Below are 48,131 nucleotides of genomic sequence, written 5' to 3'. Positions count from 1 at the left end.
TGTTTGTTGGTAACTACATTTTACCAAAGAGAGGTGTCTTTTTCTGTACTTTTAAGTTCAATATTCTAACTGATCTTTACGGTAAAAGGATAGAACGTCGTTCTTAGGGGTGCGAAACTTGAGTTATGAATATAAATAATTTTCACCTGTTAATAGCTGTTCCCACAGTGTCGTTATTGGCCGCTTGTAACAATGAGAATTCGGAGAACACAGCTGACCTTGAAGAATCTGCTTTAGGTGACGTGAATACCATTGAGAGTGTCTCCATGACTGCTAAAAGCGAATCGGTTTCCCCTACTGGCTTAACTGTGGTGTTTGAAAACAATTCCGAACAACAAATCATTTATAGTGAAGATCTCCTGCTGGAAGAATCTATTGAAGACCAGTGGTATGAGGTGCCGATAACTATATCTGGAGATTATGGTTATGAAGACATTGGCTATGAAGTGAATCCTGGCGAAGAATCAGCCATGGCAATCGACTGGGAATGGTTATACGGTGAGTTGGATGAAGGGTCCTATAGAATTGCAAAACGTGTGCTGGATTTCAGAGGAACCGGTGATTTTGATGAGCATGTACTGACTGCAGAATTTGAAATTGACTAACAGCATAATTAAAAAACAGAAAGCCGAAGGACTGAACCTCCAGCTTTCTGTTTTATTTAGATTCAATTAGTCACCCTAACTAAATGAAAAATACTACTATTTCCGTGACTGACGCTTGCCCCAGTATTGGAAGTAATCCGTTCTTAAATACCCGTTATAAAGTTTACGCTTCTTGGTAGCTCTTTGACCGTAATGTTCTTCAAAGTCCAAGTCACTCGTAATAATATATTTACTCCATGTTTCAAGTGGTCTGAAGGCTTCACCCATATCACGGTAAACCTGATAAGCTTCTTCCGGATCTCCTAAACGTTCTCCGTATGGCGGGTTAGACACCATAATCCCGAATTCTTTGTCAGTCGTAAAGTCTTTAACCTGCAGTTGCTTGAATGTCACGCTATGGGACAGTCCAGCTTCCAGTGCATTGGCTTTAGCAATTTCAATCATCCGGCCATCAACATCGGTTCCCAGAATATCCAGATCAACATCGTAATCTGCCTGTTCTTCTGCATCAAGTCGAACTTTTTCCCATAACTCTTTGGGCATCCAATCCCATTCTTCACATAAAAATGTACGGTTGAAGCCCGGTGCAATGTTATGACCAATCAATGCTGCTTCAATTGGAATCGTTCCCGATCCACATGTGGGATCGACGAATGGACGGTCCGGTCTCCAAGTGGTAAGCATAATCAGTGCAGCGGCCATATTTTCTTTAATAGGTGCGCCACCTTTTTCAATCCGGTAGCCACGTTTGAATAGGCTGGGGCCAGTTGTATCAATAGTAAGCATGACTTTATCATTTCGGATAGCCACTTCAATTGGATATTTGGCACCCGTTTCAGGAAGCATTCCGCTTCGGTGGTAGACATCTTTTATTTTGTCCGCAATAGCTTTGTTGACGATTCGCTGAACATCCGGCACACTGTAGAGTTTTGACTTGATTGATTTTCCGCTGACTGGGAAAGCTGAATCCATCATTAAGTAGTCATCCCATGGCAAGGCTTTAGTTTGTTCATATAAATCATCAAACGTTTTAGCCGTAAATTCACCGACAATAATTTTGACACGGTCGGCTGTTCGCAGCCATAGGTTTGTCTTGGCTATATCTTCCTTATCACCTTCAAATCGTGCCCGTCCATTTTCAACTTCAACGGTATACCCCATATCTTTCAGTTCTTTACCAACAAGGGCTTCGATTCCACTTGCTGCTGTTGCCAGTAATTTATAAGTCATTTATTCGACACCTCTCTTATAGTAATAGTATGCACTATTTGGCTGTTGACGTAAAGAAATCCTCTCTAAATTAAGAGAGGATTTCAGTCACTATGTACATCACTGTAAGCCATGTTCTGTCTAGACTGAACGGTGAAGTCCAGTCAGAGATAACCATCTGTCTGCACGAGCATAAAAAGCCCTGCCTCTTCTCTCTGTTCATTTCCAGGAGAAAAGTGCCCCTACCAAAGTTTGGGTTGCTCACTCGAGGGGTTTACCGCGTTCCACCAAACGCGTTTCCACGTTTGCTTCGTCACTGTGGCACTTTCAAGGGTACTCGAGCATAGGTCTCCCCTTAGCTCTTTTTCCTGCCGTCATCCCAATTTCTTGAGAGCCGCAGCTTATTGTTTCGCTGCGCACGAACACTACAGGCATCTCAGCCTGTGTGAGCATGGACTTTCCTCACAGCTGAAGTCAGCTGCGCGATTATCCGTGATGTACACTATTTAGTTATTCGTTATCCAGTTTTGAACCGAAAACATGTCGCTCTAAGTTGGACAAGCGTTTTAAAATATCAAAGTTTGTCACGTTAGAACCGCTCTGGTTCTGGTTTTGATTCTGTGTATCCAACTGTTTAGCCTGTTCATCAAGCTTATCAAGCAAACGGTTATTTTCAGATTTCAATTTATCAATTTCAGCTTGAAACGACTCATAATCTCTGATGACAACATCTAAGAATTCATCTACTTCAGTTGGATCATATCCACGCATTTTGGTTTTAAAATCTTTTTCCAAAATTTCTTTCTGAGTTAACTCCCTACTATCCATTCCTACACCTCATCTAATGTCAGTCAATTATGATTACATTAATCATTCTACTGTCCATGGAGTACTATTTTTAATACACATTTATTATACCAAATTCCCGGATAAAAGTGAAGATAACCGTATTTTATCTTTTCATTTCAATCTTATTTCTACGTTGTTTGAATTTAGCAAATGGATATTACTGGAATTCTTCCTCTTCAAGGTCGGTAATAAACCATTGCAGTTCATCAAAAGAAATCAAATCAATTTCATAGGTACTGCTTTCCTGATATTGTCTTGCTTTATCATAGTAAAACTTAACCTTTCCTTCGTGCTCCGTATCATAAAACAGCAAACACCCTTCTGTATTTCTCATAATGAAGTCCTGGTGATTTTTAAGTTGACTTGGATTAGAGTAGTCACTGTTGGATGTATAGTTCAGGTAATCAGCTTTTTCGACAATTGAATTAAAAAGCAGCTGATTTTTTTCATTCCACTTGCTTTGAAAACCAGTATAAGGGAGCAGCATGGCCAGTTTTAACTCTGGATAATCTTTTTTTAGATCCAGAACTACTTCTCCTGTCCATAGTTCGGTACCAAGATTGCCTGATATAATGACCCACTCCAAGCCTTCATTAATGTAATCCGTCAGTCTCTTTTTAATGTAAAGTTTGATAAACTTGAGTTTCGGATCGTCCGGTGTAAAAACAGACACTTCATATGAACGGTAGCCGGTCACATATAAATTTTTCATGAATTTTTCCTCCTTTCATAGGTTTTAGAACGATTGTTTGGTAAACTGTATCTATCTATATCAATTTAAAGGGTGTGAACAATGTGAAAATCCATTACCCTAATGGACAAGCTTATCTCGTTCATGATGACAAAAAGAAAAGCAAAAAGCAACTGAATAAGAAAAAAGTATCATACAGTAATAGAGGAATGAGCCTCGAAGATGACTTAACCCGGACAAATGAGTATTATCTCTTAAAAAACAGAGCAGTTATCCATAAAAAACCGATCCCTATTCAGGTAGTTAATGTTGACTACCCAAGAAGAAGTGCCGCTAAAATAACTGAAGCATATTATAAGAAGGCCTCTACAACAGATTATAATGGCGTATATCGAGGTCGATACATCGACTTTGAGGCAAAGGAAACACGAAACAAAACCTCTTTTCCTTTGAAAAATTTCCATGAGCACCAAATTAAACATATGAATGCCTGCTTTGAGCACGGTGGAATCTGTTTTGTTGTGATTCGCTTCAGTTCAATTAATCGTGTCTTTTTACTCAACTTTCCTCAGCTAAAAAACTGGTGGCAGCAACAGTTTGATGAGAACGGGAAAAAATCTATTCCTATAAAGGCCTTAATCAAGGAAGGCTATGAAATTAAGTATTCTCTAGCACCACGACTGCCTTATCTTGATTTAATTGACACACTCTATTCATTTAAATAGTTAAGACTCTCTTAAGAACAGGCCCTAGTATTGACTGATTTTATTTAATAGTGTAAAGTTCTTTTTTGATAAACCTAATTTTTAATACTGAATCTTCAATTATAAAATACATTTAGAGGAGAAGGAGTACAATATGTCTGAAAAAGAACAAGTATCAAGACAACATTATCGAAAAAACAAAAAACAATCCAGGCAGTCAGGCGGATTCAAACATTGGTTTAAACGTATTATTCAAGCCTTATTTCTGCTTGTTACACTTGCGGTTGTAGCTGGAGGCTCTCTTTTTGTCTATTATGTCTCTAGTGCCCCGGATCTTACCGAAGAAGATTTAGTCGGCGCATTTTCGTCCGACCTTCTTGATAAAAATGGTGAAGTCTTTTATACAATTGGAGCCGAAACACGAAACTTTGCAGCTCCAGAAGAGATTCCCGACATCATGGTTGATGCTGTGATTGCAATCGAAGACCAGCGCTTTAAGAGTCACTTTGGTATCGATCCGATTGGTATTGGACGGGCAGCTGTTGGTTTCGTGACAAACCGTGGTCAGATTGTGGGAGGTGGAAGCACCGTTACACAACAACTTGTTAAGCTGTCCGTGTTCTCTACAGCCCCTGAAGACCAGACGCTAGAGCGTAAAGCACAGGAAGCCTGGCTGGCTGTTCAGCTAGAGCGTCAACTTTCCAAGGAACAAATTATGACGATGTATTTAAACCGTATTAACCTTGGTGGCAATATCTATGGTGTAGCTGCAGCATCAGAGCATTACTTTGGCAAACCGGCCAGTGATCTAGAGATTCATGAAGCAGCTCTGTTTGCCGGTATGGCCCAGGCACCCAACCGATTTAACCCCCGCATTAACCCGGATCTTGCAGAACGTCGCCGTAACATTGTTATCCGTGCCATGCAGAGTGAAGGTATGATTACAGAAGAAGAAGCTGATCAGGCAATCAATACGCCTGTTACAGAAGGATTAGTAGAACTGAGTGTCGTTGAGCAAAACGATCTAGTTGTTGACAGTTTTGTGACCCAGGTCAGACACGAAATCAGAGAAAAAACAGGACTTGACATTTCAACTGCCGGCTTGACTATTGAAACCAACTTGGATATGGAAGCCCAGCAGCGCGTTTTTGATGTACTAAACTCTGATGAGTATGTAGATTTCGTTAAAGACAATGTACAGTCGGCTGTTTCACTTGTCGAAGTTGAAACTGGTAAGATTAGAGCTCTCGGCGGTGCACGCAATCCCGGAGGCCTTCGTGAAACTAATCACGCTATGGAAAAACAGACCACTGGCTCTACAATCAAGCCACTTACAACCTATGGACCAGCTATCGAATTTTTGCAGTATTCCACGTATCATCAAATTGTAGATGAAGAATATACCGTGCCAGGAACCGACTGGACACCACGAAACTTTGACAGGCAGTTTCGCGGTCAGATGAGTCTTAGAGATGCTCTCGTAGAATCAAGAAACATACCTGCTGCCAAGATTATGAACGAAGATCTTGAAACAAGTCAGATTGACGAGTTTCTTGGAAATCTGGGAATCGATTCAGATGAATTGAATGATTCACCAGGTATTTTCCCTCAGAACGCTATAAATGGAGAAATGACACCTCTTCAGCTTGCCGGTGCTTATGCTGCCTTTTCCAATGGGGGTAACTTCACTCAGCCTCACGCAGTTACTAGGGTCACTACACGTGATGGCCAAGAAATTAATTTGGTACCTGAAACCAACCGAGCAATGTCTGATTATACAGCGTATATGATTACAGATATCTTAAGAGGTGTTCCTTCTAATTTAAGCAGCACTGTTGGTATCCCTAACCTGCCTCAAGCAGGGAAAACAGGAACGACCAACTTTGCTCCAGAGGATTACGAACGCTTTAATCATCCATCACATGGTGTGCCCGATTCATGGTATGTCGGCTATACGTCTAACTACTCCCTTTCAGTTTGGACTGGGTTTGATAGAAATGCGGAAGGGAATTACTTGTCTCTTGAAGACGGTTCGCGATTGATTCCACGCCACATTTACCGTGAAGTGATGTCTTATGTATCACAAGGTTTAAACAACACCGAATGGACCAGGCCAAGTTCCGTTACAGAAGTGGCTGTTGAGGATGGATCTGACCCCGCTCAACTGCCTGGACCAAACACACCGGACAGTCACATTGTGAACGAACTATTTGTAACTGGAACTGAGCCGACTGAAGTATCCACTTCATTTGGTGAAGAACTGGATGCACCGACAGGCTTGTCAGCTGAATACGATGAAGACGGCGATGAGCTTACGGTTACTTGGGACGATTATGAGCTTGAAAACGAAGATGAAGACGTCACTTACAATCTAACGATTGACGGTGAAAGTACTACTGTCTCAGATACAGAGTTCAGTTTAACCGAACCACCTGCAGGAACACTGACTATTTCTCTTTCTGTCAGTGCCTATGGCAATACTGGACCAGAAGCAACCACCTCTATCACCATCCCTGAACGTGAAGACGAAGAAGATGAGGATGAGGATGAGGATGACGAGGAAGAAACTGAAGAGGAACCGGATGAACCTGAAGAAGAGGAACCGGAAGAGGAACCTGAAACGGATGAAGATGAGGAAGAAACTGAAGAAGAGCCTCCTTCTGACGATACAGATGATTCAGATGATGAAGAGGACACTGAAGAAGATGTAGAAGATGTAGAAGAACCAGAAGAAAATGACGAGGAAGAGGAAATAAACGACGACGAAGATTAACACTATTGTCTCTTACCTCCCCTACGCAAAAAAATATAATTTATAAAAAAAACAGAGAATGTCAATTCTCTGTTTTTTCGTATTCATTTAAAATCTTTAGTCTAGAAATGAGTTCTAGTAAATTTGAGTCTTTAGTATAATCATTTATGCCACTTTTGGGAATTTAAATAAGGAAAAAATTACAAAATGCATTATTATTTAACTAGCAGAAGATATTTTTTGCAGTCAGAGCCTTAGTCGATCTAGGTGGTTAACTTACAAATTGGAATTTTATGGAATCTGGTAGCTATTTCTTCTAGCGAGTCAACTGGTGTACACTAATTCTAATGAGTCGACTAGCTAGCGCTGTAGCGGGTCATCTGGTGTACACAGAGTCCTATGAGTCGGCTAGCTAGAGTTCTAGCGGGTCATCTGGTGTACTCAGATTCTTATGGGTTGACTAGCTAGCGCTGTAGCGGGTCAACCGGCATACACAAAGTCCTATGAGTCGACTAGCTAGCGCTATAGCGGGTCAACCGGCATACACAGAGTCCTATGAGTCGGCTAGCTAGAGCTATAGCGGGTCATCTGGTGTACTCAGATTCTTATGAGTTGACTAGCTAGCGCTGTAACGGGTCAACCGGCATACACAGAGTCTTATGGGTCGACTAGCTAGTGCCACAGCGGGTCTTCTCGCATGAATAAAACTAAATGAGTCTGCACTAAAATAGATAAAAAGTTTTGAAAACAATATATTTGTAATAGCAGTTCAAAAAAAGTGCTTAGTCAAAAGACTGAGCACTTTTTTCTAATCTTCATTCTTATCGTTATCTTCATTAAATCGAGAGCCGAATAGCCACTTGCCCTTTAATAATCGTATGCCTATAAAGATATTCCAGACTCCTACCAATATTCCTGCTCCCCCGACAATTGGATCATGAAATACAATGAACAGTGACAATAGTAGAATGATTATCCCAATAACCAGAAGAAATATACCATGATTTTTTCCCATTGTCCTCAACCTCTTTTGTAAATTAGTAGATAATACAGATAAAACTCAATGCATGAGCATTGAGTTTTATTATCGTCTATCTTAACCAGAAAGGTATCTGGTTATAGTACTGGGCTACTAGGATTCGAACCTAGGAATGACGGGATCAAAACCCGCTGCCTTACCGCTTGGCTATAGCCCAATTAAGGGCGACTGATGGGGATCGAACCCACGAATGCCGAGACCACAACCCGGTGCGTTAACCACTTCGCCACAATCGCCATTTTTATAAATTTACACTAGCTTTTTTAACTAATGGTTACAGGGGTAGCAGGAGTCGAACCCACATCGATGGTTTTGGAGACCATAGTTTTACCATTAAACTATACCCCTATTGTATGGAGGGAGTAGGATTCGAACCTACGAACCCGAAGGAGCGGATTTACAGTCCGCCGCGTTTAGCCACTTCGCTATCCCTCCGCTATTTCATGGCGCTGGACAGAGTCGAACTGCCGACACACGGAGCTTCAATCCGTTGCTCTACCAACTGAGCTACAGCGCCTAAATCTACCACTTATACAGTTATCTGATACAATCACTCAGTAAGTAGCATGATGCATTAAATCGGAAACACGGCGGTCTGAAGACCGCGTGTACTGAGCTTGTAAGCTTCTAAAGAAGCAACTACAAACCTTAAATCGGAGACACGGCAGCCTAAAGGCTGCGTGTATCATGGTTGTACGTTGCTGAAGCAACTACAACCATGACAAAGGAGGATGTGGGATTCGAACCCACGCGCGCATTTACACGCCTGACGGTTTTCAAGACCGTTCCCTTAAGCCGGACTTGGGTAATCCTCCGACAAATAACTATTCAGTTATTATGACCCCTACGGGATTCGAACCCGTGTTACCGCCGTGAAAGGGCGGTGTCTTAACCGCTTGACCAAGGGGCCTGGATATAAAAATAAAAAACGGAGAATGAGGGATTCGAACCCTCGATACGGAAAAACCGTATACACGCTTTCCAGGCGTGCTCCTTCAGCCACTCGGACAATTCTCCATATTAAAACTCCGCAAGCAGGGCTCGAACCTGCGACAACACGATTAACAGTCGTGCGCTCTACCAACTGAGCTATTGCGGAATATTATTACTATTAGCAACTTTTATATCATAGCATTTATCTTCAAAAATGTCAACGCTTCATATAAAAAACCAAATCAAAAAGTAGTGTTTACCGCTATCTGAAATTTATTCCGGCACAAGGACTGATATAAATTCTGGCAGAACTTTAACTACTAACGGAAATTCAGGTCCTTTTTCACCGTCCATAGCCACATGGGCCTTTTTATTCTGTAAGGAGAACCGGGCAGTTTCAAACGATTTAATTGTTACTTCAGGAGGTAGCTTCTGCTTTTCTTCTGACATCAGTTTAGAAACAATACTTATTTTTTCGCCGAGTGTGTTTTTATCCATTAAAAATAAATAGAGTTTTCCATCATTCATGGTGGCTTCTTCAAAGAAATGATCGATACCTGAGATATTATGGGACACACCTATTAATAAAAGACTGGTTTCTTTTCTAAAGGATTTACCATCGAGTTCAATTATAAGATCATGTGTTTCTTCATTTTTCAAAGATTTCATACCTTCAATAAAATATGCCAGTGATCCGTAACGTTCTTTCATATTATCAGAAACTTCCCATACCGTTTCAGGGACAGACCCAGCAGAAATCGAACTCAAAAAAAGCTGCCCATTGACACTTCCGACATCACACGTCTCTACTCTACTGTTAATCAACTGCTCAACAGCATTTTCAATCGGTAAATCAATCCCAAAACCTCGAGCGATATTATTAACAGTACCCGTTGGAATAGCTCCAATAACAGGATGAAACTCATGATGCTTTAAAGTATTCAGCACTTCTGAAACTGTACCGTCTCCACCAATAATAATCAAGTAATCTTTCTTTTCCTGACAGGCCTGGGTAGTATATTTTGTTATGTCGCTTTTACCTTGAGTTACTTCAACGGTACAATCCCATCCAGCAGATTCAAATTTCTCTTTGGCAAATAAAGCCATTTCTTCCCCCTGCTTTTTACCAGAAGAAGGATTGGCTAGAATAAGTGCTTTCTTCATGCCTGTCTCCTCGCTTTTCCTAACCGTACTAGCTATTCTCTGCTTGACAATCCGGACACAGTCCGTAAATTTCAAGGCGATGGGAATCCACAGTAAACCCAGTTAAATTACTCGCTACTACTTCAACATCATCCAAACCGGGATAATAGATGTCCTCTATTTTTCCACAATTTGAGCAGATAGCATGGTAGTGCTCAGTCGAGGCAAAATCAAAGCGACTGGAATGATCTCCATACATCATTTCTTTAACTAAGCCCAGATCCGTGAATAGTCTTAAGTTGTTATAAACAGTCGCAACACTCATGCTTGGAAAACGCTCTTCCAATGCACGGTAAATTTCATCAGCTGTCGGATGACTGTCCTGATCTATCAAATATTCAAGTATGGCGTGCCTTTGGGGGGTAATCCGTATATTATTAAACTTTAACCGTTCAATGGATTGTTCTACTAAATAACTCATCTTTATCAATCCTTTATCTTTTCCTTCTATCTAACCAAATGATACAGTTTCCAGTCATTTTTTGCAAGAATATGTCAGTTCCATACTTAATTTTATTAATATTGACTGCTTATTTGTAGTATACTGAATTTACTATAAAAACTGAAAGCAGTGACTTATTTAAAATGAAAATTGGGGCAAGAACCTTTAAAACTAGTTTGGCTGTATTCCTTTCTTTAATCATCCCTATTGCGCTAGGTTTTGAGGACAGTGCATCTTTAGCGGGAATATCCGTGGTAGCGTCTATGCAGCCGTCAGTAAAAAAATCCTTTCAAACGATGGGTGAACGCCTGATTGCCAACTCAATAGGTGGTTTTGTGGCAGTTTTGATGGCTAGCGCATTCGGAACGTCTATTATAGTTATCAGTTTTGCTACAGCTATTCTTATTGCCATCCTGCATCAAATGAATCTTAACAACGTGATTGGCTTATCTACGATGACGTTGATTATCATTATGCTCTCAACAAATGGAGATATTTTATCTAACGCCGTAATCAGAGTTTTGGCAACCTTCATTGGTGTCCTAGTGGCATTCTTGATTAACCGTTTTGTGCTCCCCCCTAACTATGAGGAAAAATTATTTCAGTTGACGAATGTGGTGACTGATGACCTGACAAGATATATGCGTGTCAGCCTGAGGAAAAACGTTCAATACTCTCTGATGCGTTCAGACTTACTGTCACTGGAAAAATCAATTACCGATATGAAGAAATATTTAACTTTACTTCAGGACAACCAATGGACGCGCTGGTTTAATCAAAAAGAAATCTCAATCACACGTTTGCTTGTCATCTACAGACAATTTATTCGAACAACTGAATCAGCTTATTATTTGGTCAAGACACTTCACCTCTCGGAAAATGTTTATAATCATTTCCCGGATGACTTGCGTATTTTACTTCGCGAACGACTGGAAACGTTAATGTCTGCGCATGAGCAAATAATATTGAAATGGAACGGTCGAATTCTCCCTAAAGAAGTTAATTTCATTGCCTACAAGGCAGACCTTCGTATAACCTTCATGGAGTCATTCTTCAACGAAGCCAGTCTGGAATCCTACCTGGAAAACGACTATGGCCAGAGTAATACAGTCATTCATCTTATGTCAGCAGTACTAGACTATGAAGAAAATCTACAGCATCTAAACAAATTAGTCAGCAGTTTCAAGACTAATCATGTCACAGATGATGTATCAAAAATTAACACACTACACTAAAAAAAGCCGGCCTGTGGCCAGCTTTTTTTATTCATTCACTTGACTCAAATACCCATCGACTATTTCCGTAACGAGCTCATTCCCTGCTTCATTCAACTCATTATCTGTTTCGGTAAAGTAATTGCTTAGTCCGTTTGATTCTGCCTGCTCGTTAAAATCAGTATGCAGAGGAAGAAGGGTTAAGTTTCTTTCTTCTGCTATGTCTCTCATTATATTCAGGTAGCTCCTGTAATCGAGAGATCGGGAGTTCAGCTGGTTGATTTCATGAGGCATAACATGTGGTTCCACAAGTACTAAATCCATGTCCTCATTAGCAGATAACTGGTTCAGAACACTTGACATATATTCATCCGTATCTGCCAGTCCAATATCTCTGACCTTATCCGGAAGCGCAGGTAAACCATACACTAAAATATCCGGTTGAAATTCATTAACATCCTGACTCGTTTGTCTGATCATCAACTCGTAGGAATCTAAATCCGGATGCGTAAAGTCTACCACTTCCATCGGTCCTTCAGTATTCTCTTCAATGGCTTGCACTAAGCTTTGAACCCAGCCCGCTTCCATATTAATGTCGCCGTAAAAGCCTATGGATGCATCATTTTTCGTCAATGACAAAAAATCTAATTGTTCATAAAGCGAGAAGTTCTCGCGAGACTGATAGTCTTCAAGTAAAGACTTAGTTTGAGGTGCCTCATCTAGTGTTGAATTCTCTTCTTCAATCACTTCTTCCTCAGGACCAAGCTCCATAGCCGTCATTTCATCTTGTTGACTCGCTGCATATTGTCTGCCGAAAAAAATAGTTACAACACTGGCCGTCAGAAGTAAGGGGATGGTTAAAACACTTTTTTTCATTTGCTTATTCCTTTCCTATGTATTATTTATAATAATATAAACCGTATATACCATTATGTAGTTTACCATCAAACAAAGCATAAGGAAACAGTAGAAGACTTTTTAGCCTTCTACTGCCTTTTTCATCACAATCAATCATTTTTTACCGGTGAGCTGTTTATATCTGTTGTACCATAGGTCGACATAGCCCTCAGAAAATGGTCCTTTTTCTTCATTAATCCAATCAACAAGAATTTTAATGTGTTCTTTTAAAATTAGATCAATTTCATCAGGATAGTCCCATTTTTTCCCGTGCTCTTCGTATTCGTCAACGTCCAGCAGTCTTTTTTCGCCATCCGGAAATACTTTTACATCAAGATCATAGTCAATATACTTGGCGCCTTCTTCATCAATTAAAAATGGAGAAGCCATATTACAGTAATAAGACGTCCCTTTTTGTCTAATCATCGTGACAATATTGAACCAGTAGTGTTTATGAAAATAAACGAGTGCCGGTTCTCTTGTTTTCCATCTTCGGCCATCCGATTCGATAACCAATGTATGATCATTGCATCCGATTAGTGCATTCTCAGTAGTTTTCAAAACCATCGTATCTCGCCAGGTTCTGTGCAGACTGCCATCATGCTTATAGCTTTTGATTGTGATGAATTCCCCTTCTTTTGGAAACTTCATCTGTGTACCTACTCTCTAGTCAAGTTAGAAAAGTTGCCTGTTTTTCTAAATCTCAAGAGTAATTATATCATAAAATACAATGAAAAAAGAATGATAAAGAAAAATAGTGATTAAATCAGTTAAAATAGCGTGAGTGTATTCAGTAGTTCCCACGTTTTCTGCGTCGGCACGGGGAAAGCTGTTTTCTCAAACTTTTCAGGATGTATCAGCTGAGTCTGTGGCATCAGCTTGGTGCTATCAATCACTTCAGCTTCTATCACAGTCAAATGCCATTTCAAGTGAGAAAACACGTGCGTCAGTTTCCCTTTGATATCATCTTGGAGTTTGACTCTCACGCCGTAATCCGATTCAAGTAGTTTATACAGCTGTTTAGTTTGTTCAGGTCCTATTTCGTCTAATTTACCTTCAAACGACTTCCACTTGTCATCTTCCAGACGTTCCCGATTAATCATAATAAAGGTCAGCATCCCTGAGAGAACACCTTTTGCTCCTCTTTTTTCAAAAACATATTCTCCCTTATCATTCTTCGCTGCAATAACGATATAGTGTTCTTCTCTGGAGGACTTTTTTGATTTCTTAACAGGATACTGCTCCCACGTTTCATTTAAATAAGACGCATTGAACTCTCTAACAGGACTGATTTCGGGTTTATAATTTTTTGGTGTACAAATCGTCGCGCCCAAATCCATCAAGGCCTGATTAAAATCGCCCGGACGGTTCTGATCGATTAAGTGACGAATCATTTCTTCAAAAATTTTCCGGCTGGACGCTTTACCTATATCGATATTCAGCTCAAATAAGCGGCTTAAAACGCGCATGACATTCCCATCAACGGCCGGCTGTGCCTGGTTGAAGGCTATGCTGCTTACTGCCCCTGCAGTATAGGGCCCAATTCCTTTGAGGTTGATGATATCCTTGTAATCTTCAGGAAAGACCCCATTGTGCTCATTAACAATCTGTATGGCAGCACTTTTCATGTTACGTACTCGAGAATAATAGCCCAGGCCTTCCCACAATTTGAGCAGGGTATCTTCGTCTGCATCCGCCAAATCAGAAACAGTCGGCAATGTAGTGATAAAGCGATTATAGTAAGGAATAACCGTGTCCACTTGAGTCTGCTGCAGCATTATTTCGGAGACCCAAATATAGTAAGGATTAGAGGTGCGTCGCCATGGTAAATCTCTTTTTGAGGAGTCATACCAGTCCAATAGCGTCTGCTGGAAAGACGCTATTTTTTCTTCTTCCCACATCTCTATCTTGTTTTCTTTCAATAAGTCTTTCTTCTTCACATTTCATCCTCTTTCTCTTGAATAAACTGGTCAATCAATTCTCTAGGGTAGCCTTTCGAGTAAAGGTAGGCTTTTGTTCGACTAATCAGATCATAGCCTTTGTGCTTTCGCGCATATCGGGTCCAGGCTTTTTCTCCCTGCTTCTTCAACGCTTCGTATTCCTCATCATCACTCTGGTCATTATCCAGTTCTTCAATGGCCAACTGAATCACTTCAGATTCAAAGCCTTTGTTCATTAACTGTTCTCTGACTTTCTGCATCATCTCTCTGCTCGATTTATTGCGCTGCCTTTTTAGAACTTTCTCTGCTAGCTCTTTAGCATTTTCTGTCTGCAGGTCATAGGCATACTCATCCAGTCCGGTAAGAATTTCTTCTTTAGTCAGTCCTTTGGCAGAGAGTGCCCGTTCGATTTTTTTCGGTCCTTCAAGTTTCAGTGTCGAATATGTTCTGACATAACTCTTGGCATATTCAGTATCATTGATTAGTCGGTTTTCTTTTAATTTCTGAATAATGGGTTCAAGACTTTGATAGTCTTTATCAGCAAGGTAATCTCTAATTTCTTTTTCCGTGCGCATTTTAAAGTTCAAAAAATGCAGTGCGGCCTGATACCCTTTACTCAGTTCACCTTTTTCTCTGAGTTCGTCAATTTCAGCTTCGGTTAATGTTTTTCCTTTGATTAATCTATTCTGCACGAGCAGATTATCATCGACTGGAAAAGCATATTCATCATTAATATATATGTTAAACCTGTTCTTAGCTTTTTGCGCCTGTACCTTAGTAATAACATACTCAGTTGGTTTTGACTGTTTATTATCAGTGGTCTTTCCTGACAAAGTTGTTTTCTCAGAAAACTTATCGTCGTTTGTTTTGCTTTGACCATTAGTGATATCTGACAGTTCAATCAGATTAGATTTTCTGTTTTGTTTATCCTTAGAATCTTTATCTCCTGGCATTGCGCATTCTCCTTTGTTTAGCTTCTGTCAGTATACCATTTATTGAATCTATGATTAATAACTGTTGAAAATAAAGATTAGAAAAAAGCTGAAACACCTGTTAAAGTGTTCCAGCTCTTTCATTGGTTAATGCTATTCAGGATCCCTATCTTTTGACTCTTCATCCGGATTTAAATCAGCCTCAACTTCGTTACCAACTGAGTCGCCGAGTGACTTTTCCGCCACTTTTTCATCATCAAGTTTATCACGCATTGGTCTGTCCTTAATGTGTCCTAATGGCGCCGATAAATCGGGTGATGCTACCTGATTCTCAGCCGTATTTGAAAGGTTCCCGTTAGTGTGATTAGGTCGTTTTAGTTCATTATCTTTAGTCATACAATCATCCTTTCTTGGTTATCCGTTGACAATGACGCCACCGTTAACGTGCATAGTCTGTCCAGATACGTAGCTGGAATCATCACTGGCTAAATACACATAAGCTGGTGCGAGCTCAAAGGCTTCTCCTGGTCTACCCAATGCACCGTCTTTACCCCAACCGGCAAGTTCTTCCTCAGGGAAGGTAGCCGGAATGAGCAGTGTCCAGATTGGACCAGGCGCTACGGAATTGACTCGGATTTTCTTATCCACAATTTCTTTATTCTGAGCAAGGGAACGTGTAAATGAGACACGTGCTCCGTTCGTTCCAGAATAATCCATTAAATTCGGATTTCCTTTATACGCCGTTATTGAAGAGGTGTTGATGATTGAAGCTCCTTCTGAAAAATGAGGCATAGCCGCTTTTATAAAGTAAAACATACTGAAGACATTTGTACGATATGTGCGGTCAATCTGTTCAGCCGTAATGTCTTTAATGCTGGACTGAAACATTTGCTCTCCAGCATGATTTACTAAAACATCAATCTGTCCCCAGTCTTCATTTACTTCAGATACGACTTGTTTTGCAAATGCTTCGTCACCGACATCCCCTTTAAATTTCTTAACTTCTGCCCCAATCTCTTTTAGTCTGGATTCCGTTCGGCTAGCGTCCTCATCGGATGAATGGTAAACAAAAGCAACTTTTGCACCTTCCTTGGCAAATAGGATGGCAGTTGCCGCCCCAATACCAGAATCTCCTCCCGTAACTATAGCCGTTCTGTCTTTTAGTTTACCGGCAGGTTTGTAGGTACTGGACTCCACTATAGGTTCCCGCTTCATATTTTTTGATTCGTCATCCATGAAATAATCTTTTTTAGATTCTTGTGTTTTTATTTTGTCCTGTTCAGTCACGTTTCACTCTCTCCTTATCCAGCTATTATTCCTCTGACTTCAGGCCTGCCTCTTCTGCATCATCGGTATGTTTGGCGTCAGATTCAGGTGCATCAGATTTCTCGGAAGGTTCTTTCTCAACTTTCTCATCAGTATTCAAAGGACTTTTAGCCTCAGGTTTGACAACCCCCTCGGCAACTCTATTCCCATAATTATGGTTGGATTCTTCGACTTCAACAGTATCTTCTTCTCCAGTCAGGTCGGGTTCTTCTTTAGACTCTTTACCCTGTGAATCATCCTTGCTGCTTTCCGTTTCATTTTTTTCTACTGCACTTTCTTTTCGCGTATGTTCAGCCTGGCTCGGATCAATTGATTCATTCATCTGATTATCATCTGTTTCAGATGTCTCGACATCTTTTGGATCTTTGTCTGTTTTTTCAGCTTGTATTGCTTGTTCTTCCTCTGTATTCACTTCATCTACTGGTTTATGCTGATTCTTATTATCATTCATTGACTGATTCTCCTCATCTATCATTTCTCCATTTAAGTTTGACAGGTCAGTGTGCTTAGGTGCATCTGTATCTGCCAAGAGTACCATTTCTCCATCGCGTAAAGCATCCATATAATGTTCTGCCTTATCGTGAGGAACCCCATACTCTTCCAATACTGAATGTGCAGCATCACTGTCATATGATCCTATCGAAAACGTGTCTTTTATTTTTTCCCAGACACTCTCTTCTTCAACTTCCACTTTTTCAACACGGACCTCTTTTAAAGAGTTAATTTGTCTGTCGAATTCATTGTGCTTGTCGATAATTAACGCCAGTTCTTCAGAGCGGTACCCTTCCTCATTAATCAATCTGTTTACTTCTTTAATGGTTTCTTCTTCGTTCGTAAATGTACCGAGTATATGACGATCCATTTTCTCACCCTTTCGCCAATAATTGACATATTTTGTTCACTATTTTATAGTACTAATGGTATCACTGGAATTGATTGATGTAAAAGAATATGACCTTTGACGAGTAAAATGGTTTGTATTGTAAAAATAGCTAATTCTGTTATAACATAAATACTCAATGTTCAGTTATTTACAATGTTAATAGTTTATAATACTTAATCAAAGGAGTAATTTAACAGATTTTCACCCTGTAAGGAAAGAAACTTATAAAAATATAAGATTATTAGGCATATAATGTTTTTTTAGTCTGTTCTTGTGGTATATTTAACATATAACTTGTTATCGAATATAGCAATTGAGGAAGGATTATGACTTATGAAGAAAGATGAGCAGAAAGAAGCGTTAATCGAGGTCCGTATTAACAAGCTCAAAGAGTTAACAAACGAAGCAATGAATTATCGTTATCTAATCCAAGACCAATTGTCTGATGCAATAACTGACGGTGACATGAAGCAGCTTGAAGCCACCTTGAATTTAATTGATATCGACAAAGTCTTGCATTATTTAGAAGAAACAAGCGAGTGTGACTTACTGGACCGCTTTAAAGCACATTTGGTGACTGTCAACACTTACTCCCGTATTGCAGCTAAAAACGGAGGCGTCCTGCCCCTCTATCTTCACCTTATTTATGAACGATTTACGATGATTATTCAAGATGCCACTTCAGTTGATTATTTGATAGATCATGTCTATTTTCAGATATTCAGGGAGTACTGTAATTCAGTTGTACAGTTCTCAACATCTTCTTATTCTACTGTAATGAAAGAAATTGTCAGCTATATAACGGAAAACCTGACTGGCGAACTGACTCTAACTAATATTGCATCTATTTACGGCATGCACCCTGTCCATCTCGCTAGAAAATTTAAACAGGAAACTGGCAATACGTTTATTGGCTATGTCAATCAGCAACGCGTTTACCTGGCAAAATACTATTTCCACCTAGGCCAGCACCAGCTGAGTGAAGTCGCCAATTTAGCCGGTTTCAATAGTCATTCTTACTTTACAAAAGTATTTAAGAAAATCACTGGTCAGACACCTACTAAATACCTTAAAGCACTGCCAGCCAGTGAGAAGAAAGTCAAATAACTTCTTAGGTTATGACAGATTCTAATAAATATAATAAAGCATCACTGTTCTGTATCTAAATACAAGACAGTGATGCTTTTTATTTCATTCCTTCAATTGGGTGATTGTCAGTCTTAAAGTAACGTTTCTTTACCAGTTTACCAGTTCTGCCGCACCATTATTTGTTGTCAGTTTGATAGTTTCCTCTCCAGCATTCGAAAAGGTCACCTTGATATGTGCCTTGATGGTTTCCTTTATTGCATAGTCCATCTCATTATTCATTGGCGCAATGAGTGGCGACTCATTAGATAAACTGACTGTTGCCTCCAGTTTTTGTCTAGGATTTTTCAAAATGACCGTGTACTGCTTTTTCTGAGTGTCCACTTGAACCTCTACACGTGTCCCCAAATACGTTGCAAAACGATACTCGTCAGTACCGTCGTGAAAAACAGCAATCGTTCCAATGAAATCCATTGCACTCTTTTCTATCCGGGCAACAGACAAAAACAAAGAAACATCTTTATTCTCATAAAAATCATTCGCTTGAGCCCATACGTATTTGCTCGGGAACGTACTGCCTATGTCTTTTTCGATATAGCCCGTACCACTTTCGATTACAACTTTTTCTCCGTTAATCACTACTGTTCCTTTAACCTTGTGCTTCATACTGATAATATCGTGTGAACAAGGCATTCTAAGGTATTCAAAGGGACCCATGATGCTCGGACTAAAAGCTGTTTGCTTAATGGGCGTAAACAGTCCAAACTCAAGATTGAAGACAATTTTATTTCCCTGATCTGATAGACTACCCATGACTCCTCTTTCATTAAGCACGAACTTGGGCAGCACGATTGACTGAGGATCACCTACCACTTCAAAATCATCGCGTGCGAACGTTATTTTCCCACTATAGGTCTGGTCATTATATATAATATTGTACTGTACAAAGGATTCATCTTTAGAAAAATGGGCTACTCCTGGTATAAGTGCTATGGACAGGTTATTTTCTGTATCAAGTGTTTTGACATACCAGCCTTCAAAATACTGCTCGCTAACACTCTCACCCTGGAAATTAAATCGGTTCATCTAATTTTCTCTCCTTTTCAAGTATGTGTGCGAAATAATCTATTGAAGGGTAGCCGATGTCCAGCACACTGACTTTTCCTGTATAATGTTTGGCTTTTGGATGATTGAAACCTATTTTCCAAAAACCAATGGAAGCAGTAAAATGTGCTTTGACTCCGACATTAAAGCACTCACCTTTGTCCGCTGACAGGCCAGATGGAACATCCAAGGAAACTTTAATTGCTTTTGACTCATTTATTGTATTGATGACAGATAGAAACGGTTCTTCTACCTCCCGGTTCAATCCGATTCCAAATAGAGCGTCCACGATGACAGACTCTTTCTCGATAGTACCGAGAAAATTCTTCTCAAAAATTGTCAGTTTTAAGTTTTTGGCAATTCTCAACTGTGCCTTGGTTTCTTCTGTCGCTTTTGCAAAATCGCCTATCAGATAAATACTGACATTTCTACCAGATTGACTGAGGATACGACCCATCGCTATACCGTCTCCCCCGTTGTTTCCAGGTCCGCAAAATATATATAGTGTTTCTTCTGTAGTATTTTCCAATACAAACTCAGATGCAGCTAATGCTGCTCTCTCCATTAGAACCATTGAAGGTATACCGATATCCTCTATAGTAAAGGCATCAATTGCTTTTATTTCCCGAGCGTACAGACCGTCAGCCATAAAGACTCTCCTTTCAACTACCTGCTGACTATCAGTCAGACAGTCTTTTCTTATTCTTTTCACTAGTTTCAGTATAGCAAAAAGGAGCCTGTTTCCCTACAGACTCCTCTTCCTTTATGCATTTTCTATATCTGCCAGTAAGCTTTCATTGAATGTCTGAGACTTCAGCATTGCAATTTCATGCTTGTATGGCGGCTTTTTATTCTTTTTATCTTCCCCTACAAAAGGTGTTTCAAGTATTTTAGGCAAAGCGGATAGTTTTGGATGATGGACAACGTGATTTAATGCATCAAACCCTATTTCTCCAAATCCAATATTAGCATGACGGTCTTTTGCCGCTCCCATAACATTCTTGGAATCATTCACATGGATAACTTTTAAATAATCCAGTCCAATGATACGGTCAAATTCAGCCAGTACACCGTCAAAATCTTCCTTAACATTGTAGCCGCCGTCATGAATGTGGCATGTATCAAGCGTGACAGAAATCTTGTCTTTCAAGTCCACTCTTTCAATAATTTGAGCCAGCTCTTCAAAACTTCGGCCTATTTCGGTTCCTTTTCCAGCCATTGTTTCCAGAGCAATCTGAAGGGTCTGTTCTTCATGAAGAATCTCATTCAACCCTTTAGCAATCTGCTCAATAGCAGGCTCTACACCTGCGCCAACATGTGCACCAGGGTGCATCGTCATCTGAGTTGCTCCGACTGCTTCAGCACGTTTAATTTCATCTTTCATAAACTCAACTGCAAAGGCATAATTTTCTTTTTTTATCGTGTTTCCTAAATTAATAATGTAAGGTGCGTGCACGACAATGTCAGAAACGCCAATGCCATTATCTTTCATAAACTGCTGTCCAGCTACAATATTCATGTCTTCTACTGCTTTGCGTCTTGTGTTTTGCGGCGCCCCAGTATAAATCATAAATGTAGAGGCATCGTAAAGGGATGCTTCCTTAGCTGCACCCAGCAGCATGTCTTTGCCTTTCATAGATACATGTGAACCAAGTAAAACCATGTTATTCCTCCGTTTTTTCAATTGTCTGAAGAGATATTTTCAGTTCATCCAGCTGATCAGTTGACACGTTTGACGGTGCATTTGTCAACGGATCCATTGCTTTCCCGTTTTTAGGAAAGGCAATAACTTCACGGATATTCTCTTCATTGGCCAATATCATAACCAGTCTATCGAGACCAAAGGCAATGCCTCCATGAGGCGGGAAACCGTACTCCATGGCATCCAGTAAGAAACCGAACTGATCCTGGGCTTCTTCTTTCGTAAATCCTAAGGCAGAAAACATGTCTTCTTGAATGTCTCTGTTATGAATACGCATGGATCCGCCGCCAATCTCATAGCCATTCAGTACAATATCATAAGCATCCGCCATGACTTTCTCCGGTGCTGTCTTCAAGAGTTCTCTATCTTCTTTAACTGGACTGGTGAAGGGGTGATGAGCTGCATTGTAGCGCCCTTCTTCTTCGTCGTATTCTAGAAGTGGCCATTCAACAATCCAGGCAAAGGCAATCTTAGCTGTATCGATAAGGTCAAGTTCTTTTCCTAGATGATTTCTCAAGGCACCTAAAGCGTCATAAACAATTTTATCCTGATCCGCTACAAAAAGAAGCAAGTCTCCGGCTTCCGCATTCATTTGCGTCAAGATGGCTGACTGTTCTTCATCTTCTGAAAAGAATTTCGAAATGGGTCCGGTCAAACCGGCGCTGGTTACTTTCATCCATGCCAGACCTTTTGCTCCATATATTTTCGCTACAGATTCCAATTTATCAATCGCTTTACGTGAATACTGGTCAGCTGCACCTTTGACTGTCAAACCTTTCACCAAACCACCGTTTTCGACAGCTGCTGAAAATACTTTGAAGTTTGAGCTCAGTGCAATATCTTTCAAGTCAACCAGTTCCATATCAAAGCGCAAGTCAGGCTTGTCACTTCCGAAACGCTCGAGTGCTTCCTTGTAAGTCAAGCGAGGGAATGGGGCAGAAATGTCGATACCTTTAACATCTTTGACCAGCTTGATGAGCAGTTCTTCCATCACTGACTGAATTTCTTCTTTATTAGAAAAACTTGACTCGATATCAACCTGGGTAAATTCAGGCTGTCTGTCTCCGCGTAAATCTTCATCTCTGAAACAGCGAACAATCTGATAGTACTTATCAAAGCCAGAACTCATCAGTAACTGCTTGAACAACTGAGGTGACTGAGGCAAGGCAAAGAATTTCCCTTGACTCATTCGTGCTGGAACGAGGTAGTCTCGCGCCCCTTCAGGAGTTGATTTTGTCAAATAGGGTGTTTCAATATCCAAGTACCCTTTACTATCCAGGAAGTCTCTGAAGGATTTCTTGACAGCATGACGCATTTTCATATTCTCCTGCATACGCGGACGTCTCAAGTCAAGGTATCGGTATTTCAGACGCAAATCATCAGATACGTCTACTTTATCTGAGATATCAAAAACAGGGGTTTTCGACTTATTTATGATACTAGCTGATTCAGCTACAAGTTCTATCTCACCCGTAGCCATATCTTTGTTTATTTGAGCTTCATCACGTGCCACCACTTTTCCTGTAACTGAGATAACGTATTCTGAACGCATTTTCTCAGCTTCAGCTAAAGCTTCTTCACTTATCTGACCGTTAAAGACAACTTGAACAATGCCTTCTCGGTCTCTGAGATCGATAAAAATCATCCCTCCCAAATCTCTTCGTTTTTGTACCCAGCCGTTAACGGTCACGGTCTGTTCTTCAAAGTCTTTAGTCAGTTCTCCACAGTACGCTGTTCTCTTCATTCTAATCTTCCTCTCTTTTCAAGTTACTTTCAAGCTTACTCATAGTCCGTTCAAACTCACTGTACAAGTCAGTCAAAGCTACTTCACTCTGAATACCGGACTGTAGATTTTTGACTTGGACTATTCCTTGCTCAATTTCAGTATCCCCGAGTATATAAACATTTGCAGCCTTCATTTTATCGGCTGTTTTGAATTGTTTAGCAGGTTTTCGGTTCATAAATTCTCTTTCAACAGACTGTCCCTGCTGTCTCAAGTGGAAAGCCAGTCTATTGGCTTCACTGTTTGCCTTTTCTCCTATGGTTACAATAAAAGCATCAAGAGGGTTAGTTTCCGGGAAGCTGTAATCCATGTGATCAAGCAGCAGAATCAGTCGCTCTAGCCCAAAGCCGAAACCGAATGCGGAAGTTGCAGGTCCACCTACCTCTTCGACCAGGCCGTCATAGCGTCCCCCAGCACAAATGGTCGCATTAGCACCAAATTTAGGATTAGTGGTAATGATTTCGAAAATTGTGTCATTGTAATAATCTAGACCTCTCACCATATTCGTGTCAATCACGTACGGTATGGACAAGTCTTCAAGCATAGTTTTAACCGTCTCAAAATGTTTCTGTGACTCGTCATCTAAATAGTCGAGTATAGAAGGGGCATCTTTTACGATTTCCTTGTCTTTTTTGTCTTTACTGTCAAGCACTCTAAGCGGATTTTTGTGCAAGCGCTCTTTAGAATCCTGGCTTAACTGATCAAAGTGAGGTTCAAGGTAGTCTATTAACGCTTTTCTGTATTTTTGGCGAGATGAACTGCTTCCAAGCGAATTTATGACAAGAGTCAAATCGTCAATGCCGTATTGTCTGAATAAGTCCATGGCCAACAGCATAGTCTCCACATCAGTAGACGGATTTTTGCTGCCGAAGACTTCCACACCCAATTGATGGAACTGGCGTTGCCTCCCGCTCTGAGGACGTTCATAACGGAACATCGGACCGATATAAAACAGTTTGGTCGGTTTCTGATACTCAGGACCATATAACTTATTCTCTACAAAGGACCGAACAACACCGGCCGTCCCTTCAGGTCGGAGTGCAATATGACGCTTTCCTTTATCAAAGAAATCATACATTTCCTTTGTCACGATATCACTTGTTTCCCCTACCCCACGGGCAAACAATTCAAGTTGCTCAAACATCGGTGTTCTGATTTCATCAAAACGGTATTTTTTAAGCAAGTTCAATGCTTTCTCTTCAACATGCTGCCATTTCACCGTATCCTCCGGTAGTAAATCAGCTGTTCCTTTTAGTTTCTGGTAATTCATATTTATCCTCCACTCATGTAAACGTTTATCAGTGCATAAAAAAAATCCCTTCCTATTCTCAGACGAATAGAAAAAGGACGTGTCAGGTTTTCACGTGGTGCCACCTTAGTTCAGAAAGCCGCTAGACTTTCTCTCAACAGATATAACGCTCTCACGTGATAAGTCTCCTTATCATTCCTATAAGGTGTCATTCAATCCAGTTGCTTCAGATCTCTTTCAGCCGAGGAGATCCGTCTCTGAAAAGCCTTTTGATTTGCAGTCCTCATTGCGGATGTGTATTTACTTCTGCTTACAAGCTTACAAGAAAGGTTTTTGAAAGTCAATACACCTCTTTTCATGTAATCCCTTACATATTAACGTTGAAATGTCAGTGCAAAAACAAGTATAATGTAAAATAAGCACAACCCAATCATTTTAAAAAAAGATTGCTAAAATTGTCATAAAAGAAGTATAATTAAAACAAACTAAGTTCTGGAGGTGGGTACATATTGAATTCTCTGGCAAATAAACATTTGACTAGAAAAACATTTCTCATACTGGTAATTGGTCTGCTTATGCTTATGCTGGGGTCACTGGCTGTTTTGGCCAACGAAAACAAAGTCACTGTGCTCGCCAGCACTCTCAATGTACGCTATGGTCCTGGTTTGTCGCATGAAATCCTCACTCAGGTACATGAGGATGATCAGCTGACTATACTAGGTGAAGAAAATCAGTGGTACAAGGTTCGGTCTGAAAATAATGAGATAGGCTGGGTGGCCAGCTGGCTGGTTGAAAACGAAGAAGTATCGGTTGCCAACAGAGTAGTTGGAAGAATAACGGCCAGTGAGGTCAACGTCCGCCAATTCTCTTCTACTGATTCAGCCATTATTGGCACTGTATTTTTAAATGATGAGTACCCGATTCTTTATTCTGAGAACAACTGGGTACAGATTCTTTACAATAACAGAGTGGCCTGGATTCATGAAAATTATATCGAACGAACAGACGAAGAAGTCATTGCTGATCAAACCGTTGAGACTTCTGAAAAACAGCGTATTAAAGCAGGCATGGCTCCGACAAATGTACGCGCCGAACCGAATACTACTTCAGCTGTGATATCCACTCTAACTGAACTGACAGAGTTTGAAGTTCTGGAAGAAGTGAATGACTGGTATAAAATTGAATTAGAAAACGGCACACAGGTATATATAGCAAGCTGGCTCACTGAACCCGCTGAAGTTGCTGTTCAACCTGTCGAGCCGGATACCTCATCCTCTTATGTGGCGACTCTTGCTGAAGCTACTATCGTTATTGATGCGGGACATGGCGGCAAGGATCCTGGAGCTGTAGCACCAAACGGTTCGTTTACAGAAGCCGATATAGCTCTGAAAACCTCTCTCCACCTTGCAAATCGTCTTCAGAATGCCGGAGCGAATGTTATTTTAACGAGAGATGATGACAGCTTCATTACATTAAACGACCGGGTCTACTATGCCCATCGTGCACAGGCAGATGCCTTTATCAGTGTCCATTATGATGCAGTAGAAGTTCCGAATACAATGTCCGGAACGACCACCTATTATCATTCAGCTGCAGAGAAAGAACTGGCTGAGTCAATAAATAATTATTTAACTAATAATGGTCCACTTAAAAACAACGGCGTTAGACAAGGCGATTTCTTTGTATTGAGAAATAATGGGCAGAAGGCAGTACTTCTAGAACTAGGGTATATGAATCACGATTATGATATCAGCATAATCAATACTGATCACTATCATCAGACTATTGCGGATGCTATCTTCCAAGGAATCAATCAGTACTTCAGACCATAAGGGAGTACCGGGAAGATTAGCGGGAACATTTAGTCATCTGAATAAATCAGGTAAAACTGTTAAAAGAAAAATTAAAGGCCGTGACTCTCTTTCAGAGGGGCACGGCCTTTAGTCATATTCTATTTATTTTTGGAATCGATAATAATTGTAACTGGACCATCGTTCAATAACTGAACGGACATATGAGCACCGAATGACCCAGTCTCTACAGGTACATTCAGTTCTCTGAGTTGTTTATTGAAATAATCATAAAGTTCATCGGCTTTATCAGGCTTTGCCGCTTTAGTAAAGGACGGCCGGTTTCCTTTTTTCGTATCAGCATGTAATGTAAATTGGGATATTGATAAGACTGATCCTTCAACATCACTTAGTGAGCGGTTCATCTTTTCGTTCTCGTCTTCAAAAATACGCATATTGGCTATTTTACGCGCCAGGTAATCCGCATCCTCAACCGTATCTGCGTCTTCTACGCCTAACAGGACAACAAGACCCGTCTCTATCTGACCGGTCACTTCGCCCTCCACTTTTACACTTGCTCCAGTTGTTCGTTGAATGACTGCTCTCACGTTAAAACTCCTGTTCAAAATAGTTTAAGAGGTAATCCGCTTCACCGAATAGACATCCGGAACTGTTTTGACTTTGTCTACAATCTGTTCCAGTTCTCGTAAGTTCTGAATGCCAATCGTTACTTTGATAATGGCTGTTCCATTTTTATCCACTTTACCATGGATATTACTCAACTTGTTTGTCTGCGAATTTACGACTTGGAGGATTTCATTAAGGAAACCTGAACGGTCGTAACCTTCAATTTGAAGTTCAGCATTATATTCTTTCTTAGCATCGGTTGATTCCCATTCCACATCAATCAGCCTGTTTCGCTGATCTTCAGTTCCTTGGATGTTCGGACAGTCTTTACGGTGTATGGATACCCCTCTTCCACGGGTAATGTAACCGACAATCTGGTCTCCAGGTACAGGATTACAGCATTTGCTTAACCTTATAAGCAAATTATCGGCACCTTGAATGACGACTCCACCTTCATGGCGAATCTTCATTTTTTCCGGTTCTTTCTTGTTTTTCAACTCAATGTTTCCAGTCGTTTCATCAAGTTGAATTTGTTCTTTCTCTCTGTCCTTACGTGCCTTGTCAGTTAGTCGATTAGCGACCGTCGCACTTTTGACTTCTCCATACCCAATGGCAGCGTACAAATCATCATTATTGGTGTAATTGAATCGCTCTGCTACTCTTTTTACGTTTTCTTTTTTTAGAATGTCTTTCGGATTAAAGTCCATCTCGGTTAATAGTCTTTCAAGCGTCTCTTTTCCTCGTTCAACATTCTTTTCTTTTTCCTGAGTCTTAAAGAATCGCTTGATTTTATTCTGAGCTTTGGATGTATTCACATAATTGAGCCAGTCTCGACTAGGACCGAAAGAGCTGGACGACGTCAGCATTTCAACAATGTCACCCGTTTTAAGTTTGTAGTTTAAAGGAACGATTTTCCCGTTTACTTTTGCACCCATGGACTTATTGCCGACTTCTGTGTGTACATGATAGGCAAAGTCCAGTGTACTTGACCCTGAAGGCAGCTCCATAACGTCACCTTTCGGGCTGAATACATAAACTTTATCTTTAAAGATATCCTGTTTAATCGAATCCATAAAGTCACTGGCATTATTAGATTCACTTTGAAGTTCCAGAATGTCTCTAAACCAGGAAATATGCTGGCTTAATTCATCGTTGTCCAGCTTTTTGGAAATACCTTCCTTGTAAGCCCAATGAGCAGCTACCCCGTATTCGGCAATTTCGTGCATTTTTTTGGTTCGAATCTGCACTTCCAGTGGTGTAGCATTCGGTCCAAGAACGGTGGTATGCAATGACTGATACATGTTGGCTTTAGGCATCGCTATATAATCTTTAAAGCGCCCAGGCATCGGTTTCCATCTTGTGTGGATTGCCCCTAATACAGCATAACAATCTTTAATAGAATCAACGATAATCCGAATGGCCAGCAAGTCATAAATTTCAGTAAACTGTTTTTTCTGACTCTTCATCTTTTTGTAAATTGAGTAGATATGCTTCGGGCGACCAGTAATCTGTGCCTCTATTTCTAACTCTTCAACGGATTTCTGAATAGCATTTTTAGCATCTTCAATGTACCTTTCCCGGTCTTCTCTTCTTGAATTCATCAAATGAACGATGCGGTAATACTGCTGCGGGTTTAAATAGCGCAATGATGTGTCTTCCAGTTCCCATTTCATCCGGTTAATACCGAGACGATCGGCAAGTGGTGCATAGATGTCCAGCGTTTCTTTGGCTATTTCTCTCTGTTTCTCGGGCCGGTGATGCTTAAGCGTCCGCATATTGTGCAGACGGTCTGCCAGCTTAACCAGTACCACACGGACGTCCTGCGCCATAGCAAGAAGCATTTTACGGTGATTTTCCGCCTGGTGCTCTTTTTTCGATCTGAACTTAAGTTTACCCAACTTCGTTACGCCATCTACCAGATCGGCTACTTCGGGAGAAAACAGTTCAGATATCTGCTGATACGTGTAATCCGTATCCTCCACAACATCATGAAGAAAACCTGTCGCAACCGTCACCGGATCCATACGCAATTCTGCCAGGATGCCAGCCACTTGAACAGGGTGCATGATAAAGGATTCGCCGGATTTCCTCATCTGGCCACTGTGCGCTTCATCAGCAAGGTCAAATGCTTTTTTTACAAAGGAAACATGTTCACTGTTCATATATGTCAGACACAGTGCGATGACTTCCTGAGGAGTATAATCTTTATTTTGAGACACGTGTTTCACCTTCATTCTATAAGGGTCTTTAATTAATTAAATGATAAGAAAACCAGCACTCATTAAAGTGCTGGTCAGTCCTTACTTTATTATATAGCTTTTTTACTGATACTTCAACAATGCAGAATGAACCGTCTTAGTAAGACTCTGTTGCTTCTTTTCCTTCTACGATAGCGACGCCATTGGATGTACCAATACGCGTTGCACCAGCTTCAATCATTGCCTTGGCATCTTCGAGTGAGCGGACTCCTCCTGAAGCTTTTACGCCCATCTCTTTACCAACCGTTTCGCGCATCAGTTTGATGTCTTCCACTGTCGCTCCACCTGTTGAAAAGCCAGTTGATGTTTTTACAAAATCTGCGCCAGCCCGTTTGGATATTTCACATGCGCGAACTTTTTCATTTTCTGTTAGCAGACATGTTTCAATTATAACTTTAACAATTGCTTTGCCTTTGACTGCATCTACAACTGCTTTAATGTCATCATGAACAAGAGAAAAATCTTCACTCTTAATTGCGCCAATATTAATAACCATATCCACTTCAACAGCACCGTCTTTAACGGCTTGTTTCGCTTCATAAGCTTTCACGTCAGATGTGTTAGCTCCAAGAGGGAATCCGATAACTGTACAAGTATTTACGTCAGACCCTTTCAGCATGTCAGCTGTATACTTGACCCACATAGGCTGAATGCAGACAGCTTTAAAGTCATATTTCTTTGCATCCAGACAGGCTTTTTGAATATCCAAATCTGTTGATTCAGGCTTTAGTACTGTGTGGTCTAGATATTTTTCAATTTTTTCCATTATATTTACACGTCCTTATTTTCTTTTTTTGAAATAATTGCAATCCAGTCTTTCATCTGGTTCACCTGCAGTATTTCAAAGTCATATTTTTTTAATTCATTAATAACGTCATTCTTTTTGCTTTCAATAATGCCTGAGCATATGAAGAGCCCATCATCATTAAGATGAGCATAAGCATCCGGCACAAATGGGATAATAATCTCGGTAAGAATATTGGCGACTATGATGTCTGCTTTATCCTCAATCCCTTTAAGTAAGTTGTTTGCCTGCACCTCAATCGTTTTATCCAGATGGTTCAGGGCCATATTGTCTTTAGCAGACTTGACCGCCACTTCATCAAGGTCATATGCCTTAATTGTATCCGCTCCATAAAGGGCACTGACAATGGATAGAACACCAGAGCCGGTACCTACATCAAAAACAGTGTGTTCTTTTCTGACTGCTGATTCCAGTGCCTGAATACACAGCTGTGTTGTCGGATGGGTCCCCGTTCCAAAAGCCAGACCGGGATCCAAATAACAGACCCGTTCATCTTCAAACTTTGGTGTGTACTCCTCCCACTGTGGAACAATGGTCATAAAACGTGTGACCGGAACCGGAAAATAATATTTCTTCCAGGCGGTCGCCCATTCTTCTTCTTTCACATCAGCAACTTTCACCGTAAACCCACTGACAGACAGTCCATATTCAGTCAGATCTGCAATTTTTTTCTTTAGACTTTTTTCGATTTCCTCTAAGTCATCGAACTCCGTGAAGTAGCCTTTGATCAATACCCCATTTTCCGGAAAATCAGCTTCATTCAGCTCCCACAATGTATCATGACCATATTCCGGGAGATTAAGGAAATCATTTCTGTCTGTTACTGATACCCCAGCTGAACCCAGTTCTGTAAGAATTGAGGTGACTGCTTCCGCTGATTCGTTAGTTATCGTAACGCTAAACTCTTTCCACGCCGTCATAGTCGTCATCCTTTTTAATTTTTTCAAAAAATGACAGGTCTTCATCAAAATCCATCATCAGTTTTTCTTCATCGTATCTACCCGTATCCTTCATCGTCTTGACTAACGTATCCACATTGTTTTCATTCCAGACAAGTTTGTATTCACCTGCATAATCGTCTAGTAAAAATTCACGCAACTCTACCATACCTTGTTTGGTTGTAAGATTTAACTGCCTTAAAATCACATCAACAAAGCCCTTTTCAATGCCTGTGTTACTGTCAAAAGCGGTGGCAGTCAGATAATTTTGAGGCTTAACATGTGAATAAGCCGGATCATAAAAACAGATGACATCTTCAAACTGCACTTTTCCCGGTTCATTATTCTGCCCAAGGGAGTCCTGAACCTGAATTTTTTCATCTGTCTCAACTCCGAAAGTAATATAGAGCTCGATAAGTTTTTTCTTGCTGTTTTTTACCAGGCGCCATTTAAAATTAGGTAGCACATCTTTCAGTTCTGAATCGATATAATTTGATAAACTTTCAGTCATATTTGTTCCTCCTCTAGTTTAACACAGCTTCCCAGCCGTTATCTATCTCAGTTTTTCCTTTTTTTCTGGAGACGTACGGATTTCCTTTAACACTGTACCGAAGCAGTTCCTCCGTCCATTTTCCTTTATTCGGAATGCCAATACGGGCGGACTTTTCAACGACTGCAGGTATTCTTTTACGTCTGGGGTCAATCATCACTGTCGGTTCATAAACATTAGATCCGTTGTCGTCCATTGTTATACCGAGAGCCTTAGCAAGCTTTCCAGGTCCGTTAGTCATCTCCATGCCCGATTTCCCTCTTCTAACTTGCTGGATATCTTCTCCATCCAACGGCTCAATAGCACGCACAAGAACTGCCTGAGGCTCAGTTCTGGAACGGGTGACAACATTAAACAGATGATGCGTATGCATTCTATACACATAAACAGTGCCGGCATCCTCATACATGGACATCAGTCGCGGTGTCTGTTTCCCGGCGAAACTATGACAGGCTTCGTCAACTTTGCCTAAATAAGCCTCAGTCTCCACAATCCAGCCGGAAGTCAGCTGGCCATCTTTGGTACTGATCAGGAGGCTTCCTAATAAAGATTCAGCCACTTCTACCGTTGATAAACGATTATCATTCAAACAGTCCATTATTTCCTTTAATCACTCCTACTACTCTTCGTCTTCTTTTGCGTCAGGTGAATAATCAATCTGTATTTCAAGTACTCGCCTGTTACGAACCTGGGTTACAGTCACCTGCATATTATGGTAGTTGAACTGATCCCCATCTTCGGGAAACTGGCCCATTTCTTCAATAACAAAGCCGCTGACCGTATTAGAGACATAACTGGATGATTCATTAATCCCAAACATATCAAACAGTTTATCAAGATTGACTGTCCCTTTCACCTTATACCGCTTGCCTTCGATGATTTCTTCAATTTCTTCTTCGATGATGTCGTATTCATCCCAAATTTCACCGACAAGCTCCTCTAAAACATCTTCCATTGTTGCTATACCAATGGTTCCACCGTGTTCATCTGTCACTACCGCCATATGCGTTTTCTTTAACTGCATTGTTCTTAGAAGCTTGGATAAATTCATTATCGGCGGAACAAACATCACATCTTTAATAATAGCCAGCAAGGAAGGATTCTTGCCATCTATGCGTTTGGCTTTAAGATACCGGTTGAAATCTTTTTCGTGAAGAACACCGATGATATCATCAATGGTATCATCATAGACGATAAGTCTGGAATAGTTATGTGTCATGAAAAGTTCTTCGATTTCCTCGTCAGGCGTATCCAGTTCACAGCCCACTACGTCTACCCGGGGCATTAGTATGGATGAAACCTCGAGATCATCGAATTCGATGGCAGACCGAACCAGCTGATGCTCATGGTCTTCAATGCTTCCCCCACTCTCCGCTTCGTCGACGATTGACAACAGCTCATCTTCGCTGATTATCTGATCGCCTTCAAAATTAAATAGCTTATCCAGCATCACTTTCCACTTCTGAAGCAGCCAGAGTGCCGGCTTGAATAAAAGAATCAGAAAATGAAGAATGGGTGTGGCGCTCTTTGCCATCTGCTCGCTCTTTTCTTTAGCAATTGTCTTTGGTGTTATTTCTCCAAAAATCAGGATAATAACAGTCATCACTAAAGTGGCAATAGTAGGTCCGTAGACAGGAAACCATCCGACGAACAGGAGCGTTGCAATTGCTGACATGGCAATGTTAACAATGTTATTGCCGATGAGAATGGTTGACAGCACTGCATCAAAATTCTCTGTCAGTTTCAACGTTTTTTCAGACCGGTCATCGCCGTTTTCTGCCTCATTTTTTAGTCGAATACGATTGGCCGACGTAAACGCTGTTTCTGAAGATGAAAAGTAAGCTGACATGACTACTAAAATGACCAGTAATAAAATACTCCTAAGACTTTCATTATCCATTAACCTATCTCCCTGCTTTTGTATAATGTCCTATTAATTATAGCATATTCTTATTAAATCTGAGACTATTTCAACTACAGAGCGTTACAGTAAAAAATCTTACTGCTACTCCAGGCTGTCCAGGAGTGGCAGTAAGATTTATAAAGTTGAATAATTTAATCTTCGTCCAGATTCAATACGCTCATGAAGGCTTCTTGTGGGATTTCCACGTTACCAACATTTTTCATGCGCTTCTTACCGGCTTTTTGTTTCTTCAAGAGTTTCTGACGTCGTGTAACGTCTCCGCCGTACAGTTTAGCCGTAACGTCCTTACGGTAGGCCTTAACTGTGGACCGTGAGACAATATTCTGACCGATAGCTGCCTGAATAGGGATTTCAAACTGCTGACGCGGAATTGTCTGCTTCAGCTGCTCTACTACCGAGCGGCCACGAGAATATGAAAAGTCCTTGTGCACGATAAAGCTGAGGGCATCCACTTTCTCACCATGGATAAGAATATCCATTTTGACCAGGTTGCTGACGCGATAGCCTGCTTCCTGATAATCAAGTGAAGCATAACCTTTGGTGCTTGATTTCAAACGGTCAAAGAAATCATATACAATTTCGGATAATGGCATGTAATACATGACATTGACACGGATATCATCCAAGTATTCCATCGTAATGAAATCCCCACGTTTTTTCTGAGCAATTTCCATTACGGCGCCAACGTAATCATTTGGAACAGTAATCGTTGCTTTAACATACGGTTCTTCAACTGATTCAATCTCCTGCGGTTCAGGCATATCAGCCGGATTGGATACTTCTACCATTTCACCGTCAGTCTTATTAATATGATAGATAACAGACGGAGCGGTCGTAATTAGGTCCAGGTTAAATTCGCGTTCCAGACGTTCCTGAATAACATCCATGTGAAGCATGCCTAAGAAGCCGCAACGGAAACCGAAGCCTAAAGCTTGAGATGTTTCTGCTTCATACTGTAAGGCAGCATCATTAAGCTGCAGGCGTTCAAGTGCCTCACGCAGATCTTCGTATCGTGCAGAGTCGGTCGGATACATACCACAGAAGACCATCGGATTCATCTGACGGTAACCAGGCAAGGCTTTATCCGTTGGATTATTGGCCAGTGTCAAGGTGTCCCCGACCTGTGTATCCTTGACTGTTTTAATATTAGCAGTAACATAGCCCACATCACCAACCATTAACGCCTCACGTTCAATTGGTTTAGGTGAAAAGACACCGACTTCAGTAACATCAAAGGTCTTGCCGTTATTCATCAGCTTGATTGTGTCACCTTTTTTCAAGGTCCCATCCATGACACGAATATTTAATACCACACCTCTATACGAGTCATAGGCTGAATCAAATATAAGAGCTTTTAATGGATTGTCAATGTCCCCTTGAGGAGCAGGTATTTTTTCAACAATTTGTTCTAAAATCTCTTCAATACCGATCCCAGTTTTTGCACTTGAGAGAACAGCTTCGCTGGCATCGAGACCGATAATGTCTTCGACTTCTTTTCTCACGCGCTCAGGATCAGCTGCCGGTAAATCAATTTTGTTGATAATTGGTAGAATTTCCAGATCATTATCCAAAGCAAGATAGACGTTGGCTAAGGTTTGTGCTTCTACACCTTGAGCAGCGTCTACAACCAGAACGGCTCCTTCACAAGCTGCCAGACTTCTTGAGACCTCATAAGTGAAGTCGACGTGTCCTGGGGTATCAATCAGGTGAAGAATGTACTGTTCACCGTTTTTGGCCGTGTACAATACTTCTACTGTATTTAACTTAATAGTGATACCACGTTCTCTTTCAAGGTCCATAGAATCCAGAAGCTGTTCCTGCATTTCACGGTCTGCTACAGTATGTGTCATCTGCAGAATTCTATCCGCTAAAGTGGATTTACCATGGTCAATATGCGCAATAATTGAAAAATTTCGAATCTGTTTTTGTCGTTCACGTGCTTGTTTTTTATCCATTGCTATTCTTTCCTCATTCCTCTTAAAAACATTCCTTACTATTATACCAACGATTAGAAAAGAGTACAATCACATGTGAAGATTCCACTAGATTAGAAGACTAATGTGAACAAAATCAGCCGGAAGCTCTTCAGCTATCACCCTTTCTGCAAAAAAAGGGAAACAGCATACGTGAATCACATGCGTTTCCCTCTCCATTATTTGCTTTTATCTTTAAATGCGTCTTTCACTTTTGAAAAAAACGAACTGTCTCCCTGTTCGACCACTTCTTTATAGTCACCGGCTGACGCAAACTGTCTCAAGTGTTCTGCTTGTTCTTGAGTCAGTTCCTTAGGAATAACAACCTTAACCTTAATGTGCTGATCACCGTTGCCAGTGCCTCGCAGTCTCGGTGCACCTTTTCCTTTCAGTCGGAACGTTGTGCCTGGTTGCGTGCCTGCCGGTACCTTAAATTTAACTTTACCATGCACGGTCGGTACTTCCAGCTCATCGCCCAGTGTTGCCTGAACAACATTTAAAGGCAGTTCATAGTATATCTCAGAGCCTCTTCTATCGAATATATCCGAAGCCTTGACTCGGAAAACTACATATAAATCACCATAAGGTCCGCCATTAACTCCGGCATCTCCCTGGTTTTGAAGACGCATCTGGTTGCCGTCTTCTACACCTGCAGGCACTGTTACTTTAACAGAATTCTGCTTTTTCGTGTGTCCTGAACCGTGACAGACAGTACATTTTTCTTTGATTTCCTGTCCGGAACCATTACACGTTGGACATGTCTGTTGCGTCATTACTCGTCCAAACGGTGTGTTTCTTTCCATGTTCACAGCACCCGCGCCGTGACATTGCGAACAAGTCTGAGGGCTGGTTCCCGGTTTCGCACCAGAGCCATCACACGTTTCGCATTCTTCTTCTCTGTTATAGCGAATGGTAGTTTCTTTGCCGAAAATCGCTTCTTCAAATTCAAGGTCCATTACGTACTGTAAGTCTTCACCTTGTCGCGGAGCATTCGGGTTGCGACGACGTGATCCGCCACCACCGAAGAACTGGTCGAATATATCTTCGAATCCGCCTCCGAAGCCGCCTTGACCTCCGCCAAAGCCACCCCCGAAGCCACCACCGGCTCCAAAGTTAGGATCAGTCGAAGCATGACCATACTGATCATAGGCTGCTCGTTTCTGCTCATCACTCAGCACTTCATATGCTTCAGATATTTTTTTGAATTTTTCATCCGCATTGGGGTCGTCACTAATATCAGGGTGATGTTTTTTAGATAGTTTCCGGTACGCTTTCTTTATTTCATCTTTAGAAGCATCTTTCGATACGCCCAGCAGATCATAAAAATCTTCTTTCTGTGCCATAGTATTCCTCCATAACTACTCAAACTCTCGTGTATAAACAAGTTGCCAGTTCAGTCGGTCAAACCAACTTTACGTTAATTAACCGAAAAAAGAAAGAAAGCACTTTTACTTGGTATGCTAAGTGCTTTCTTCTTCTGACTGTCTTACTTCAATTATTCTTCGTCGTCTACTTCTTCAAACTCAGCATCGACTACGTCATCAGAAGCATTTGAGTCAGCTTGCGCTTCGCCCTGTGCTCCTTCTGCTTCTTGTTGAGCAGCAGCTTGTTCATATAATTTCACAGACATTTCCTGAACGATTTCATTCAATGCATCGCGCTTAGCTTTGATTTCTTCTGTGTCATCATTTTCCAAGGCCACTTTCAGTTCATCACGAGCTTCTTCAGCTTTCTTGACATCTGCTTCATCCGCTTTTCCTTCAAGCTCTTTAAGCGTCTTGTCAATTTGGAATACTAACTGATCTGCTTCATTGCGCAGTTCAACTTCTTCTTTACGCTGTTTATCAGCTTCTGCATTCTCTTCTGCTTCTTTCACCATGCGTTCAATTTCTTCATCAGACAAGCCGGATGATGATTTGATGGTGATCTTCTGTTCTTTACCAGTACCCAGGTCTTTTGCAGACACATTTACAATACCGTTTTTATCGATATCAAACGATACTTCAATCTGAGGTACACCACGTGGTGCAGGTGGAATATCCGTCAACTGGAAACGACCAAGTGTTTTGTTGTCTTTAGCCATTGGACGTTCACCTTGAAGAACGTGTACATCAACAGCAGGCTGGTTGTCTGCAGCTGTAGAGAATACTTGAGATTTGCTTGTTGGAATCGTTGTATTGCGGTCAATCAGTTTAGTAAATACGCCACCCATTGTTTCAATACCTAGTGACAGTGGAGTAACGTCAAGCAATACGATATCTTTAACTTCACCGGAAATAACACCTGCTTGAATAGCAGCACCCATGGCAACTACTTCGTCAGGGTTAACTGAACGGTTAGGGTCTTTTCCTGTTTCAGCTTTAACTGCATCCACAACTGCTGGAATACGAGTAGAACCACCAACAAGGATAACTTCGTCAATTTCTGACTTGGAAATGCCAGCGTCTTTAAGTGCCTGGCGAACAGGGTTTTTAGTACGTTCAACAAGGTCATCAGTCAGTTCATCAAATTTCGCACGTGTCAGAGTGATTTCCAAGTGAAGTGGACCTGATTCTCCTGCAGTGATGAATGGCAGGCTGATTTGTGTAGATGATACACCAGACAAGTCTTTTTTCGCTTTTTCAGCAGCATCTTTCAGACGCTGTAAAGCCATTTTGTCTTTGCCTAAATCAACGCCGTTTTCTTTCTTGAATTCAGCAACCAGGTAATCAATAATCTTGTCATCGAAGTCATCTCCACCTAAGTGGTTATCTCCAGCTGTTGCCATAACTTCGAATACACCGTCGCCCAGTTCAAGAATGGATACGTCAAATGTTCCGCCACCCAAGTCAAATACGAGGATTTTTTCATCTTTATCAACTTTATCTAAACCATAAGCTAGAGAAGCAGCAGTTGGCTCGTTGACAATACGGTCTACTTCAAGACCCGCAATTTTACCTGCGTCTTTTGTTGCCTGACGCTGAGAGTCATTGAAGTAAGCTGGAACAGTAATAACTGCATTCGTTACGTCATCACCAAGGTAGTCTTCTGCATATGCTTTCAGGTGCTGCAGAATGTAAGCAGACACTTCCTGAGGTGAGTATGACTTTCCTTCAGCTTCAACTTTATAATCTGTACCAATGTGTCGCTTAATAGAAATAACTGTGTTCGGGTTAGTAATAGCCTGACGCTTCGCTACTTCCCCTACTTGAATTTCTCCATTTTTAAAAGAAACGACAGATGGCGTTGTACGATTTCCCTCTTTATTAGGGATAATCTTAGCTTCTCCACCTTCAAGAACTGCAACTGCAGAGTTTGTTGTTCCTAAATCAATACCAATAACTTTACCCATATCTATATCACCTTTAACTTTCTTATATTTTTATAGTGTAACTGAAACTTTCGCTGCACGTAATACTCTGTCGTGCAGTTTGAAGCCTTTTTCAAATACTTGAGCCACTTCATTGCTTTCCTGACCTTCAGCAGCCGGTACTTGAGTATATGCTTCGTGGAAATTTGGATCGAACTGCTCACCGAGCGGATCGATAATTTCAATTTTCTCTTTATCAAATGCCTGAATTAAACTGGCATACACCATTTCAATTCCTTTTTTCAAATTATTACCTGCTTCTGTATCGACTTCAATGCTTAATGCTCGTTCGATATTATCTATAGCCGGTAACAATTCTTTGGCAAGAGACTGTGCACTGTATCGTTGTAAATCTTCACGGTCTCGCTGGTTTCTTTTCCTGATGTTAGCCAGTTCAGCCTGCAGACGAATATATTTGTCGTTTACTTCGTCAAGTTCCTTCTGCTTTTCTTCGAGGGCAGTTACTGGAACCATTTCTGTTTCAACCGTCTGTTCGCTTTCTTCTGACTCCAGAACCGTTTCGTTTGTTTCGTTTACTTCTTCATTGGAATCTTTCGTCAATTCCTGCTCTTCCTTTTCTTCCATGAATACCTTCCTCATTTCTTAATTATTCTAGATAGTAGTTCAGTAATGTATGAGTCAGCTGCTTTCTCAAAACATCAAGAACACCAAAAGTCTCATCGTAAGACATGCTCGTCGGGCCTAAAATGGCTAACGTTCCGCGCCCATGCCCGCTCACCTGATAGGTTGCGGTCACTAAGCTGAAATTGGTGAACAAGTCATTATTCATTTCTTCACCAATTTTCACATCAAAGTCATTTTGCATGGCATTAATCAGCACATTTAAATCACCCTGGTTTTCGAGCAGTTCATAGAGGGACTTGAGTTTTTTCTTATCCATGTCCTCTGAGAAATCCAGCAGATTCATTTTACCGGAAATATGGTAACGGTCTTCAGCAGAAGCATTAAAAATGGATTCAAGCGTCAGGAACATATCCGATGCGTTGGCTGCGTGTTTTCGAATAAGAAATGGAATATCTCTTTCAAGTTTTTTCGCTACTTCATTTAATGGAAGTCCGACTAAGTGATGATTAAAGATGTTTGCGACCTTTGTGAGATCGGATTCTTCAATCGACTTGGGCAGACGAAAGACTTGATTTTCGATTGTTCCCTTATCTGTCTGTATGATAGCCATCACATGGTTATCATTCAAAGCCAGCAGCCGAAAGCCTGTCAGGCGACTGTATTCAGCCTTGGGGCCCAGTACTATAGCTGTGTAACTGGTCAGTTCCGACAGCAACTGTGCGGACTGATGCATGATATCATCCATTTGCTGAACCCGACTGCCGAGCATGTCATTCACAAGCTGAATTTTTTCACTCGTCAGCTCTCTGGGCTTCACTAAATGATCGATATAATATCGGTACCCTCTCATGGATGGAATACGACCTGAAGAAGAATGAGTCTTCTGAATAAAACCCAAATGCTCCAGATAACTCAGCTCGTTTCTGATTGTAGCAGAACTCGCGTCTATACTGGCTTCATTCATAATGGTTTTAGACCCGATAGGCTGACCCGTTGATGTATACAGCTGAATCAGACTATCCAGTATGGCAATCTGTCTCTTTGTTAACACGTGCATCACTCCTTGGCACTGAGAGAGAGATTAATCTTTAAGAGTTTTCTCTTCATTAAATTAGCACTCGAAAGAGTCGAGTGCTAACACATTTATAATTTATCAAATTGTACTCACTCTGTCAACAATTAAACCTGATTTATTTTGACCTTTGATAAACTGCTTTTTGCATCAATTTCATCCTGGTCGAGTCGTTCAATCAGTTCTTCCACTGAGTTGAACTTGATTTCATCTCTAAGATAGTCAACCCACTTCACCACGACATCTTCCCCGTAGATTTCTTCACTGAAGTCAAACAGGTGCACTTCAATTGAATAACTCGGTCGGTGGCCAAATGTAGGGTTATAGCCTATAGAAGCCATACCATCATGCCATTTACCGTTCACTTTCATCTTTACGGAGTATACGCCTCGCTTTGGAACCATTACATAAGGATGAGGATAAATATTGGCCGTTGGATAGCCGAGATCTCTGCCTCGTGCATCCCCATGAATAACGAAGCCGCTGATTTCATAAATATACCCCAGCAGCTTGTTGGCTTCATCTATCTTCCCTTCGCTGATGTAGCGTCTGATTCGTGTGGAACTAATTTTTTCATGATCATCAATTTTTTTGTTGACTGTTATTATGTCAAACCGACCTTTGGCATAAGCGTGTAAATTATCCATATTGGCCACATGGGCCTTGCCATAAGTATAGTCGAAACCGGCCACCACAACCTTAGCCTGCCAGTTCACTATATACTGGTCGACAAAATCCTGTGGAGACAGGCGCCCGAATTTCGATGTGAAATCCACTTCATAAAGAATATCAACCCCCATGTCACTGATTATTTTTTCTTTACGGTCAAGAGGAGTCAGGTAAGATAAATTGTCCGGGTCAAACGATCTGTAAACAAAGGCCGGATGCCTGTTAAATGTCATGACCGCACATTTCATATTTCTTTTTTTGGCTTCTTCAATTCCTCGTCTAATGACGGCCTGATGACCGCGATGAACCCCGTCAAAGAAACCCAGCACCAGTACAATGTCTCCCTGGTAGATATCTTCCATATTGTAAGGATGGTGAACACGTATTATTTTCATTTTCTACACCTGCAATTCATTCTTTAACACTTTTAGCGGTTTGATTAACTCTTCTTTAGTCGGATGCGGACCGTAAATGGCTACAGCCTGCCCTTGATACATAAAGACCAGTTTATCCTGGTTTTCTTTCAGATACTGCTGTTTAGGCAGACGCGAGCCGTGTCTGACCAGCTCATATTCATCGCTTGAAAGTTCATAGGCAGCCAGACTTTTCAGTGCATGTTCCAATGGATATAGGGTATCTTCAACCATTCCTTCTTCCATTAACAGCTTCACCTGATCTAACGTTAACGCTTCACTCCCTGAAAAGCCACCGCTGGCTTCTCTAGTGAGCTGTGACATGTGCGCCGGATAACCCAGTTTGGCCCCGGCATCCACAGCCAGCGTTCTGACATAGGTGCCTTTGCCGCAGAGAACTTCAAACGTGAACGATACAGTCTGGTTTTCCTCATTAAATTGTAGCGGGGACAAGCGTTTAAATTCCTTAACGGTCACTTTCCGGGTCGGTCTTTCGACCTCTTTCCCTTCACGTGCATATTCATACAGACGCTTGCCATTGACTTTAACAGCTGAATAATATGGTGGCGTCTGGCTGATTTCACCGATAAAAGAATCGAGAATGTCGTCAACCTGCTGTTCCTTCAAGTCAGACTCAACTGCTTTACTGTCAACGACTTCTCCCGTCGCATCTTCAGTGGATGTGGCTATACCTAAAGTCACTTCACCTTTATATATTTTATCCGAATCAACCATATATTCTATTACTTTTGTGGCTTTTCCAACTGCTACAGGAAGAACACCGTCCACTGCCGGATCGAGTGTTCCAGAGTGTCCAATCTTTTTCGTCTTTAAAATCTTTCTAAGTTTATAGACGACATCATGGCTTGTCATGCCGGCTTCTTTCCAAATCGGTAATATTCCTTCCATAATTCCCTCCAACCGAAGACATTTAACACACTACATAAAAGAAAAGAGAATCAATGTATTAAAACAAAGATTCTCTTCTTTATGATTGATTACCCAACTATACCATAGAGAAGCTTATTCATCTTGGTCGTCTTTTATTTGATTGAGTAATGCATCTATTTTACTACCGTAAGCTACTGATTCATCGCGTTTGAAAGTCAGTTCCGGTGTTTTATACAAGGTTAGTCGATTACCCAGTTCCTTGCGGACAAGACCGGTGGCTTTATCCAGCCCAAGTTGTGTTTCCTTTATTTTTGCTTCTTCTTCATCCAAGGTACTGTAAAATATTGTCGCCTGCTGTAAATCACCAGTCACATCAACGCCAGTTACAGTTACACCATCCACTCGGGGATCTCTTACACGTTTGCGCAGAATATCAGTTACTTCTTTTTGAATTTCCTGAGATACTCTACCTACTCTATAATTCGGCATGGTATTCACCTGTCCTTCTTATAATACTTATCGTTTAATTTCTACCATTTCATATGCTTCGATGACATCATCAACTTTAATGTCATTGTAGCCTTCAATAGTCAGTCCACATTCATACCCTTTACGGACTTCCTTGGCATCATCTTTAAAGCGTTTCAGACTTGACAGTTCGCCTTCAAATACAACAACGCCATTTCTTACCAGACGGATAGAACTGCTTCGTTTGATTACACCATCGGTCACGAAACAACCGGCAATTGTACCTACTTTAGATACACTGTAGGTTTCTCTTACCTGAGCTTGACCAGTCACTTTTTCTTCAAATTCCGGATCAAGCATACCTGTCATCGCTGCTTCAATTTCATCAATGGCATCGTAGATAACGCGGTGTGTTCGAATATCCACTTCTTCTCTGTCTGCACTTTCGTTCGCCTGGATTGTCGGTCTGACATTAAAGCCAATGACAATAGCTGAACTTGCAGATGCAAGCGTGATATCACTTTCGTTGATTGCACCAACGCCAGTGTGGATAATATTGATTTTAACACCTTCTACTTCAATCTTTTCAAGACTGGCAGCAAGTGCTTCAACAGAACCTTGAACGTCGGCTTTTACGATGACGTTAACAGATTTCAGTTCGCCTTCTTCCAGGCTGTCAAACAAGTTTTCAAGTGTGACTTTATTGGTTGTAGAACGCTGTGCATCAACTGCCGCTGCAGCTCTAGCTTCTCCTACCTGTCTAGCTGTTTTCTCGTCTTCGAATACAACGAAGCGGTCGCCAGCCTGAGGCGTATCATTCAGACCAGTAATTTCAACAGGTGCAGAAGGTCCAGCTGACTTCACGCGTCGGCCTTTATCATTTGTCATGGTACGAACACGCCCAAAGGTGTTGCCTACGACAATCGGCTCTCCCTGGTGCAGCGTGCCGCCTTGCACAAGAAGGGTTGCAATAGGTCCTTTTGATTTATCCAGACGCGCTTCGATAACAGTACCGATAGCCAGACGTTTATTGTCTGCTTTATATTCTTCCACTTCAGATACAAGCAGAATCATCTCAAGCAGTTCATCCAGATTCTGGTTAAACTTGGCTGAGATTTGTACGAAGATAGTGTCGCCGCCCCAATCTTCAGGAACCAGACCGTATTCAGTTAATTCCTGCATAACGCGGTCCGGGTTAGCTCCGGGTTTGTCTATCTTGTTGACTGCAACAATAATTGGAACTTCAGCCGCTTTAGCATGGTTGATTGCTTCAACCGTCTGAGGCATAACACCATCGTCAGCTGCTACAACAATAATGGCGATATCCGTAACGTCAGCTCCACGCGCACGCATAGTAGTGAAGGCTGCGTGTCCTGGTGTATCCAGGAACGTAATCAGTTTACCATTTTCTTCTACCTGATAGGCACCGATATGCTGGGTAATCCCGCCGGCTTCTCCTTCAGTGACATTTGTCTGACGTAATGTGTCAAGAAGAGTAGTTTTACCGTGGTCAACGTGTCCCATAATTGTAACAGTAGGTGGACGACTTACTAAGTTTTCTTCAACCACTTCCTGATCGAAGAATGTATCAAAGTCGGTCAGGTCGACTTGAACTTTTTCTTCAGACTCAATGCCGTATTCTGCCGCAAGCAGTTCAATCGTTTCTTTGTCAAGAGACTGGTTCTGATTGGCTACTACACCCATCATAAACAGTTTCTTAACAATCTCTGCAGGTTCACGGTGAAGTTTTTTAGCTAATTCGACAATTGTCATTCCATCAGTGTATTCCAGCACTTCCGGCAACTCTCTATGCTTACGCGGAGTCAGGTTCGGTTGAGCCTTCTGCTGATTCTTCTTACCTTTGCGTCTTCTTCCGCCAGGTCCACCATGGATACCACGGTGCTGTCTTGAATGACGTTTTTTCTTGTTGTCAAACTGCTGCTTTTGTTTTTCATCTGTTGTACGTTTTGGTACAGCTGATGTGCTTTTTTCTTGTGACTTGTTGGGCTTATTCGATTTTGATGATGAATTTGTATTTGATTTAGTTATATTAGATTGTCCTTTACTGTCGTTCGATTTTTTGTTTCCTTGTTTTCTATTATCCGCAGGCTTGTTCTGTTTCTGCTGTTTATTGTTTGTATCTCTGCGCTGATTAGCATTTGCTTTATCTGCAGGAGCTGATTTCTTCTGGCTCGCAGGTGTCTGTTTCGATTTGTGCTGAGCTTTCTGCTGTGGCTGTGAGGCCGGTTTTTTCTGTTCTTTAGCAGGTGCTGTCAAAGCCTGTTTAAGCTTAGGTACATCTCCTTCATTCATTGAAGACATATGACTGCTGTAGTTAATCCCCAGCCCTTTTGCTGCATCCAGTACTTTCTTGCTCGGCACATTGTTTTCCTTAGCGAATTCATACACTCTTAATTTGCCCATTTAATCACCTTCCACTTCATTTTATAGCAATTTTTGAAGGGAATGCACAAAGCCTTTATCTAAAAGGGCGCATACTGTTCGTTCCTTCCCCAAAGCGTGAGAAATTTCTTCTCGAGAAAATGATGTATCTAAAGCAACATCATAATACTCACACTTATTCAAAAATTGTTTTCGTGCATTATCACTGGCGTCAGAAGCCAGTACAACTAGTTTAGCCTGATCTGACCGTATGGCTTTTAGAACAAGTGACTCGCCAGAAGTAAGCTGGCCTGCTCTTTGAGCCATGCCTATCAGATTTAAGGCACGCTGTTTATTGTTCATTTTCGATTTCCATTCTTGCTTTTCTATAGTCGATATAGTCCAGCAATTCAGTATAGAACTCTTCTTCAACTGACGCATTAAGCGCCTGATTAAGCAGTCCTTTTTTTCTCGCTTTTTCAACAAGGTCAGCATCTAACGAAATGTATGCTCCTCGGCCGTTTTTCTTGCCGGTCGGATCAATTGAAACCTGTCCTTCTTTGTCTCTTACTATCCGGACCATTTCTTTTTTAGGCTTCATTTCACCAGAAGCTATACATTTTCTCATCGGTATTTTACGCTTCTGCATCTTTACCCACCTTAACTATGATGACTAAACTTCTTTATCGTCTTCTGAAAAAGTGGCTTCGTCAATTTCATCCATTGTCGCATCGACAGCCTCTTCTTCACCACTGTTATCTCTTTCTTCGGCAATTTCAATTAAATCTTCTGCCTCATTGGGATTCAATTCACCTGACTGAAAATCAGTTTCCATTACAGGTTCTCCCGGTTGATTGTCTAACTCACTGCCTTCTTCCGCAAAAATGGAGGCTCCATCTGTTGAAGAAACAGATTCTTCATCAAGTTCTTCAACTGTATTTTCTTCAAAGATAGAAGGAGAATCAGTAAGCTGATCAACTTCCTGCTCAGCAGTTTCTTCGCCTTCATTCAGGGCTTCGAAAAACGAGTCGTCTTTCAGTTCATCGGCCTGCTCTTCCATTTCTTCCATATCGGATTCGGATTTAATATCAATCTTGAACCCAGTCAGTTTTGCTGCCAGACGAACGTTCTGTCCACGTTTACCAATAGCTAATGACAACTGGTAATCCGGTACGACAATCACACAAGAGTGCTGATCTTTATCAAACTGAACATCGACAACCTGTGCGGGATTCAAAGCATTTTTAATGAATACTGCTGGATCTTTGTCCCATTCGACAATATCCATATTCTCGCCATTTAATTCATTTACAATAGCCTGAACACGTGTCCCTTTAGGACCGACACACGTACCAACCGGGTCAACATTTTCATCTTTAGAGGTCACTGCAATTTTAGAACGGTCCCCTGCTTCTCTAGCAATAGAGACAATTTCAACTATTCCATCGTAAATTTCGGGTACTTCCTGTTCAAACAAACGTTTAATTAAATTAGGATGTGTGCGTGATACGAAAACCTGCGGGCCCTTAGTTGAATTTTCAACGTTACTTACATAAACCTTTATACGGTCATGGGTCGCGTACGTTTCGTTTTCAATCTGATCTCTCTTGGACAGCACGGCTTCGACTTTTCCTAAATTTACATAGATAAATTTGTTGTCCTGACGTTCAACGGTTCCAGTCATCAAGTCATCTGCATAAGCAATATACTCATTATAAATGATTGAGCGTTCCGCTTCGCGCATACGCTGCATGATTACTTGTTTCGCAGTCTGAGCAGCAATTCGACCAAAGTTCTTAGGGGTCACTTCGAACTTGATTTTATCTCCGACTTCGTACGCCTTGTTTCGTTCTCTTGCTTCTTCCAGACTGATCTCAAGTTGAGAATCATACACATCTTCGACAACTTCTTTGACTTGGTTGACTGTTATATCTCCATTGTCTTCGTCAAAAATCACTTCTACGTTCTGAGATGTTCCATAGTTCCGCTTGTAAGCAGATACGAGAGCTGCTTCAAGGGCATCTATGACTATTTCTTTGGAAATGCCTTTTTCCTTTTCAAGTGTTTCAAGAGCAGCTGCTAATTCTTTACTCATTTTTTGTCTCCTTTATTCGGTTTTCATGTGATTCTATTTTAAAACTCTACGGCTAATCGGGCTTTAGTCACTCGACTATAAGGGAGTTCCATCACTTTTTTTCTAGCTTTTACTTGGACTTCCATTACGAGTGTCTCACCATCGAAAGACTGTAAATGACCTTCGTACATTTCCTGTCCGTCTATCTGAGCATTCAGCTTGACGTTAATGTATTTCCCTATAGCTTTTTTAATGTCTTCTTCCGTGTTCAGCGGACGTTCCGCTCCGGGTGATGACACTTCCAGGTAATAGGCATGGGGAATAGGATCCGGCTCGATTGCGTCAAGTCTTTCACCTACTTTTTCACTGAAGATCGCACAGTCATCCAGGTCAATTCCTTTATCCTTATCAATATACAACCTTAGAAACCAGTTTTTACCTTCTTTTACATATTCAACATCTACTAATTCGTAACCTAATTCTTCTGCAATAGGTTCGGTCAGTGATTTCACTTTATCTATAGTGTTCAAATACAGTCACTCTCCTCTCAAATGAGTACGCACTTCTGCAGCATTCATCAAGGCTGTGAAAAAGAGTGAGCGGATTCGCTCACTCTTTACACGGTCTATCTCGCTCGATTCGTTATTTAGTGTACCATAATACACGCCTTATAGCAACTTTAACGGATTTATCGTATGTGTAAAGCTATTCTCGGAAATTTATTCTAGAAATCTGAAACGCAGTTTATTGTTTTTGACTTTCTCAAGCCTTTTTTGCTGTTCGAGCTTTTAAAAGGCTTGAGAAAGTCAGTTCTAATTAA

At 41.1% G+C, this 48,131-nt stretch carries 44 protein-coding genes, 9 tRNA genes and 1 other RNA gene; 6 read left to right on the top strand and 48 right to left on the bottom strand.

The window, feature by feature from the left end; all coding sequences use genetic code 11:
* Nucleotides 1–125 precede the first annotated feature (125 nt).
* The gene (locus ACYVLS_RS03970; protein ID WP_460321465.1) at nucleotides 126–605 is read left to right on the top strand and encodes an immunoglobulin-like domain-containing protein; all 480 of its coding nucleotides are present in this window, start codon (nucleotides 126–128) and stop codon (nucleotides 603–605) included.
* A gap of 96 nt (nucleotides 606–701) precedes the next feature.
* Here ACYVLS_RS03970 and ACYVLS_RS03965 read toward each other — a convergent pair whose 3' ends face one another.
* The 4 genes from ACYVLS_RS03965 to ACYVLS_RS03950 form a co-directional block, all read right to left on the bottom strand.
* On the bottom strand, nucleotides 702–1,835 hold the full coding sequence (locus tag ACYVLS_RS03965; RefSeq protein WP_460321464.1) for a THUMP domain-containing class I SAM-dependent RNA methyltransferase: 1,134 nt from the start codon (nucleotides 1,833–1,835) through the stop codon (nucleotides 702–704).
* Between the two features lie 100 nt (nucleotides 1,836–1,935).
* Nucleotides 1,936–2,312: RNase P RNA component class B (gene rnpB, locus ACYVLS_RS03960), an RNA gene on the bottom strand.
* 12 nt (nucleotides 2,313–2,324) lie between these two features.
* Nucleotides 2,325–2,642 (bottom strand): cell division regulator GpsB, encoded by a 318-nt coding sequence (gene gpsB / locus ACYVLS_RS03955; RefSeq protein ID WP_460321461.1) that lies wholly within the window; start codon nucleotides 2,640–2,642, stop codon nucleotides 2,325–2,327.
* 178 nt (nucleotides 2,643–2,820) lie between these two features.
* Nucleotides 2,821–3,375 carry an SLOG family protein gene (locus ACYVLS_RS03950; protein ID WP_460321460.1) on the bottom strand — a complete coding sequence of 185 codons (555 nt, stop codon included), beginning with the start codon at nucleotides 3,373–3,375 and terminating at the stop codon, nucleotides 2,821–2,823.
* A gap of 83 nt (nucleotides 3,376–3,458) precedes the next feature.
* Between ACYVLS_RS03950 and recU the strand changes: the two genes are divergently transcribed.
* The gene (gene recU / locus ACYVLS_RS03945; RefSeq protein ID WP_460321459.1) at nucleotides 3,459–4,079 is read left to right on the top strand and encodes a Holliday junction resolvase RecU; all 621 of its coding nucleotides are present in this window, start codon (nucleotides 3,459–3,461) and stop codon (nucleotides 4,077–4,079) included.
* 133 nt (nucleotides 4,080–4,212) lie between these two features.
* Entirely contained in the window at nucleotides 4,213–6,831 is a 2,619-nt protein-coding gene (locus tag ACYVLS_RS03940) for a transglycosylase domain-containing protein (RefSeq protein WP_460321457.1), read from the top strand.
* A gap of 787 nt (nucleotides 6,832–7,618) precedes the next feature.
* On the opposite strand, the gene ACYVLS_RS03935 is transcribed toward ACYVLS_RS03940, so the two are convergent.
* The 12 genes from ACYVLS_RS03935 to ACYVLS_RS03880 all read right to left on the bottom strand — a co-directional run bounded on the left by ACYVLS_RS03935 (nucleotide 7,619) and on the right by ACYVLS_RS03880 (nucleotide 10,406).
* The gene (locus ACYVLS_RS03935) at nucleotides 7,619–7,825 is read right to left on the bottom strand and encodes a hypothetical protein (RefSeq protein WP_460321455.1); all 207 of its coding nucleotides are present in this window, start codon (nucleotides 7,823–7,825) and stop codon (nucleotides 7,619–7,621) included.
* A gap of 109 nt (nucleotides 7,826–7,934) precedes the next feature.
* Nucleotides 7,935–8,006, bottom strand: a tRNA-Gln gene (locus tag ACYVLS_RS03930).
* 6 nt (nucleotides 8,007–8,012) lie between these two features.
* A tRNA-His gene (locus tag ACYVLS_RS03925) sits at nucleotides 8,013–8,085 on the bottom strand.
* Between the two features lie 41 nt (nucleotides 8,086–8,126).
* Nucleotides 8,127–8,197, bottom strand: a tRNA-Trp gene (locus ACYVLS_RS03920).
* 6 nt (nucleotides 8,198–8,203) lie between these two features.
* Nucleotides 8,204–8,284, bottom strand: a tRNA-Tyr gene (locus ACYVLS_RS03915).
* 9 nt (nucleotides 8,285–8,293) lie between these two features.
* Nucleotides 8,294–8,366, bottom strand: a tRNA-Phe gene (locus tag ACYVLS_RS03910).
* Between the two features lie 208 nt (nucleotides 8,367–8,574).
* Nucleotides 8,575–8,664 (bottom strand) — tRNA-Ser (locus ACYVLS_RS03905).
* A gap of 23 nt (nucleotides 8,665–8,687) precedes the next feature.
* A tRNA-Glu gene (locus ACYVLS_RS03900) sits at nucleotides 8,688–8,759 on the bottom strand.
* A gap of 19 nt (nucleotides 8,760–8,778) precedes the next feature.
* A tRNA-Ser gene (locus ACYVLS_RS03895) sits at nucleotides 8,779–8,866 on the bottom strand.
* A gap of 9 nt (nucleotides 8,867–8,875) precedes the next feature.
* Nucleotides 8,876–8,948: transfer RNA gene (locus tag ACYVLS_RS03890), tRNA-Asn, on the bottom strand.
* Nucleotides 8,949–9,055: 107 nt separating this feature from the next.
* Nucleotides 9,056–9,946, bottom strand: coding sequence for a diacylglycerol/lipid kinase family protein (locus tag ACYVLS_RS03885; RefSeq protein WP_460321453.1), 891 nt, complete (start codon nucleotides 9,944–9,946; stop codon nucleotides 9,056–9,058).
* Between the two features lie 28 nt (nucleotides 9,947–9,974).
* On the bottom strand, nucleotides 9,975–10,406 hold the full coding sequence (locus ACYVLS_RS03880) for a Fur family transcriptional regulator (RefSeq protein WP_460321451.1): 432 nt from the start codon (nucleotides 10,404–10,406) through the stop codon (nucleotides 9,975–9,977).
* A gap of 164 nt (nucleotides 10,407–10,570) precedes the next feature.
* On the opposite strand from ACYVLS_RS03880, the gene ACYVLS_RS03875 reads away from it, so the two are divergent.
* Nucleotides 10,571–11,662: an FUSC family protein gene (locus ACYVLS_RS03875; protein ID WP_460321449.1), complete on the top strand. Its 1,092-nt coding sequence runs from the start codon at nucleotides 10,571–10,573 to the stop codon at nucleotides 11,660–11,662.
* Nucleotides 11,663–11,689: 27 nt separating this feature from the next.
* Here the strand turns inward: ACYVLS_RS03875 and ACYVLS_RS03870 are convergent, their stop codons facing one another.
* The 7 genes from ACYVLS_RS03870 to ACYVLS_RS03840 all read right to left on the bottom strand — a co-directional run bounded on the left by ACYVLS_RS03870 (nucleotide 11,690) and on the right by ACYVLS_RS03840 (nucleotide 17,598).
* On the bottom strand, nucleotides 11,690–12,517 hold the full coding sequence (locus tag ACYVLS_RS03870; protein ID WP_460321447.1) for a hypothetical protein: 828 nt from the start codon (nucleotides 12,515–12,517) through the stop codon (nucleotides 11,690–11,692).
* Between the two features lie 135 nt (nucleotides 12,518–12,652).
* The gene (ntdP, locus tag ACYVLS_RS03865) at nucleotides 12,653–13,189 is read right to left on the bottom strand and encodes a nucleoside tri-diphosphate phosphatase (protein WP_460321445.1); all 537 of its coding nucleotides are present in this window, start codon (nucleotides 13,187–13,189) and stop codon (nucleotides 12,653–12,655) included.
* Nucleotides 13,190–13,308: 119 nt separating this feature from the next.
* Nucleotides 13,309–14,439: an A/G-specific adenine glycosylase gene (gene mutY, locus ACYVLS_RS03860; RefSeq protein ID WP_460321467.1), complete on the bottom strand. Its 1,131-nt coding sequence runs from the start codon at nucleotides 14,437–14,439 to the stop codon at nucleotides 13,309–13,311.
* A gap of 35 nt (nucleotides 14,440–14,474) precedes the next feature.
* The gene (recX, locus tag ACYVLS_RS03855; RefSeq protein WP_460321443.1) at nucleotides 14,475–15,431 is read right to left on the bottom strand and encodes a recombination regulator RecX; all 957 of its coding nucleotides are present in this window, start codon (nucleotides 15,429–15,431) and stop codon (nucleotides 14,475–14,477) included.
* A gap of 132 nt (nucleotides 15,432–15,563) precedes the next feature.
* A complete protein-coding gene (locus ACYVLS_RS03850; RefSeq protein ID WP_460321441.1) occupies nucleotides 15,564–15,806 on the bottom strand; it encodes a hypothetical protein in 243 nt (80 codons plus the stop codon).
* An 18-nt stretch (nucleotides 15,807–15,824) separates the two neighbouring features.
* Entirely contained in the window at nucleotides 15,825–16,697 is an 873-nt protein-coding gene (locus ACYVLS_RS03845) for an SDR family oxidoreductase (protein ID WP_460321439.1), read from the bottom strand.
* Nucleotides 16,698–16,722: 25 nt separating this feature from the next.
* The gene (locus ACYVLS_RS03840; RefSeq protein ID WP_460321437.1) at nucleotides 16,723–17,598 is read right to left on the bottom strand and encodes a general stress protein; all 876 of its coding nucleotides are present in this window, start codon (nucleotides 17,596–17,598) and stop codon (nucleotides 16,723–16,725) included.
* Nucleotides 17,599–17,952: 354 nt separating this feature from the next.
* Between ACYVLS_RS03840 and ACYVLS_RS03835 the strand changes: the two genes are divergently transcribed.
* Nucleotides 17,953–18,726, top strand: coding sequence for a helix-turn-helix transcriptional regulator (locus ACYVLS_RS03835; RefSeq protein ID WP_460321434.1), 774 nt, complete (start codon nucleotides 17,953–17,955; stop codon nucleotides 18,724–18,726).
* A 129-nt stretch (nucleotides 18,727–18,855) separates the two neighbouring features.
* Here ACYVLS_RS03835 and ACYVLS_RS03830 read toward each other — a convergent pair whose 3' ends face one another.
* The 5 genes from ACYVLS_RS03830 to hisS form a co-directional block, all read right to left on the bottom strand.
* Nucleotides 18,856–19,791 (bottom strand): tocopherol cyclase family protein, encoded by a 936-nt coding sequence (locus tag ACYVLS_RS03830; RefSeq protein ID WP_460321431.1) that lies wholly within the window; start codon nucleotides 19,789–19,791, stop codon nucleotides 18,856–18,858.
* Nucleotides 19,778–20,458, bottom strand: a complete 681-nt coding sequence (locus tag ACYVLS_RS03825) for an NAD(P)H-hydrate epimerase (protein WP_460321429.1) — start codon at nucleotides 20,456–20,458, stop codon at nucleotides 19,778–19,780. Before ACYVLS_RS03825 ends, ACYVLS_RS03830 begins: the two co-directional genes overlap by 14 nt.
* 114 nt (nucleotides 20,459–20,572) lie before the next feature.
* The gene (locus ACYVLS_RS03820) at nucleotides 20,573–21,472 is read right to left on the bottom strand and encodes a deoxyribonuclease IV (RefSeq protein ID WP_460321427.1); all 900 of its coding nucleotides are present in this window, start codon (nucleotides 21,470–21,472) and stop codon (nucleotides 20,573–20,575) included.
* A gap of 1 nt (nucleotide 21,473) precedes the next feature.
* Complete coding sequence (aspS, locus tag ACYVLS_RS03815; protein ID WP_460321425.1) at nucleotides 21,474–23,255, bottom strand: aspartate--tRNA ligase; 1,782 nt, start codon at nucleotides 23,253–23,255, stop codon at nucleotides 21,474–21,476.
* 1 nt (nucleotide 23,256) lies between these two features.
* Complete coding sequence (gene hisS, locus ACYVLS_RS03810; RefSeq protein WP_460321423.1) at nucleotides 23,257–24,564, bottom strand: histidine--tRNA ligase; 1,308 nt, start codon at nucleotides 24,562–24,564, stop codon at nucleotides 23,257–23,259.
* Between the two features lie 488 nt (nucleotides 24,565–25,052).
* Between hisS and ACYVLS_RS03805 the strand changes: the two genes are divergently transcribed.
* A complete protein-coding gene (locus ACYVLS_RS03805; protein ID WP_460321421.1) occupies nucleotides 25,053–26,375 on the top strand; it encodes an N-acetylmuramoyl-L-alanine amidase in 1,323 nt (440 codons plus the stop codon).
* 119 nt (nucleotides 26,376–26,494) lie between these two features.
* Here ACYVLS_RS03805 and dtd read toward each other — a convergent pair whose 3' ends face one another.
* The 20 genes from dtd to rimP form a co-directional block, all read right to left on the bottom strand.
* Nucleotides 26,495–26,941 (bottom strand): D-aminoacyl-tRNA deacylase, encoded by a 447-nt coding sequence (gene dtd, locus ACYVLS_RS03800; protein WP_460321418.1) that lies wholly within the window; start codon nucleotides 26,939–26,941, stop codon nucleotides 26,495–26,497.
* A 24-nt stretch (nucleotides 26,942–26,965) separates the two neighbouring features.
* On the bottom strand, nucleotides 26,966–29,179 hold the full coding sequence (locus tag ACYVLS_RS03795; RefSeq protein ID WP_460321417.1) for a RelA/SpoT family protein: 2,214 nt from the start codon (nucleotides 29,177–29,179) through the stop codon (nucleotides 26,966–26,968).
* A 136-nt stretch (nucleotides 29,180–29,315) separates the two neighbouring features.
* A complete protein-coding gene (gene deoC / locus ACYVLS_RS03790) occupies nucleotides 29,316–29,984 on the bottom strand; it encodes a deoxyribose-phosphate aldolase (protein ID WP_460321414.1) in 669 nt (222 codons plus the stop codon).
* Nucleotides 29,985–29,989: 5 nt separating this feature from the next.
* Nucleotides 29,990–30,943: a 50S ribosomal protein L11 methyltransferase gene (gene prmA, locus ACYVLS_RS03785; RefSeq protein ID WP_460321411.1), complete on the bottom strand. Its 954-nt coding sequence runs from the start codon at nucleotides 30,941–30,943 to the stop codon at nucleotides 29,990–29,992.
* Nucleotides 30,921–31,472 carry a DUF3013 family protein gene (locus ACYVLS_RS03780; RefSeq protein ID WP_460321408.1) on the bottom strand — a complete coding sequence of 184 codons (552 nt, stop codon included), beginning with the start codon at nucleotides 31,470–31,472 and terminating at the stop codon, nucleotides 30,921–30,923. Before ACYVLS_RS03780 ends, prmA begins: the two co-directional genes overlap by 23 nt.
* Nucleotides 31,473–31,485: 13 nt before the next feature.
* Entirely contained in the window at nucleotides 31,486–32,109 is a 624-nt protein-coding gene (locus tag ACYVLS_RS03775) for a DNA-3-methyladenine glycosylase (RefSeq protein ID WP_460321406.1), read from the bottom strand.
* 21 nt (nucleotides 32,110–32,130) lie between these two features.
* Nucleotides 32,131–33,411: an HlyC/CorC family transporter gene (locus ACYVLS_RS03770; RefSeq protein ID WP_460321403.1), complete on the bottom strand. Its 1,281-nt coding sequence runs from the start codon at nucleotides 33,409–33,411 to the stop codon at nucleotides 32,131–32,133.
* 155 nt (nucleotides 33,412–33,566) lie between these two features.
* The gene (gene lepA, locus ACYVLS_RS03765; protein WP_460321400.1) at nucleotides 33,567–35,390 is read right to left on the bottom strand and encodes a translation elongation factor 4; all 1,824 of its coding nucleotides are present in this window, start codon (nucleotides 35,388–35,390) and stop codon (nucleotides 33,567–33,569) included.
* Nucleotides 35,391–35,587: 197 nt separating this feature from the next.
* On the bottom strand, nucleotides 35,588–36,751 hold the full coding sequence (gene dnaJ / locus ACYVLS_RS03760) for a molecular chaperone DnaJ (RefSeq protein ID WP_460321397.1): 1,164 nt from the start codon (nucleotides 36,749–36,751) through the stop codon (nucleotides 35,588–35,590).
* Between the two features lie 152 nt (nucleotides 36,752–36,903).
* On the bottom strand, nucleotides 36,904–38,739 hold the full coding sequence (dnaK, locus tag ACYVLS_RS03755) for a molecular chaperone DnaK (protein WP_460321395.1): 1,836 nt from the start codon (nucleotides 38,737–38,739) through the stop codon (nucleotides 36,904–36,906).
* A gap of 30 nt (nucleotides 38,740–38,769) precedes the next feature.
* Complete coding sequence (gene grpE / locus ACYVLS_RS03750) at nucleotides 38,770–39,342, bottom strand: nucleotide exchange factor GrpE (RefSeq protein WP_460321392.1); 573 nt, start codon at nucleotides 39,340–39,342, stop codon at nucleotides 38,770–38,772.
* Between the two features lie 22 nt (nucleotides 39,343–39,364).
* Nucleotides 39,365–40,393, bottom strand: coding sequence for a heat-inducible transcriptional repressor HrcA (gene hrcA, locus ACYVLS_RS03745; RefSeq protein WP_460321389.1), 1,029 nt, complete (start codon nucleotides 40,391–40,393; stop codon nucleotides 39,365–39,367).
* Between the two features lie 128 nt (nucleotides 40,394–40,521).
* The gene (locus tag ACYVLS_RS03740) at nucleotides 40,522–41,478 is read right to left on the bottom strand and encodes a bifunctional riboflavin kinase/FAD synthetase (RefSeq protein ID WP_460321386.1); all 957 of its coding nucleotides are present in this window, start codon (nucleotides 41,476–41,478) and stop codon (nucleotides 40,522–40,524) included.
* A 3-nt stretch (nucleotides 41,479–41,481) separates the two neighbouring features.
* A complete protein-coding gene (truB, locus tag ACYVLS_RS03735) occupies nucleotides 41,482–42,405 on the bottom strand; it encodes a tRNA pseudouridine(55) synthase TruB (RefSeq protein WP_460321383.1) in 924 nt (307 codons plus the stop codon).
* Between the two features lie 114 nt (nucleotides 42,406–42,519).
* The gene (gene rbfA / locus ACYVLS_RS03730; protein ID WP_460321380.1) at nucleotides 42,520–42,876 is read right to left on the bottom strand and encodes a 30S ribosome-binding factor RbfA; all 357 of its coding nucleotides are present in this window, start codon (nucleotides 42,874–42,876) and stop codon (nucleotides 42,520–42,522) included.
* A 27-nt stretch (nucleotides 42,877–42,903) separates the two neighbouring features.
* Complete coding sequence (infB, locus tag ACYVLS_RS03725) at nucleotides 42,904–45,279, bottom strand: translation initiation factor IF-2 (protein WP_460321377.1); 2,376 nt, start codon at nucleotides 45,277–45,279, stop codon at nucleotides 42,904–42,906.
* A 21-nt stretch (nucleotides 45,280–45,300) separates the two neighbouring features.
* The gene (locus tag ACYVLS_RS03720; RefSeq protein WP_460321374.1) at nucleotides 45,301–45,600 is read right to left on the bottom strand and encodes a YlxQ-related RNA-binding protein; all 300 of its coding nucleotides are present in this window, start codon (nucleotides 45,598–45,600) and stop codon (nucleotides 45,301–45,303) included.
* Nucleotides 45,590–45,886 carry an RNase P modulator RnpM gene (gene rnpM / locus ACYVLS_RS03715; RefSeq protein ID WP_460321372.1) on the bottom strand — a complete coding sequence of 99 codons (297 nt, stop codon included), beginning with the start codon at nucleotides 45,884–45,886 and terminating at the stop codon, nucleotides 45,590–45,592. The genes ACYVLS_RS03720 and rnpM overlap by 11 nt, the downstream gene beginning before the upstream one ends.
* A gap of 24 nt (nucleotides 45,887–45,910) precedes the next feature.
* The gene (gene nusA / locus ACYVLS_RS03710; protein WP_460321370.1) at nucleotides 45,911–47,332 is read right to left on the bottom strand and encodes a transcription termination factor NusA; all 1,422 of its coding nucleotides are present in this window, start codon (nucleotides 47,330–47,332) and stop codon (nucleotides 45,911–45,913) included.
* 38 nt (nucleotides 47,333–47,370) lie between these two features.
* Entirely contained in the window at nucleotides 47,371–47,841 is a 471-nt protein-coding gene (gene rimP, locus ACYVLS_RS03705; RefSeq protein ID WP_460321368.1) for a ribosome maturation factor RimP, read from the bottom strand.
* Between the last annotated feature and the right edge of the window lie 290 nt (nucleotides 47,842–48,131).

The sequence above is a fragment of the Alkalibacterium psychrotolerans genome, from assembly GCF_054784355.1.
This window is presented reverse-complemented; position numbering and strand designations above follow the sequence as displayed.

Bases quoted from the DNA above. Each gene is read 5' to 3' on its own strand.
- ACYVLS_RS03970 (WP_460321465.1), top strand. From the start codon at position 126: ATGAATATAAATAATTTTCACCTGTTAATAGCTGTTCCCACAGTGTCG.
- ACYVLS_RS03965 (WP_460321464.1), bottom strand. From the start codon at position 1,835: ATGACTTATAAATTACTGGCAACAGCAGCAAGTGGAATCGAAGCCCTT.
- gpsB (WP_460321461.1), bottom strand. From the start codon at position 2,642: ATGGATAGTAGGGAGTTAACTCAGAAAGAAATTTTGGAAAAAGATTTT.
- ACYVLS_RS03950 (WP_460321460.1), bottom strand. From the start codon at position 3,375: ATGAAAAATTTATATGTGACCGGCTACCGTTCATATGAAGTGTCTGTT.
- ACYVLS_RS03940 (WP_460321457.1), top strand. From the start codon at position 4,213: ATGTCTGAAAAAGAACAAGTATCAAGACAACATTATCGAAAAAACAAA.
- ACYVLS_RS03935 (WP_460321455.1), bottom strand. From the start codon at position 7,825: ATGGGAAAAAATCATGGTATATTTCTTCTGGTTATTGGGATAATCATT.
- ACYVLS_RS03885 (WP_460321453.1), bottom strand. From the start codon at position 9,946: ATGAAGAAAGCACTTATTCTAGCCAATCCTTCTTCTGGTAAAAAGCAG.
- ACYVLS_RS03880 (WP_460321451.1), bottom strand. From the start codon at position 10,406: ATGAGTTATTTAGTAGAACAATCCATTGAACGGTTAAAGTTTAATAAT.
- ACYVLS_RS03875 (WP_460321449.1), top strand. From the start codon at position 10,571: ATGAAAATTGGGGCAAGAACCTTTAAAACTAGTTTGGCTGTATTCCTT.
- ACYVLS_RS03870 (WP_460321447.1), bottom strand. From the start codon at position 12,517: ATGAAAAAAAGTGTTTTAACCATCCCCTTACTTCTGACGGCCAGTGTT.
- ntdP (WP_460321445.1), bottom strand. From the start codon at position 13,189: ATGAAGTTTCCAAAAGAAGGGGAATTCATCACAATCAAAAGCTATAAG.
- mutY (WP_460321467.1), bottom strand. From the start codon at position 14,439: ATGTGGGAAGAAGAAAAAATAGCGTCTTTCCAGCAGACGCTATTGGAC.
- recX (WP_460321443.1), bottom strand. From the start codon at position 15,431: ATGCCAGGAGATAAAGATTCTAAGGATAAACAAAACAGAAAATCTAAT.
- ACYVLS_RS03850 (WP_460321441.1), bottom strand. From the start codon at position 15,806: ATGACTAAAGATAATGAACTAAAACGACCTAATCACACTAACGGGAAC.
- ACYVLS_RS03840 (WP_460321437.1), bottom strand. From the start codon at position 17,598: ATGGATCGTCATATACTCGGTACATTTACGAACGAAGAAGAAACCATT.
- ACYVLS_RS03835 (WP_460321434.1), top strand. From the start codon at position 17,953: ATGAAGAAAGATGAGCAGAAAGAAGCGTTAATCGAGGTCCGTATTAAC.
- ACYVLS_RS03830 (WP_460321431.1), bottom strand. From the start codon at position 19,791: ATGAACCGATTTAATTTCCAGGGTGAGAGTGTTAGCGAGCAGTATTTT.
- ACYVLS_RS03825 (WP_460321429.1), bottom strand. From the start codon at position 20,458: ATGGCTGACGGTCTGTACGCTCGGGAAATAAAAGCAATTGATGCCTTT.
- ACYVLS_RS03820 (WP_460321427.1), bottom strand. From the start codon at position 21,472: ATGGTTTTACTTGGTTCACATGTATCTATGAAAGGCAAAGACATGCTG.
- aspS (WP_460321425.1), bottom strand. From the start codon at position 23,255: ATGAAGAGAACAGCGTACTGTGGAGAACTGACTAAAGACTTTGAAGAA.
- hisS (WP_460321423.1), bottom strand. From the start codon at position 24,564: ATGAATTACCAGAAACTAAAAGGAACAGCTGATTTACTACCGGAGGAT.
- deoC (WP_460321414.1), bottom strand. From the start codon at position 29,984: ATGGAAAAAATTGAAAAATATCTAGACCACACAGTACTAAAGCCTGAA.
- prmA (WP_460321411.1), bottom strand. From the start codon at position 30,943: ATGACGGCGTGGAAAGAGTTTAGCGTTACGATAACTAACGAATCAGCG.
- ACYVLS_RS03780 (WP_460321408.1), bottom strand. From the start codon at position 31,472: ATGACTGAAAGTTTATCAAATTATATCGATTCAGAACTGAAAGATGTG.
- ACYVLS_RS03775 (WP_460321406.1), bottom strand. From the start codon at position 32,109: ATGGACTGTTTGAATGATAATCGTTTATCAACGGTAGAAGTGGCTGAA.
- ACYVLS_RS03770 (WP_460321403.1), bottom strand. From the start codon at position 33,411: ATGGATAATGAAAGTCTTAGGAGTATTTTATTACTGGTCATTTTAGTA.
- lepA (WP_460321400.1), bottom strand. From the start codon at position 35,390: ATGGATAAAAAACAAGCACGTGAACGACAAAAACAGATTCGAAATTTT.
- dnaJ (WP_460321397.1), bottom strand. From the start codon at position 36,751: ATGGCACAGAAAGAAGATTTTTATGATCTGCTGGGCGTATCGAAAGAT.
- dnaK (WP_460321395.1), bottom strand. From the start codon at position 38,739: ATGGGTAAAGTTATTGGTATTGATTTAGGAACAACAAACTCTGCAGTT.
- grpE (WP_460321392.1), bottom strand. From the start codon at position 39,342: ATGGAAGAAAAGGAAGAGCAGGAATTGACGAAAGATTCCAATGAAGAA.
- ACYVLS_RS03740 (WP_460321386.1), bottom strand. From the start codon at position 41,478: ATGAAAATAATACGTGTTCACCATCCTTACAATATGGAAGATATCTAC.
- truB (WP_460321383.1), bottom strand. From the start codon at position 42,405: ATGGAAGGAATATTACCGATTTGGAAAGAAGCCGGCATGACAAGCCAT.
- rbfA (WP_460321380.1), bottom strand. From the start codon at position 42,876: ATGCCGAATTATAGAGTAGGTAGAGTATCTCAGGAAATTCAAAAAGAA.
- infB (WP_460321377.1), bottom strand. From the start codon at position 45,279: ATGGGCAAATTAAGAGTGTATGAATTCGCTAAGGAAAACAATGTGCCG.
- ACYVLS_RS03720 (WP_460321374.1), bottom strand. From the start codon at position 45,600: ATGAACAATAAACAGCGTGCCTTAAATCTGATAGGCATGGCTCAAAGA.
- rnpM (WP_460321372.1), bottom strand. From the start codon at position 45,886: ATGCAGAAGCGTAAAATACCGATGAGAAAATGTATAGCTTCTGGTGAA.
- nusA (WP_460321370.1), bottom strand. From the start codon at position 47,332: ATGAGTAAAGAATTAGCAGCTGCTCTTGAAACACTTGAAAAGGAAAAA.